The following is a 57,671-nucleotide window of genomic DNA, read 5'->3' as shown; positions in this document are numbered from 1 at the left end:
ACCCACTTGGGTAAAGGCTAAGTCAACCAACGAGGCAGCGTCTTGACGGTCGGTGTACAAAATATCACCAGTCAATACCATCTCGTTAGCAAACACATAGGTTGCGCCTAATGAGTATTTCCACTCGCTTGGGATCTTGAAGTTCGGATCTAACGAGTTCACTGGGCTGTTACCAGTTGCAGTTGTTACTTGGTCATACAATGATGAAGGAACATCGTACAATGGACGGCCAGCGCCACTTAATGGCACGTTGTTCAGGTCGATATTACGTTGGTTGACCTGGATTTGTGTTAAGCCATCGTTTTGGAAGTTGTTAGCAATCCACACGTTCGGGTTGCCACCTGAGTACAGACCGAAACCGCCACGAACTTCTAATTCAGCAGTTGGCTTCCAGTTGAAACCAACACGTGGTTGCAACAGGCCTTCACCGTCAAAGTTAGTACGGTTGCTGAAGCCATAGTCATTAGCAAAACGTTGGTTGTGACGTGGTAAGTCATCGCTGCTATACCAGTCGTAACGCAAGCCGTAGGTCAAGGTTAAGTCGTTCTCAAACATGTAGTATTCGTCTTGCAAATACACAGTATTGATGGTGTATGAGAAGTCACCAGCTGCTTCACGTGGGTTATGCGTACCAGCAGCGTTGCCGTACCATACGCGAGCCGCTAAGCCAGCTTCGAAATCGTCGATTGAACGGAACTCGTATTCACCGCCGCGAGCGTGCTGTACGAACATGTTGAACACCGATAATTCTTCGCGTTCAAAACCACCGGTAATAACGTGGTCACCTAAGAAGTAGGTACCAGCCACTTTGAAGAAGGTGGTGTCATAGTTCAATTCGTTGGCTTGACGAGAATCGTCAGCACCTAAGAATACACGTGCGCCGTTTGGCATAAAGATACGGATTTCACCGATATCTTTCGGGCCTAAGGTGACTTGGCTGTTAATCACTTCTGAGTAACCAGCACGAATCTCAGTTGAGAAGTTGTCGGTCCAGTCAGAGTAGATTTCAGCAACAGTAGAGGTTAACTCAGTACCACGGTTGTAGTAGTGGTTCGAGAATTCATAGGTGGTGTTGCCACCGTCTGATTCACGTAAGTTACCGCCATCGTTCCAGTTGTAGGTTAATGCAGCACGGTGATCAGCGCTGATCTGCCAGTCTAATTTAACCAATAATTTTTCATCTTCAACTGGCGCTGAGCCAATTGGTGAACCTGGCTCATAGCCATAGATGTCACGAGCGATGGTAGCAATACGGTCAAGATCGGCTTGGGTAACGCCAGCAATTGGGGTACCAGCATTTGGATCGTCAGAAGGACCACGGTCAAATTTAACCGCACCTTCATACTTCTCGTATGCGGTGAAGAAGAACAGTTTGTCTTCTAAAATGGCGCCACCTACGTTAAAGCCGTAGCGTTTTTCTTGATATTGACCGTTGTCTAGGTCGGTATCTTCAATTTTGTCGCCACGCATGTCTTGGTTGGTGAAGTCAAAGAACACACCACCAAACAAATCGTTTTCACCAGACTTGGTTACTGCGTTGATGTTACACGCGGTGAAACCACCGTATTTCACATCAAATGGCGCTAATTCAACGTTTACTTGCTCAATCGCGTCATAAGCAAACGGCATACGCTCAGTTGGGTAACCGTTAGCGTTCAAACCGAAGTTGTCGTTTAAGCGCACACCGTCAACAGTTAAGCTGTTGAAACGTGGGTTAGCGCCACCACACTGTACGCCGTCACCGAAGCTTTCATCGATGTAGATACGTGGGTCGATACGGATGATATCTTTGATATCACGGTTGATAGCTGGAGACTCTTCTAAGTCGCGCAAAGTAAAGTTACTTGCTGGACCAGTACCACCAGAGTTGTTGTTCAGGATAGATTGACCAGTTACTGCAATACGCTCAACGTTGGCTTCTACCACCAAGTTGACGTTGGCGGTTTCACCAAGAGTCAAGAACACTTCTTGCTGCTTGGTCGCGCCAGTTGTTGGGTCAGTAACAGTGATGATGTATGGACCACCAACAGACAAACCACGAGCCGAGAAAGTACCCGTTTCGTTAGTTGTTAATGTACGTGATGAACCGGTACGTGAGTCAGTGATTACCACTTGAGCGTTAGCAAGGGTGTTGCCAGCGTCAGAAGTAATTACACCACGCAGCGACGATGCAGTATCTTGAGCATACGCGGCGCCAGACAAACCGATTGCTAAGGCAACGGCAGCGGCTAAGCGGCTTGGTTTACTATTGAACATGATGTTGCTTTCCTAGGGTTGTTGTAAACAAACTCTTAAAAGTCCTGGGGTACTAGTCGTATTCCATTACTTAAAATTATTCATGAACAAAATTTATTTTTTGTTCTATGAAACTCCTAACAGCCGCAATTGTCCTATCGAATTATGACAAAGTCATGACACTTGAGCGGTGTTTATTTGCTTAATTCGATACATCATTAGAACAGTGCAGCTAACGTGTACAAAGGGCGCCTTGTATAGATTCGCCTATACGGGCGCCAATGTGTCGTTTTCATGACAGCATTTTATACAAAAAACCTAACAATTGCCCAGAAAAGTTTCACAAAATTTGGAGCTACGGTGTCTCGACTCTACGCTAAACTAGCTATCGTCTTATTTATCATCAGCTTTGTTGCTGCCTGCGAACCAAAACCTATGTCTACATCTGATCGTGAGCCCGTAGCTCTGCGTGTTGCCGCGTTTAACGTCAGCATGGATGCCTCCAATTACGTGCCCAATGAGCAACTTGCCAGCGCTGGCGCTAGTGCATTGGCGAACGCCTTGGCACAGCAGCATCCACAAATTCGTGCTATTGCCGAAATCATCCAGCACACGCGCCCAGATGTATTGGTGCTGAACGAATTCGACTATGACCCATCAGGGGCGGCAGTTAAGAGCTTTCAGCGTGACTATTTGGCGGTTAGCCAGCAGGGTGAGTCACCGATTGATTATCCCTACAGCTACACTGCGGCAGTCAACACTGGGGTGATGAGCCCTTATGACCTGAACCGTGATGGCAAGGCGAGCGCCGATGCCAATGATGCCTGGGGTTATGGCTGGTATCCGGGCCAGTATGGCATGGTGGTGTTATCGCGCTATCCCATCGATGAAGCTGCAGTACGAACTTTCCAACAGTTTAAGTGGGCGGATATGCCAGGGGCGTTGCGTCCGCTGTTACCCGGAACATCCAGCTATTGGTATGGCGATGATGTGTGGGCCGACATGCCGCTGAGTTCCAAGTCACACTGGGATGTCCCGGTGAACATCAATGGCCGCACGCTACATGTTTTAGTCAGTCACCCAACGCCACCGGTATTTGATGGTGAAGAAAACCGTAACGGCCGCCGCAACTATGACGAGGTACGGTTCTGGGCCGACTATCTGCGTGCCAGCCACAGCGACTACATCTACGACGACCAAGGCCGTAAAGGTGGCTTGGCTGAGCAACAGCGCTTTGTCATTGCCGGCGATTTAAATGCATCCAATGAAGGTAAGGATAATGTCCCCGGTACAATTGAGCAGTTGTTGGAGCATCCGTTGGTGAATGCCCAAGTTACTCCCGCAAGCCGCGGTGGTGCTGCCCACAGCCCAGATAATGAGCAAGGGCGCTATCATACCGCGGGTTGGCGCAAGCGCGCCGATTATGTGTTGCCGTCGCAGTTTGGTATCGAGGTGATTGATGCTGGAGTGTTCTGGCCGCTTCCGGCTGAGCCAAAAGCCGATTTAGTGGCGCAACGCAATAGGTCATCAGATCATCGCTTGGTGTGGATAGACATTTTACTGACGCAATGACATATATTTGTTACAGATTCATAAAAGTGTCATAAAGTATCTTGATAATTGACCGTGCAAAAACACAACAGGTGATGCATATGTCGAGAAAGATACTGATTGTTGAAGACGAAGCGCCAATTCGAGAAATGTTAAGTTTCGTCATGGAACAGCATGGCTATCAAGCCGTAGAGGCGGGTGATTTTCAGGCCGCCCTCGACAAGATCGTGGAACCATTACCAGATATGATCTTGTTGGATTGGATGTTACCCGGTGGTTCGGGCATTCAATTAGCGAAAAAACTCAAGGGTGAAGACTTCACCAAGAATATCCCTATTATCATGCTCACCGCGCGCAGCGAAGAAGAAGATAAAGTACGTGGGCTAGAAGTCGGTGCCGATGATTACATCACCAAACCCTTTTCACCAAAAGAATTGATGGCGCGTATGCGAGCGGTTTTTCGCCGCGTTGCACCAACGGCATTAGACGAACCGCTTGAAGTGCAAGGCTTAAAACTCGACCCCGTATCTCACCGTGTCACCGCCTTTGATGACCGCGTTGAAATGGGCCCAACCGAATTTAAGTTGCTGCACTTCTTTATGACACACCCAGAACGGGTGTATAGTCGTGAGCAATTATTGGATCACGTTTGGGGAACCAATGTTTACGTCGAAGATCGTACTGTCGATGTGCACATTCGCCGTCTACGCAAAGCTTTGGAACTGCATGAACATGACCGCTTGGTGCAAACCGTGCGTGGCGTGGGTTACCGGTTCTCTAGTCGTTAAAGGTCAGTAGCCGCGTTATGGATAAGCGCTATTCAGTGGTTTTCATTGTTCGCGGTTTCTTCTGGTATCTCCTACCATTAGCGCTGTTCGGGCTGCTTGTCGGTCAATTTTGGCCGGTGCTTACCTTGGGTTTACTGGCAGCGCTGGCCTGGCATTACTACTTTCAATACAAGCTAGTTGATTGGTTGTGGCACCGCCGCACCATGCTCCCGCCCACTGCGCCTGGCAGTTGGAGTTATATCTACGATGGTATCTATCGCACCCAGCGCCGCAGTCAGCAGCGCCGGCGCGCGTTAGCCCGGTTATTAAGGCGTTTTCGTGAAGCCTCCGAGGCAATTCCAGACGCCGCCATTGTGTTTCGCCGCGACGGTGGCTTGATTTGGTGCAACAAACTCGCACAATTTTATTTTGGCCTGAAATGGCCTGCTGATACCGGTATCCGCCTGCCCAACCTGATCCGTCACCCCGAGTTCGTGACCTACTTAAGTAAAGGTGATTTCAGTAACGACATCGTATTTCCGTCGCCGGTGCGTGATGACATTGAGCTGGAGCTGCGGGTGATGCCATTTAGCGACGACCAGTATTTGTTGATGGCGCGCGATGTCACCCAGCTCAAGCAACTTGAACAAATGCGTAAAGACTTCGTAGCCAACGTGTCGCACGAATTGAAAACGCCGCTCACGGTGATGCAGGGCTACCTTGAGATGCTGGCCGATTCAGCGAGCCTGCCGCCGGCCATGATGAATAAAGCCATGCGCGATATGAGCGGGCAAACTCAACGGATGCGTAGTTTGGTCGATCAGTTATTGGCACTATCACGCATGGATGTGATGCGCACAGATATGTTTGAGCGCGTCGTTGATGTGCCACAATTGCTGCAGAATTTGCAGCGCGACGCCCAGCAACTGAATCAAGAAAAGCAGCATCAGCTGACGTTTGAGATCAGCCCCGAAAAAATGCATGGTCATGAAGACGAATTGCGCAGCGTATTTGCCAATCTGATTAGCAACGCCATTCATTATACCCCTGCTGGCGGCGTTATTACGGTGCGCTGGCAACGTGTGGGGCAGCAGATGGAATTTGCCGTTATTGATAATGGCCCCGGCATTCCCGCTGAACATATTCCCCGTTTGACCGAACGCTTCTATCGCGTCGACAAAGATCGCAATAGCTCAAAGGGCGGCAGTGGTTTGGGCTTAGCCATTGTCAAACAAGCGGTAGAAAACCATCACTGTAAGTTGGTGATTGATTCTGTGGTGGGTCGCGGCTCCAAGTTTAGTGTCCGAGTACCGGAAGAATTAGTGGTGCGGCAATAATTGAAAAGCTATGACAGATTTATGACAGTTTTTTGCACATTGTCATAATACTGTCACATTGACGTTCTACACTTTCCCCGTTATTTGAACAAAAGCCGCAGTGCGGTAACGACCAACGGAGTCATTATGAAATTCAAATCAGCGTTTTTATCAGCCTCATTAGCCGCGTTGTTGAGCGTATCAGCCAACGCCCAAAAAGTAACTGACGACCTGCCGGTTTACGAGAAAGTAAGCGGTTTGTCAGGCAACTTATCATCAGTCGGTTCAGACACTCTGGCCAACATGATGACCTTCTGGGCCGAAGAATTTAAGCGCCTCTACCCAAATGTGAACATGCAGATTCAAGCTGCCGGTTCATCAACTGCGCCACCTGCTCTTACTGAAGGCACCTCAAACTTCGGGCCAATGAGCCGCGCCATGAAGTCGAAAGAAATCGAAGCCTTTGAAAAGCGCCACGGCTATAAGCCAACTGAAATTCGTGTGGCTATCGACGCGTTAGCAGTATTCGTACACAAAGATAACCCGATTGAAGGCATGACCATTGCTCAAGTCGACAGCATCTTCTCGTCAACTCGTCTGTGTGGTGCCAGTCAAGAAGTGAGCCGCTGGGGTGATTTAGGCCTGACCGGTAGCTGGGTAAACCGCGACTTACAATTGTACGGTCGTAACTCAGTATCAGGCACCTACGGTTATTTCAAAGAAATCGCCTTGTGTGATGGCGACTTCCGCAACAACGTCAATGAGCAGCCAGGTTCAGCGTCAGTAGTACAGTCGGTATCAACCTCACTGAATGCCATCGGCTACTCAGGTATCGGCTACATCACCTCAGGTGTTAAGACCGTGCCATTAGCGTTGGAAGAAGGCGGTGAATTTGTTGATGCCAATACTGAAAGCGCGTTAGCCGGCAAATACCCACTGTCACGCTTCTTATATATTTACGTAAACAAGCACCCGAACAAGCCATTAGACCCAGCTACTGCTGAGTTCGTGAAGTTCATGCTGTCAAAAACTGGCCAAGAAATCGTCGACAAAGACGGCTACATTCCAGTACCACGCATTGTCGTTGAGCAAGAACTGGAACGTTTAGGCTTAGCTGACTAACCGCAGACTAAATACCATAGAAAGGGCCGAATCGAATTCCGATTCGGCTTTTTTAATGTGGGTATACGGATTTAATGGTTGTGCTGGTGCATTAAGACTCACCTATTTATTGCTGATAACAACTTAGTTGGTTTGACTAACGGCTTCATTCAATTGTTTTAAAATACCACAGTGCTCTAGCGTGCGCTTCGAGTTGCAGCTAAAAGCGTAGCTTGTTGTTAAGTCGCAATAGCGCTACCATAGCGCTAACTTACTGAGGGATTTATGTTAGGTCGTACATCAGGCTTATTATTACTGTTGCTGATTATGCTGAATCATGCCGTGATGGCCTGTGATGCGTTAGTTATGCATTTGCCTGATCATGCCCATGCCTACACTGACCTGCAACATGAATACTGCCACTCAGATACCCTTTTCGACGTAAGCAGTGAGCAAGTCACTGCACATAACGTTGCACATAACTCTGAGTATGATGCCGACGAACACAGTAATCATGCTCATGTGACCTGCTATATCGTTTTTTTTCAGGGCATGGAACTGCTTAACTTCCGTGACAGTGTTATAGCCGCTACCCAACCAGGGTTAAACCTCATTAGCTATCGCCCACCGGTGCCGCCGCCAAATATCTGATCCTGCTTGTTTATCTTTTTTTATTAACGATTAACTTTCAGGAGCATACCCATGCGTATGACACTAATGCTGCCAGCAATACTGGCGGCGGTATTTTGCGCGCTTCCGCTACGTGCAGAGCCGCAAGCACTGACATTACAACAGGCAATAGATAAAACGCTGCAACACAACCCTCAGCTGCATCAGTTTAAATTTACGCAACAGCGTCTGTTTGCAGAGCGTGATTTGCAAAGCCTTAAACCCGGTTATCAACTCGGTGTAGAGCTTGAGAATGTTGCGGGCACCGGAGAGGCCAGAGGGCTGGCCGGTGCTGAGCTGACAATCGCCTTATCTTCCGTGATAGAGCTGGATAATAAAGCCCAATGGCGCGCTGCGGTAGTAGACGCCAGGCTCAATACTCTTGAATGGCAGCAACAGGCGCAAACCCTGGATGTGCTGGCAGAGCTTACCCGCAATTATATTAATCTATTGGCCAGCCAGCAGGAATTGACACTGACAGAAGAGGCCGTAGCGCTCTCAGAAGCCCTGCTGCAAAGCGCTGAAAAACGTGCCGCCAGCGGTGCCTTGTCAGATGCTGAAATCATGCGGGCAAAGGCGCAACTGGCGCAGGTTCAGATCGGGCGGGACGCCCTTTTGCAGCGCATTGAGCGGCAAAAAATAGCCATAGCACGTTTTTGGGGTGATACCAGCGCCAACTTTAACGTTGTGGCAGGTAACTTGTTTGCTTTTGGCCAAAGCCGCCCTTTTGCTGAGCTGTATCAGCGGCTGCAACAATCGCCGGCGTTAACCATTTTTGCCTCTGAACGTCGGTTAAAAGACGCTGAAGTGCGACTGGCACAAAGCCAGAATCGCGCCGATCTGAGTTGGCAGGTAGGGGTAAGACGCTATCATGCCAGTGATGATACAGGCCTTACCTTTGGTATCTCAGTGCCGTTATTTGCTGAACGTCGCAATAGTGCAGCCATCGAAGCTGCGCTGGCAGAGCGAAACAATGTCGAGTATCGACAGCAGGATAGCTTACTGATCCTGCATGAACGCTTGTTTGATGCGTACTCGCAACGACAGCAATTTATTACCAGTCACCAACAGTTGGCGCAGTACGTGATCCCCAACCTGGAACAAGCGCTGGATCTTACGCGTGATGCATACCAGCGCGGGCGCTCAAATTATCAGGATTGGCTTAATGCCCAGCAAGAATTGTTGCAGGCAAAAAGACACTTACTGGAAACCGCCACTGCGGTGCTATTGAGCCAGGCGACGATTGAACAGCTTACCGCCGAGCCGGTAACGCAGTAACTGACAAGATTATTGCCCCGCTGCCGCACTTCATTAACTGTGCGACGTGGCAAACAGAACATACAGGAAGATAGCATTATGAAACCACATGTAACACTGGCAATGTTTATTGCAGCCTGGCTGATGCCGATGCATGTAATGGCCGCCAATGAGCAAGAACAAGCTCACGTCCATGCCAAAGAACAAGCGGTAAAGCCGCAATCTGACACTAAGAAAAATGAAGAGCACGAAGAACATGAAGAACACAATGAGCATGAAGGGCACGACGAAAACGACGAGCATGAACACAACGAAACCCTAAGCAGCCGCATTAGTGATGATATGGCTACGGCGGTTAATATTGTCACAGACCGTGCTGACAGCCAGCGATTACGCCAACATCAGGTTGTTTATGGCAAGCTTAGCGCTGATCCAAACCGCATCAGCCATGTTAATGCCCGTTTTCCCGGTATTCTTACCTCGGTGAAATTCTCGCTGGGTGACAGCGTAAAAGCAGGCGATGTACTGGCCGTTGTCGAGTCAAATGAGAGCTTAAATACCTATACCATTAAAGCGCCAATTGACGGCGTTATTATTCAGCGCAGCGCCAATGTTGGTGAAGTCGCACAGCAGCAGACGCTGTTTAGCATTGCTGATTTTGGCGGCCTGTGGGCAGATTTTCGCCTGTACCCGTCACAACAAGATGCTGTCGCGACAGGACAAAAAGTGGTCATTATGGCCGCTGACACTGAGATTAACGGCGTAATTGCGCATATCATCCCATCATTAACCCAGCCCTATCAACTGGCCAGAGTTAAGCTGGATAACCGTGACGGTAAACTGTCGTCCGGGCAATTGATCGAAGGTGCTGTGATAAGCGGTGAATTCAACGTTGAGCTTGCCGTTAAAAAATCTGCCATTCAAATACTGGACAATAAAAGCGGTGTCTTCGTGAAAAATAATAGCGAATATGTCTTTTCCCCATTGCAGCTTGGCCGTAGCGACATGGATTATGTCGAAGTGATTGCCGGTTTAAAGCCCGGCCAGTTGTATGTCACTACAAACAGCTATCTGTTAAAAGCGGATATTGAAAAATCTGAAGCCGAGCATGATGATTAAGGGGGCACTATGATTGAATCCATGTTGCGCCTGGCTATTGCGAGGCGGTATCTATTTTTAATGCTGACACTGTTGATTATTGCCATTGGTAGCTGGAGCTACCAACAGTTACCGATTGATGCAGTGCCGGATATTACTAACGTTCAGGTACAAATAAACACGGCGGCACCGGGTTATTCGCCACTTGAAGCAGAGCAGCGTATTACCTATCCGGTAGAAACTGCCCTGTATGGCTTACCCAATTTAAGTTATACCCGCTCATTGTCACGCTATGGCTTGTCACAGGTAACGGTGGTGTTTGAAGAAGGCACGGACATCTACTTTGCCCGCAATTTAATCAACACCCGGTTAAGCGCTATCAAGGATATGTTGCCTGAGGGCATAGAGCCTGAAATGGGCCCTATTTCAACCGGTCTTGGTGAAATCTTTATGTATACGGTGCAGGCCAAGCCGGGCGCGCTGCAACAAAATGGTTCACCTTACGATGCCATGGCACTGCGGGAAATCCAGGACTGGATAATAAAACCTCAGCTGGCACAAGTTAAAGGTGTGGTGGAAGTAAACAGCATTGGTGGCTACAACAAGCAATATCATGTGTTACCCGACCCACTGAAACTGCTTAATTATGGCCTGAGTATTAAGGATGTTGAACTGGCCCTGCAAGCCAACAATGACAACCGGGGTGCCGGTTATATTGAACGTGAGGGCATGCAACTGCTGGTACGCTCGCCCGGTCAGTTAACCTCTCTGGATGACATTGCTAATGTCATTATTACGCAATACGACACAATACCGGTAAAGCTGAGTGACGTTGCCGACGTGGCTATTGGCAAAGAGCTGCGAACCGGTGCGGCAACTCAGGATGGCAAAGAAGCGGTGCTGGGTACAGCCATGATGTTAATTGGTGAAAACTCACGCACAGTGGCACGGGATGTGGCGCAAAAGCTGGAGCAGATCAAAAGCTCTCTGCCAGAGGGTGTTATTGCTGAAGCAGTATATGACCGCACCACCTTAGTGGATAAAGCCATTGCAACCGTAAGTAAAAACCTACTGGAAGGCGCATTACTGGTGATCGTAGTGTTGTTTATCCTGCTGGGCAACCTGCGGGCGGCGTTAATCACTGCGGCAGTGATCCCGCTATCAATGCTGATGACCATTACCGGCATGGTACAAGCCGGCGTTTCTGCCAACCTGATGAGCCTGGGTGCGCTGGATTTTGGTTTAATTGTTGATGGCACGGTGATTATTGTCGAAAATGCGGTTCGCCGCCTTGCACAGGCACAACACAACGGCAGTATCCAACCGCTGAGAGAGCGCTTAAATACAGTGTATCTGGCAACAGCAGAGGTTATCCGGCCCAGTTTGTTCGGTGTGGCCATTATTACTATCGTGTATATTCCTATTTTTTCGCTGACCGGTGTCGAAGGTAAAATGTTTCATCCTATGGCAGCGACTGTGGTGATGGCCCTGTTATCCGCTATGGTGTTGTCGCTGACCATTGTGCCTGCCGCTGTGGCGGTGTTCTTAAATGGTAAAATCAGTGAAAAAGAAAGTGCGGTCATAAGAGGCGCTAAAACCCTGTACGCACCGCTATTAGCGCTGGCACTGAAATTTCGCTGGCTGGTGATTGGTTTGGCCAGTGCTCTGGTTGGTGTGTGTCTGTGGTTGGCGACCACGTTGGGGGCAGAGTTTGTGCCTCAGCTTGATGAGGGCGATATCGCTTTACATGCCATGCGTATTCCGGGCACCGGGTTAGAACAAGCCGTTGCAATGCAAGAAATTCTGGAGCAGAAGATCAAAACCTTTGCTGAGGTTGATAAAGTGTTTGCCAGAATTGGTACGGCAGAAGTGGCGACCGATCCGATGCCACCCAATGTGGCTGACAACTTTGTGATATTAAAACCGCGCAGTGAATGGCCCAATCCGGATAAAACCAAAGCCCAATTGGTCACTGAAATGGAAGCTGCTTTGGCGACATTGCCGGGCAATAACTATGAATTTACCCAACCTATTCAGATGCGTTTTAATGAACTGATTTCCGGTGTACGGGCAGATCTGGGTATTAAGGTATTTGGTGATGATTTAGATCAGTTGGTTATAAGCGCTAATCAAATTCTGCAAGCGGTCAACAAGGTGCAAGGTGCTGCGGATACTAAAGTCGAACAAGTCACTGGCTTGCCAACCTTGTCAGTGATCCCCAACCGAACCGCGCTTGCCCGTTACGGCTTAAATGTGGTTGAACTACAGGACTGGGTATCAGCGGCAATTGGTGGTACGTCGGCCGGTATTCTGTATGAAGGCGACAGACGCTTTGAGCTGATAGTGCGCTTGCCGGAAACCCTGCGTCGCGATCTGGACAAACTGGCAGTGTTGCCGGTGCCATTGCCAAATGGGGACTTTGTGCCGTTACAAGAAGTGGCTACCTTAGATTTATCGCCTGCGCCGGCGCAAATTAGTCGTGAAAATGGCAAACGCCGGGTAGTGGTAACCGCGAATGTGCGCGGGCGAGACCTTGGTAGTTTTGTAGAAGAGGTAAAGGCCCAAATCAACCGTGACGTTACATTACCAGCCGGTTACTGGCTGGACTATGGTGGTACTTTTGAGCAGCTGGAGTCCGCCAGTCAGCGCCTTAGCATTGTGGTGCCTGTTACGTTGCTGCTGATTTTAGGTATTCTGGTGATGGCTTTTGCGTCATTTAAAGATGCGTTGATTATCTTCAGCGGTGTGCCGTTGGCGCTCACCGGTGGTGTGTTGGCCTTGTATTTGAGGGGTATGCCTTTATCAATCTCTGCTGGCATTGGCTTTATCGCCTTATCAGGCGTAGCGGTGTTGAACGGTCTGGTGATGCTGAGCTTTATTCGCGATCTCTGGCGTGAGAAAGGTGACTTGCTGTTAGCGATAACGGAAGGCGCGCTTACCCGGTTGCGCCCTGTGCTAATGACCGCTTTGGTCGCGAGCCTCGGTTTTGTGCCGATGGCGATTAATATTGGCACCGGTGCTGAAGTGCAGCGCCCGCTGGCGACAGTGGTGATTGGCGGTATTATTTCGTCAACCTTGCTGACATTGTTGGTATTGCCCGTGTTATATCATTGGGTGCACAAAAACGATAACCGCAAACAGCAAACGGAATAATCATTAACGTTCTTCGCTGCAGCATTGGGCTGCAGCGAAGAACGTTTTGGCAATAGTATGGGTGTTTATGCTAATACGATTAAAACGATAACCGCGTAAATAGTCAGGCGTATTAAGACGTCCCGCCAAATGGGGCTGTCAGCTAGCAAGGGTTGCAAGTCAGCTGGCAAGGGCACTGGCTTTAAAGCAGAGATATTCGCGCCTCCAGGATTTCCCCTTGGAACCCAACCAAATATAAAACCCGGAACCGTTGCTATCAAACGGACGATCTGACCAATAACCTCGCGATTATCATTGCGTTTAAGCCCAATTCGTAACATCTGCCAGTGCGTCGCTATGTGCGGTATAAAATATCTCTGCCCTAAAATATGCGCTCTTTCAAGAGACTTAAACGCATTGTCTAAATCATTGACTTGTTCAGCCTCCATGGCTGAGCGCATACTGATTTGGTACTCATGTTTAATTTTTTTGGGTATACGGATTTAATGGTTGATGGGGCACCTTCACCCCATCAATCTGATACCACCCTCAGATGGTTGATAGATCGACTCCGTAGTTGAGTTCCTCTGCGAAGTCCGGCAGTCCGTAACCGATGGTTTTCTTGTAGAAAGGAGAGACCTTCGCAGTCGGTGCCTTCTTCTTGTGCTTCGTGGTGTAGAGCATTCGTGCCCGCATCACCTCGAAGGAGTAACCGCGCCCTTCACGGTTCTTGTCCTTGGCCAGTCGGTTGATGGACCCCGTGTAAGCGTTGGTGACGGGCATGTCCGTCTCGAAGTAGGTCATGGTCTCTTCGCGCCAGTTTCCCACTGCCCTGACCAGATCGCTCCAGACTTCCTTTTGGCCCTTCGGGATGGTGGCTATCCACTCGTCCAGGGCGGCTTCTGCCTGGAGCCGTGTGGTGGCGTCCCAGATGCCGTAGAAGCGCTCCTTGTGCTCGTAGGCGGCCAGCAGTTGCGGGAACGCGCCTGTCCAGGTCTCCATGATGAGGCGCTCCCGGTCTGAGACTTCGTGAGCGCGTTTCAGCAGGATTTTCCAGTCCGGCTCTGGGACGGTTTCAGCTCCTTTCTGAGGCCCTTGCGCACTCTCTCTAGGGCATCGTTGGCCATGCGCACCACATGGAACTTATCGACCACGATACGGGCCTGGGGCAGCACAGCCTTGACCGCTGCCCGGTAGGGGTTCCACATGTCCATGCTGACGATCTCGACCTTCTGCCGGTCTTTCAGCTTCATCAGGTAGTTGGTCACCACGTCCTGGCGGCGGGTGGCCAGCAGGTCGAGCAGGGTTCGCTCCTCAATGTTGGTCAGAATGCAGCGGTAGCGCTTGTTCAGGTATAGCTCGTCAATGCCCAGGATGCGGGGCGTCTCGAAGCGGTGCCAGCGCCCCAGGAACTCGGCGCGGGCGTTGAAGATGTCGCGCACCGTCTTATCGTCCAGGCCGGTCTGTGCCGCCACAAAGGTGTAGGGGTGGTTGAAGGATTCCTTCTCCACGTACTCATGCAGCCGCAGTGTCAGTCAGATCCATCCGACTCGGCATTGGTGTTTGCTTTTTTACCCAACAAGCTGCTGGAAACGAACAGTAAGGCACCGAGGACAATTGCAATATCAGCCAGGTTGAAGGCCGGCCAATGCCAGTCTCGCCAATAGAAATCAAAGGAATCCACAACATAGCCGCGAAAGACCCGGTCAATCAGGTTGCCCATGGCGCCACCGAGGATAAGACTGTAAGCGATGGCTTCTCCTTTATGACGATTTTCAAGGATCAGCTTGATCAGAAAAATCGAGACCACTACCGCGATTCCGATAAAAAAGTAGCGCTGCCAGCCTCCACCATTCGCAAAAAGACTGAATGCGGCACCGGTGTTCCATAGGTGCACCCAGTTAAAGAACGGGGTCACCGAAACATACTCGCCATAGGCCATTGATTGCTGCACCAGCCACTTTACAGCCTGATCAGACGCTGCCAGCAGGCCCGATATGGACAATAGGGCATACGGCGAGAGCTTTTTGCCAATAATGAGCATTATTTAACCCTTCAACGCCAAAATGCGTCTGGCACCGTTAAGTACAATGCCCCCCGCGATGGTGCCGATAATCAGATCCGGATAATTGGAACCGGTCCACGCGACCAGGGCGCCGGCGGTGATGACCCCCAGGTTGATCACCACGTCGTTGGCCGAGAATATCCAGCTTGCCTTCATGTGCGCCCCGCCTTCCCGATGTTTGGATATGAGCAGCAGACAACTGGTATTGGCAATCAATGCGACGAATGCGATAGCCATCATCACCAGCGATTCAGGCTCACTACCGAATACAAAGCGTCTCACCACCTCTACGAGCACGCCCACAGCCAAGATCAGTTGCAGTACACCAGCAAGATGCGCGGCACGTACCTGCATTTTCACGCTATGTCCAACCGCATAAAGAGCGAGTCCGTACACTGCCGCATCAGCAAAATTGTCCAGGGACTCTGCAATGAGGCCAGTTGACTGAGCCATCAGACCGGCAGTCATTTCCACCACGAACAGAAGTGCATTGATACCGAGCAACCAGCGCAGGGTCCAGGATTCTTGCTTAGCAGAAGCTGCCGAAAACTCGGCGGCCTTGATGGTCTCCGGATTTGCAGCGACGGTTTCCTGAAGCGAGGCGCCTAGCCCCAAGGTCTTCAGTTTCGAGGTGACGGGCTCGACCTCGCCGTCATGCACGACCTTCAGCCGGCGGTTCGACAAGTCGAAGGACAGCGCCCGAATCTCCTCAAAGCCGTTCAGGGCTAGGCGAATCATTCGTTCTTCTGATGGACAGTCCATCTTCGGCACGGCATAAACACTGACCCATCTCCCTGGCGCCTCGGAGGAGGCTTGTATATCGGTATCCGCTGCGGACGTTGCATCACCGCCACAGGCGCCACCACAGGATTTGCTCATGATACGACTCCACTTGAACAATGTTGTGGTACCATTTTAAACTATAAAGCTACTATAAGGTCAATAGAGTAAAGAATCCGTTGGGGAGGAGGCTGATGCGCATTGGTCAGTTGGCGCAGTTGGTAGGGGTCGAAACACAGACGATCCGCTTCTATGAACAGCAGGGCTTGTTGCCGCCGCCTGATCGGCAGGACAACGGTTACCGTGTCTATACCGAGAAGCATGGTGAGGGGCTGGCCTTCATCCGTCGCTGCAGAATCCTGGGCCTGTCACTGGCTGAGATTCACGAACTACAGAGCTATCAGGACGACCCTCATCAGCCTTGTACCGCCGTCAACGCCTTGCTCGATGATCACATCTCTCATGTGCGGTCGCAGATAACCGCTCTGCAAGCGCTTGAGAAACAACTCGTTTCACTGAGAGCGAGTTGCAACGATGACCGGGAAGTTGAGGCGTGTGGGGTTCTTGCTGGAATTAGCGAAGGAAACATGCACCAGCAGTAGGTGAAGCATCAACCAGATAATCCGATGAGATGCCGGTCTGTCTCACTCTCATGCAAAGGTAAGATCAACCATTTAATCCGCTTACCCTTTAATGTCTGTTCATCAAGGTGCGACATCGCGCAGGATGGGTTGTTGCAGTGAGATCAAGGTTTCAGTGGCTTGGATTTCGTCAATAGGCTGGATGCGTTCAATCAGCAGACGTTGCAGGTCATCAATGGAGCGCACCATCACTTTGATAAAGATGCTGTATTGGCCGGTGGTGTAGTGCGCTTCGAGCACTTCCGGTAGGGCTTTGAGCTGCGCCAGAGCACGCGGGTAATCGCCAGCGCGGGCGAGGGTAATGCCAATAAAGCAACAAACATCGTAGCCCAGCTTGCGCGGATCAACGGTCAACTTGGCACCGATGATGATGCCGGCTTGGCGCATTTTCTCCACCCGCACGTGAATAGTAGCTGGGCTCACCTGATGTTGTTTGGCAATTTCGGCATAAGATTGCCGGGCATTTTGCTGCAAATGCTGAAGAATCTGTCGGTCTAAATTATCGATCATTGAAGCAATCTCCGAAAAACCTATTAATATTTAGATAAAATTTAATCAAATCGGCGTTTATTGTAAATATAAAATCACTAAAAGCTAAAATTGATTGACGCTATTGATATTGGCGTTGCATTCATTGAATGATGGCTACCTAAACCATTTCAAACTAATCAAGCTCTTGGAGTACGCCATGCAATCATTCTTTATCACCCAACAACAGGTTGCTCATGCCAAGCAACTATTCACTCACGCCTTGTGTCAGCGGTTGCAATTGATTGAAGTGCAAGCACCGCTTAGCCTAGCTATAGGTAGCGGCATGCAAGATACCTTATCGGGCAGCGAACAAGCGGTGCAGTTTGCCATTCGTAGCAATGGCGAGCGTCACGAAGTAGTGCACTCGTTGGCGAAATGGAAACGCGCCCTGTTGGCCGACTACCAAGCCCAAGTTGGCCAAGGCATAGTGGCGCAAATGCGCGCCTTGCGGCCCGATGAAGAGCGCTTAAGCGAACGCCACTCGGTGTTGGTTGAGCAATGGGATTGGGAGCAGGTCATTGACGCTGAACAGCGCACCATCGCCACCCTACAACAGCGGGTACAGCAAATTTATCGGGCGCTATTAGATACCCTGAGCGCACTTGGTGATCCAGCAGATTTGCTGCCAAGCCTACCGGCTCAGGTGTACTTCATTGACAGTGAAAGCTTACGTCAGCGCTACCCTCAGCTAACCGCCAAGCAACGCGAACAGGCCATCACTGAACAGCATAAAGTAGTGTTTGTGATTGGTATTGGTGGCTTGCTCAGTGATGGCTCGCGCCATGATGGCCGTGCCCCTGATTATGATGACTGGAGCACCAGCACTGAACTAGCGGGCGCTGGCTTAAACGGTGACCTACTGGTATGGCACCCAGGCCTCGCTGATGCGCTGGAGCTATCGTCGATGGGGATTCGCGTTGATGCGCAGGCGTTGCGGCGCCAATGCGCACTGCAGCAATGCCAGAGTATATTAACCCAGCCATGGCACCAACGCTTGCTCAGTGGCCAATTGCCAGCCACAATAGGTGGAGGTATTGGGCAATCGCGGTTGGTCATGTGGATGCTGCAACAGCAGCATATCAGCGCGGTTCAAGCGCCGGAAATTTCATGGCAAACACAGCAACAAATCGCCGTGGCGTGACAAATATGACAGAACTGTAACATTACTGTCATAATTCCCGACTATACTTGTCGCATCGACATTAACCGTCTGTCTGACATTGACTCGAGGCATTGATGAGCGCACCAACTCGTTCTAGTTTGGGAGCCAGCAATATGCGTCTGTTTAAAGACCGCGCCGCACGCGTAGGGGTAACCCTGGGTGGCGGCATGGTGCTTATCGCGCTACTGCTGATTTTCTTCTATTTACTCTATGTGGTAGAGCCGATATTCCGCGGCGTATCCGTTGAGGGTAAGCACCAGTTTCAAGTGCCTGCAAGCACTGAAGTGGTGGCCATGGGCATGGAAGAACAGTCGGAAATTGGCTTTCAGCTCACAGCGGGCGGTGAAATTACCTTCTTTGCCTTGCAGCCAGCCACGGGTACCAATTGGCAGCCGGGCGATGTGCTGTTGCAAGAGCAACTGACCGCCACAGCGCCAACGGCTTTTGCTGCCACGCAACCACAGAACAAACGCTATGCCTACGCCTTAGAGGGCGGTTTAGTGCAGGTCGTAGCACCGAAATTTCGCAGTCAATTTATCAATGGCCAGCGCTTCACTAACCCACGTTCAGTACTTGAAGATCTGGAACAACCATTAGTACTCGACCCACAAGGTCGCACAGTCAATCAATTAGCCTATGAATACTCGGGTGATTCAGCGTTGTTGGTCGGTGTTACCGCCGATAATCTGCTGCTGGTGAACCTACTTCAGGCATCGCGCAACTTCTTAAGTGGTGCGGTAGAAATGAAATCGCGCTTCACCGAACTGCCAATGACCTCGCCTATTGATAACGTGTTGGTGACGCCAAATTTACGCCAAGTATTTGTCCGCCACGGCAACCGCGTTACCGTGTTAGATGTCAGCACGAGTGGCAAGGTCACTGAACGCCAAGTGCTCAGCACCGACAAACGCAAGTTTGGCGATATCACCGTGATGAAACTGCTAGCCGGCGCTAACTCGCTGATGCTTGGGCATAGCAGCGGTAGCATCACCCAATGGTTTGAAGTAGCCGGTGATGATGGTCGCCGTTATCAGTTCATCCGTGATTTCAAAGCCGGTTCAGCAGCAGTTGACGAAATCATTGCCGAATACTTCCGCCGCACCTTTTATACGGTATCGGCTGATGGCACGGTGGGCGTTTTCCACACTACCTCACAAGCCGATTTATACCTCGATAAACCCGAGCAGGTCAGTGCTGAGCAGCTCGTCATTGACCCCCGCGCCAACACTATGTTGGTACGCAACGACAGCGGCTACCACAGCTTTAAGCTAGAGAACGAACACCCAGAAGTAAGCTGGAGCGGCTTGTGGCAAGAAGTGTGGTACGAAGGCTACCCTGATCCGCAATACACTTGGCAGTCTACCTCAGGTTCAGACGACTTTGAGCCAAAATTCAGCTTAGTACCGATTTCATTCGGCACCATCAAGGCCGCGGCTTACGCTATGTTATTTGCGGTTCCTATTGGTTTGGCTGCGGCGGTGTACACCGCCTACTTTATGTCACCTGGGGTGCGTAAAGTGGTCAAGCCGACGGTTGAAATTATGGAAGCGCTGCCGACGGTTATCTTGGGTTTCCTTGCCGGCCTGTGGTTAGCACCAATCGTCGAGAGTTATCTGCCCGGAATTGTTGCGGTGATTATTCTGGTGCCGCTCGCCATTGTGCTGTTCGCCCTATTAGCGAGCCGCTTGCCAACCAACCTGCGCAACCAATTTACCGATGGCCGCGCAGCGCTTATTTTGATTCCGCTGGTGATTCTGGTCGGCTGGTTCGCGTTTGAGCTATCGCCATGGGTAGAAAACGCATGGTTTGGTGGCAACGTGCGCGAATACATCACCAACGAGTTGGGCATCACCTTTGATCAACGTAACTCGCTGATTGTCGGTATCGCCATGGGCTTTGCGGTGATCCCAACCATTTTCTCGATTGCCGAAGATGCGGTATTCAGTGTACCGAAGCATCTGTCGAATGGCTCGTTAGCCCTAGGTGCGACCACCTGGCAGACGCTGACTAAAGTGGTGCTATTGACCGCCAGCCCGGGTATTTTCTCGGCGGTGATGATGGGCCTAGGCCGCGCTGTCGGTGAAACCATGATCGTATTGATGGCGACCGGTAACACGCCCATCATGGACTGGAACATCTTTGAAGGTATGCGTACCTTGTCGGCCAACATTGCCGTTGAAATGCCTGAGTCTGAAGTAGGCAGCTCGCACTATCGCATCTTGTTCCTAGCAGCTTTTGTGTTATTCGTTTTCACCTTCATGTTTAACACGCTGGCGGAGCTTGTCCGTCAACGGTTACGTGAAAAATATAGCTCGATGTAAGCGAGAGGATGTCCATGAGAAATTGGTTTAAATCAGGTGCACCTTGGATTTGGCTGACAGCGGGCTCGGTGAGCATCAGCTTGATCGCGGTACTTGGCGTGATGGCCATGATTGCCTGGCGCGGGCTGTCATTCTTCTGGCCAGCGGCGATTCACGAATTCGAAGTGCGTGCTAACGACGGCAGCAGCCAAGTCATTATTGGTGAAATCTACGACAGCGAAGAAATACCTATGCAGCGGCTGCGTGAGTCGGGCGTAGTGCTGGATGGCTACGACGAAGAAACGCTAACGCGAGTGTTGCTGAAAGTCGGTAACCGTGAGTTCGTGCCGCTGGATTTCATGTGGGTGATGGAGCCGCAAATCGTTCGCGACGAAACGCCGGATACTTTAGCCGTGGTTGAGCGCAGCAAAGATGGCAACTTCTACGGCTATCCGTTGCACCTATTAGAAAATGGTGAGCGGGTAGCAAGCACCGATTTGCGTGCCGATATTCAGCAGCGCATTGAGCGCGCGGTAGAACTCAACGAAAAAGCCGCTGATCTGCAACAAAGCGACATCGGTGCCATTAACTTCCAACTCAACCGCTATCGGCTTGAGCGCCGTGCCTTAGAGCTCAAAGGCGAACTGACCGACAGCGAAATAGCGCGTATTGAAGCCGGCGAGCAGCAATTGCGTGATGACTACCAGGTGCTCGAGCAACAGCTCTTTGCCTATCGTGAAGAAGCTAGCCGCGACTCGCTGGTAGTGCGCGACATGCGCGGTGTTGAAGTGACGCTACCGATGTATCGGGTGTTGGATATTACCTTCCCCAATGACATGGGCGTATTCAGCAAAGTCGGGCACTTCTTCAAGCAAATCGGTAAGTTTGTGACCGAGAATCCGCGTGAAGCCAATACCGAAGGCGGGGTGTTCCCAGCCATTTTTGGTACCGTGTTCATGGTCTTACTGATGTCGGTTATTGTCACCCCATTTGGTGTGATCGCCGCTATTTACCTGCATGAATACGCCGGTAAAAACGCCATTACCCGTATCATCCGTATTGCTGTAATCAACTTAGCGGGTGTGCCGTCTATTGTGTACGGGGTATTCGGCTTAGGCTTCTTTGTGTATATGGTGGGTGGCACGCTTGACCAAATCTTCTATCCAGAAGGTTTGCCAAGCCCAACCTTTGGTACCCCGGGGGTGATGTGGTCAGCTATTACCTTGGCGATTTTGACCCTGCCAGTGGTGATTGTTTCCACCGAAGAAGGCTTGTCGCGTATTCCAAGTACCTTACGTGAAGGTAGCTTGGCCTTGGGCGCCACCAAAGCCGAAACGCTATGGCGCATCATTCTGCCCATGGCATCACCGGCTATTATGACCGGATTGATTTTGGCGGTAGCCCGTGCAGCCGGTGAAGTAGCACCGCTGATGCTGGTGGGCGTGGTGAAGTCGGCGCCGATGTTGCCGGTGGATGGTAACTTCCCGTACTTCCATTTAGATCGCAAATTTATGCACTTAGGCTTCCACATTTATGATGTCGGCTTCCAGAGCCCGAACGTAGAAGCCGCGCGGCCGTTAGTGTACGCCACCTCATTCTTATTGGTGACGGTGATTGTTGGGTTGAACCTAACCGCCATTGGCGTGCGCAACCACTTGCGCGAAAAATACCGCTCGCTTGAGCACTAATTACTTCGTTGACATGAAAAGGTCATGACTATGATTTCGGTAACTCCGAGCAATTTACAAGCAGAAGCATTGGATCTAGCCAACTTAAGCGCTGAGCAAACCGCGTTAGAGATCCGCGATTTGAACCTGCATTACGGCAGCGCTCAGGCCCTTTACGATATCTCAATGAAGATCCCGAAGAATCGCGTGACCGCCTTTATCGGCCCATCAGGCTGCGGTAAATCAACGCTGTTGCGTTGTATCAACCGCATGAATGACTTGGTTGAGATTTGTAAAGTCAGCGGCCAGATCTTGCTGCATGACAAAAATATTTACGACAAAGATGTGGACGCCGCGTCACTGCGCCGTCAAGTGGGCATGGTATTCCAGCGCCCGAACCCGTTCCCTAAGTCTATTTATGAGAACGTGGTGTATGGCATGCGCTTGCAGGGCGTCAACGACCGGCGTACGCTAGATGAAGTGGTAGAGCGTTCACTCAAAGGTGCGGCGCTGTGGGACGAAGTCAAAGACCGCTTAAACGCCAGTGCCTTTGGCCTCTCAGGTGGTCAGCAACAGCGTTTGGTGATTGCCCGTGCTATCGCCATTGAGCCAGAAGTGTTGTTATTGGATGAGCCAACCTCAGCCCTTGACCCAATCTCAACCTTGACCATTGAAGAGCTGATTACTGAGCTGAAAAGCAAGTACACCGTGGTGATTGTTACCCACAACATGCAGCAAGCAGCGCGGGTTTCTGACCAAACTGCCTTCATGTACATGGGTAAGTTGATTGAGTATGCGGATACCAATAGCTTGTTCACTACCCCAGACAAGAAGCAAACTGAAGATTACATTACCGGCCGTTACGGTTAATAGGAGCCAAACGTGGATAAGCCAACCATGAGCCGGCATATTTCCGGCAAGTTCAATGACGAATTAGAAGCGGTCCGTAACCAGGTACTTACTATGGGTGGGTTGGTCGAGCAGCAATTGCGCGATTCACTCTACGCCATTGAAAAATCGGACCATGAATTGGCCGAACAGATCTTGCGTCGTGATACCAAAATCAACGCGCTCGAAGTGCAAATTGATGAAGCCTGTGTGCAGATCATCGCTAAGCGCCAGCCAGCCGCCAGCGACTTGCGCCTGATCATCGCCATTTTCAAAACCATCTCCGATTTGGAGCGTATTGGTGATGAAGCTGAGCGTATCGCCAAAGTGGCACTCGAGAGCTTCAATAAAGACCAACAAGAGTTTTTGTTGAACTTGGAGAATCTTGGTCAGCTGGTACTGACCATGCTGCATGGCGTACTCGATGCCTTCGCCCGTATGGATCTCGATTCAGCCTTTGAAGTGCACCAGATGGATGCCCAAGCCGACCGTCAATACGAAGCATTAACCCGTCAGTTGATGACCTACATGATGGAAGATCCACGCGGTATTCCAAAAGTCATGAACGTACTGTGGTCAGCGCGCTCACTGGAGCGTATTGGCGACCGTTGCCAGAACATCGCCGAATACATCATCTTCTTTGTCAAAGGCAAAGATGTCCGCCACGTATCGGCGGAATCGATGGAACAAACCGTGAAAGGTGGGCGCTAACAGCGCCCATTTTTTTGCCATTTAGTAAAGAATACGCGCCCGAATAGTGCCGGGGATATCTCGCAACGCCAGCAGCAATTGGTCGGCGTGATGGGTACGCTCCGGCGCCTCAATATCAATCACCACATAGCCCACCTTGGTATCGGTCTGCAGATACTGACCCGACACGTTGATATCAGCATCGGCCAGCACTTGGTTAATGCGCGTGAGCATGCCTGGGCGATTCTCATGAATGTGCAATAAGCGTCGTGAACCTTGATGGGCCGGTAGGGATACTTCCGGAAAATTCACCGCCGATAGAGTGGAGCCGTTATCGGAGTAATGCACCAGCTTGCTGGCTACTTCAATGCCGATATTTTCCTGCGCTTCTTGGGTAGAGCCGCCAATGTGCGGGGTCAAAATACAGTTATCGATACCGCGCAGGGCGGACTCAAACAGCTCGTCGTTACCGGCCGGTTCATGCGGGAATACGTCAATGGCCGCGCCGCCTAAATGGCCGTTACGCAGCGCCTCAGCTAGCGCCTCAATCACCACCACACTGCCGCGCGAGGCGTTAATGAGAATACTGCCGGCTTTCATCTGCTGCAGTTGCGCTGCGCCAATCATCCACTGAGTTTGCGGCGTTTCCGGCACATGCAAGGTCACCACATCGGCCTGCTTCAACAGTTCATTGAGGCTACGTACTTGGCTGGCATTACCCAGGCTTAACTTAGTTTCAATATCGTAGTAGCGCACGCGCATACCCAGTTGCTCGGCCAAGACGCTGAGCTGGCTACCAATGTGGCCGTAACCAACAATGCCGAGCACTTTGCCTCGCGCTTCAAAACAACCAGTAGCGGCTTTGTCCCAGCCACCACGGTGCGCGGCGGCGTTCTTTTGCGGCACTTTACGCAGTAGCATGATGATTTCTGCTAGCACCAGCTCCGCCACACTGCGGGTATTGGAAAACGGCGCGTTAAACACCACCACGCCATGTTCACGCGCGGCGGCTAAATCAACCTGGTTGGTGCCAATGCAAAAACAGCCAACCGCATTAAGCTTATTCGCCGCAGCAAACACCTTAGCAGTCAGTTGGGTGCGTGAGCGAATACCGAGAAAATGCACATCTTTGATGCGTTCACAGAGTTCGTCTTCGCTAAGCGAGGTTTTGACGTACTCAATGTTGTCATAGCCTTGCTGTTGAAACACTTCAACGGCGCTTTCGTGCACGCCTTCAAGCAACAGAATTTGGATACGATCTTTGGCTAATGACACCTTATTCATGTTTACTCACCTAAATTATTTACCTAACTGAATGATGCCATCTGGGCTGGCAATGAGGGCGATATTGGCGCCACGCTGGGCGAACAAACCATTGGTCACAACACCGACAATATTATTCAGTTGTTGCTCTAATTGCACCGGGTCGAGGATATCGAAATTGTGAATATCCAGAATAAGGTTGCCATTGTCGGTGACAAAGCCCTGGCGCCACACCGGGTCGCCGCCAAGCTGAACAATTTGCCGTGCCACATAAGAGCGCGCCATGGGGATCACTTCAACCGGCACCGGAAAGCCACCCAAGCGGCCCACTTGCTTGGAACTATCGGCAATACAGACAAACTTTTGCGCCACCGCGGCAATGATTTTCTCGCGGGTAAGCGCGCCGCCGCCGCCTTTGACCATGCGCAGGTGCGCATCAATTTCATCGGCACCATCAATGTACACCGGCAAATCACTGACGTTGTTCAGCTCGTGTACTTCAATACCGTGGGCTTTTAGCCGCGCAGTGGAGGCTTCTGAGCTGGAGACCGCACCAGCAATGTCATGCTTCATGCTCGCCAGCGCTTCAATAAAAAAGTTCACCGTGGAGCCCGTGCCAACGCCAACAATTTGGCCTTCTTGAACGAATTTGAGGGCGGCTTGAGCAGCCTGAGCTTTGAGTTGATCTGCGTGCGATTGTGGGGTGGCCATGCCGGTTTCCTAGTGGGTGGGCTATGGCTGGTCAGTGTACCAGTTTAGCGGCTAAAATCCCACACCTTGCTGGGCGTTACCACCAGTTGCAAGGGCACATCCCAGGGCTGTTGCACCAGCCCCTCGCAGTACTGAAAATCGTAGCCTAAACCAATGGTCAGCAGCCGCGGCAACTCACCGCGTTGCCATGCCGACAGGTTGCCGGAGAGCGTGCGGTCGTAATAGCCGCCACCCATGCCCAAGCGCTGACCATTCGGGCCAAAGCCCACTAACGGCACCAGCATGATCTGCAGTTGCGTCAGTGGCACCACGCGGTCACAGCGCAATTCCGGCTCATTAATGCCGTAGCGGTTTTGCTGCCAAACCGTAGCATCGGTGATTTCTAGAAATAGCAGATGCTTAGCCACCACCGGGTGCAACACCGGTAACGCCAGCCGTTGCGCTGCGCCCAGTTGCTGATGAATAGCACAGGTCGGCAGCTCGCCGCCAAAGCTGGCGTAGCTGGCAATCAGCTGTGCCTGCTGAAATTCCGCCAAGGCCTGTAGCCGCTTGGCTACCTGCAGCCCAGCGTGGTTACGCTCATCGCTGCTGAGTGCTTGGCGTTGCTGCTTGAGCTGCTGCCGCCATTGCTGTGCTTGCATCACGCTGTTATCCTTGCTGAAACGTATCTCACTATCGCTATATAAGGCTGGTTATATCATGACTGCTCGTTCACTGACTAGGTTGATGACACTGCTGTTCTCAGTCACTTTGGCCACGGCCGTAAGTGCGGCACCACCACCTAAAGCCCCGCCCCGTGGCGATCAGGGCGATGGCCCGTTCAAGCGCTTGATTCTGCGCGGCGGTACCTTGGTGAATGGCGAAGGCGCCCCAGCACAAGGCCCAGTGGATATTGTCATTGAGCAAGACCGTATTGTCGCGGTGGTGAGCGTGGGCCACCCTGGCGTACCGATTAAAGAGCAAGGCCGCCCGGTGGCGCAAAAGGGCGACCGCGAAATTGACGTAACCGGCCATTTCATTTTGCCAGGCTTTATTGACATGCACGGCCACATTGGTGGCTCCGCCGACAATATCCCCGCCGAATATGTGCTGAAACTATGGCTGGCGCACGGCATCACCACAGTGCGCGAACCGGGCAGCTTTAACGGCTTAGACTGGGTGCAGTGGCACCAGCAACGCGCTGAGAACAACACTATTGTGTCACCGCGCATTATTCCGTACGTGGGTTTTGGCCAAGGCGCCGATGAGCCAATTTTTGGTGCCGACCAAGCCCGCGCTTGGGTGCGTGATATTAAGAAGCAGGGCGCCTCAGGTATTAAATTCTTCGGCGCCAGCAAACGGGTGATGGAAGCGGCGCTCGATGAAGCCAAAAAGCAAGGCCTCGGCACCATGATGCACCACGCTCAGCTCAACGTCATGAACATGAACGCGCTAGATTCTGCCGAGCGCGGCTTAGTGACTATGGAGCATTGGTACGGCCTGCCAGAAGCCATGTTTACCGGGCAAACCCTGCAAAATTACTCACCGGAGTACAATTACAACAACGAGCAAGACCGTTTTGGCGAAGCCGGCCAACTGTGGGCGCAAGCCGCCGAGCAAGACAGCGAAAAATGGGCTGAAGTACGTGACCGCCTGATCGCGTTGGATTTCACCATCAACCCCACGCTGACCATTTACGAAGCCAGCCGTGACCTAATGCGTGAACAACGCGCCATTTGGCACGACGAATACACCTTGCCGACATTATGGGAGTTCTTCACCCCCAGCCGCTATGCGCACGGCAGCTACTGGTTCGATTGGACCACCGATCACGAAGTAGCGTGGCGGCACAATTTCAGCAAATGGATGGCGTTCTTAAACGACTATAAAAACCATGGCGGGCGCGTCACAACTGGGTCAGACTCAGGCTACATCTATAAGATTTACGGCTTTGGCTATATTCGCGAGCTAGAACTTTTGCGTGAAGCCGGCTTTAACGCCTATGAAGTGATTCAGGCTGCTACCTTAAACGGCGCCGAAGCGCTGGGCTTGGATCATGAGATTGGCAGTGTTATTCCGGGCAAAAAAGCCGACTTGGTGATTGTGCGCGAAAACCCACTGCGCAACTTCAAAGTGCTGTACGGCACCGGCCATTACCAATTGGACGAAAACAACAAGCCAATGCGCACCAAAGGCATTCGCTACACCATCAAAGACGGCATTGTCTACCCGGTGGATGAACTGCTGCTGGATGTGCGCATGCTGGTCGAGCAAGCCAAACAGGCTGAAGCTCAAAATAAAGGGTGATCACCCGGGATGCCGCTGCGTGCCTTAGCCCTTGAACCCTTTGGTTCAAGGCGGGGCGCAAGTGTTCGACCGCAGGCTTCTCGATACAAGTCGAGCATGCTCAATAGCCGCCCAATGAGCCCCTGGGTATGACGTTATCGGCTCAGGGACATCAGCGTTGCTGGCGAACATCCCAGGCAATCATAACTACAAACTTCTATTAACGCCCTGGCCGTTGCTCAGTCATCACCTGTTCTAGGGTGGCCTGTAGCAATTTTATTTTTTCTTCTAATTCAGCGATGCGTTGCTGTTGTTCAGCATGTTGTTGGGCCGCCTCGTGACACAAATTCAAGGCTGCCATGACCGCAATTTGCTCGGGGTGCGACAAGCGCGTACCGCCGGTAATTTGCTTCACTTTGTCATTTAATCGTGACGCCGCCGCCAGTAAGGCTGCTTCTTGGTCCGCCGGGCAATTGACCTTGTATTGGCGATCCATCAGGCGGATATCGATGCTGCGCTGTGTCATGCGGTGACCCTTTTGCGTTCTAGTCGTTGGCGTCTGCTGGCTATTATGACACGTCTGTGATGGCTTTGTCAGCTAGCCTGAGCAGGCTTGCAATGATAGTATGGCGAGCATCACTTTTGACCAGCATCACTTTTAACGAGAGCGAGCCAATGGCCGACCCAACCCATCCTGAAGCGACAGTCGATAACTTTGATCGGCTCAACCAATTTCTGCTGCAACACGGCTTACTGCCCAATGCCGCTGAAGTGCATGGTACATTGTGCGGCATGCTGGCCGGTGGCGCGAGCCCTAGCAGCGAGCATTGGCTGGCGCTACTCAGCGATTTACTGCACGAAGGGCAATCTTTTCCGCCTGCTGTGCGTAATAAACTGGAGCAGTTAACGCAAAACATTGATGGCGCTTTGCGTGATCCGGATATGAATTTTCAGCTGATGCTGCCGGAAGATCAGCAACCCATTGAAGAGCGCTTACAGGCCATGATTGATTGGGTGCAGTCGTTTTTAGTGGGCTTTGGCGTCAATCAGAGCAATTTAGCCGGTTTTTCGGACGATGTGCGCGAAGCCATTGATGACATGGTTGAGCTGGCCAAGCTGGATTTCAGTGTAGAAGACGACAATGACGCCGACCGCGCCTACTTTGAAATTGTCGAATATCTGCGGGTGTCGGCCATCATGTGCTTTTGCGAAGTGGGCGAGCAGGCCAGTGGCGACTGCAAAACTGGCAAAACCTTGCATTAATTTTTCAATACCCCTGTTGTGATGGAGTAGCACCCCGTGGAGTCGATAAGCCCAGCAGAATTTGCCGCCCGCCGCGCTAATTTGTTAGCCTTTTTGGCGGCGCAGCCCCAGCCCGCTGCTGCAGTTCTGGCCGCTAACCCGGAACGGCAACGCAGCCGCGACACCGACTACCCCTATCGCCAGCACAGCGACTTTTACTACCTGACCGGCTTTAACGAGCCCAACGCCTTGTTGGTGTTGCGCCCCGATAGCGCGGCGCCGCAGCAAATTTTTGTGCAACCCAGCGACCCCCATGCTGAGGTCTGGCATGGCCGCCGCTTGGGCGTTGATGCTGCCGCCGAAGCGCTGGGCATGGACCAAGCCTACAGCTACGACGATGATCTGGAGCAACTCACCGAGCTGCTAGATGGCGTAGAAACGGTGTTTTATCTGTTTGACGACACCGACCTCGCCGATCTGCTACAGCAATTTGGCGCCAGCATGCGGCGGCCGAAATCCGGTTACCAAGGCGCCGCCCGCTACAGCGATTTAAGCGGCTTTATGGCGCAGCAGAGACTGTACAAAAGCGCCGCTGAAATTGCTCTGATGCGTCAGGCTTGCAGCATTTCTGCCGAGGCCCACAAACGTGCCATGAAGGCCTGCAAACCGGGCCTTTTCGAATATCAGTTAGCCGCTGAACTGCATTACCATTTTGCTTTTCACGGTGCATCGGGCCCAGCCTACGGCACTATCGTGGGTGGCGGCGACAACGCCTGCATTTTGCATTACACCGAAAATAGCGCCGCATTAGTGGATGGCGAGCTGGTGCTGATTGACGCCGGCGCTGAATTTCACGGTTATGCCGGCGATATCACCCGCACCTTCCCGGTCAATGGCCGCTTTAGCGCCGATCAAGCCGCCTTGTACGAGGTGGTACTCAACGCGCAGCTAGCCGCTTTGGCTGAATTACGCCCAGGTAATACCTTGCTGCACGCCCAACAAGCCGCCGCCCGCGCTATCACCGAGGGTTTGCTGGCGCTGGGGATTTTAACCGGCAGCCTTGAAGACAACCTTGAGCAAGCCAGCCACAAACGCTTCTTTATTCACGGCTTGGGCCACTGGCTGGGGCTAGACGTGCACGATGTCGGCACCTATGAAGTCAACGGTAGCAAGCGGGTGCTGGAGCCGGGCATGGTGCTGACCATCGAGCCGGGTATTTATATCCCGCGCGGGCTGAGCGATGTGGATGCGCGCTGGCAGGGTATTGGCATTCGTATTGAAGATGACATTCTGATCACCGCTAACGGCTGCGACAACCTCACCGCCGCAGTGCCGAAAACCATCGCTGAGATAGAGCAATGGATGCGCAGCTAACCGCCACGCAGCAACCTGCGCCGCATTTGACTGTGCCGATAGTTATTAGTGGCGGCGGCTTAGTGGGTGCGCTAGCGGCGTTGCTGTTGGCGCGCGCGCGGCCACAGTGGCAGATTCATGTGCTGGAGCCCAACGAGCAAGGCCCAGCGCAAGACCAGCGGGTGATTGCCTTAGCGGCGGCGACGGTGGCGTTATTGCAGCAACATGGGCTGTGGGCCGAACTGGCCGAACACGGCTGCGGCATTGAGCACATTCATGTTAGTGATCGCCAGCAACTGGGCATGACCCGCCTGCATGCTCAGCAACATGGCGTACCGGCCTTAGGGCAAGTGATTGCCGCGGCGTTATTAAACCAAACCCTGTATCAGGCGTGTGAACAGCAGGCCAATATTGTCTGGCACAGCGGCGCGCGTTTTATCAGCACCAGCGCTGAGCGCGATTACCGCGAGGTGGTGTATGAGCAACACGGCGACACCAAGCAGCTGCACACGCAACTGCTAGTGGGTGCCGACGGCCAGCGCTCCGAAGTGCGCAGCCAACTCGGTATTCACACCACCAGCACTGATTATCAGCAAGTGGGTATTGTCGGCATTTTGCATCTGCAGAATAGCCTCAACGGTTGGGCTTACGAGCGCTTCACAGACACCGGGCCCATTGCCCTGCTACCGATGACCAATAACCGCGCCAGTTTGGTGTGGAGCGTCAGCCCCGCTGAGGCCGAGCAGCTGCAACAAGCTGATGAAGCCAGCTTTGTGCGCCAGTGCCAGCAAGCCTTTGGCTATCGCGCTGGGCTGTTTACCGGCATTGAGCAGCGCGCCCAGTACCCGCTGCAACTGCATTTAGCAGAGCACAGCACCGCTCACCGCGCGCTGCTGATTGGCAACGCCTCGCACACCTTGCACCCCATTGCTGGGCAGGGCTTTAACCTTGGCGTGCGCGATGCCATTGCGCTGCGCGATAGCTTAACTGCGGGCGTAAGCGCTGGCGCTACTTCCACTGTTGGTGCTGGTTCTGCTGCGGGCGTTGACGCTGGTCCCGATGCAGGCGCTGCCACCGGTCCCGGTGCGGGTGCTGATGCCGGAAGTTATGCCAACGTAGCCGCGTACTGGCAGCGCCGCGAAGCCGATTACCGCGCCATTATTGGCCTGACCGACGGCTTGGTGCGCGGCTTCTCTAACCAATTATGGCCGCTAACCGCAGTGCGTAGTTTGGCGTTGTTGGGGCTGGATCATGTTGCCCCAGTGCGCAACCAATTTGCCCGACAGACCATGGGTTTTAAATAAATGGGGTTTAAGTAAATGAGGTTCACAGCATGAGCAAGCGGGCTGGCAAGCTAAGCTTTATCGTCTGCGGCGGCGGCATGATCGGCCTCAGCGTGGCGCTGGGCCTGCGTCAACAAGGCCACCAAGTGCAGCTGATAGAGCGCGGCCAGCAACCTGAACTGAGCAGCGAATTCGGCGCGCGCGTGAGCGCTATTGCTCACAGCAGCCGGGCGCTGTTGCAGCAACTTGGCGTATGGCAGAAGCTGCCCGCTGAGCGGCTTGGCCCCTACACCGGCATGCAGGTATGGGAGCACGACAGCTTTGCCCGCATTGACTTTAACGCGCACGAAGTAACCCGCACCGATTTAGGCGCCATTGTTGAGAACCAACTACTGGAACATTACCTGTGGCAAGCCGCCGCAGAAGCCGGCGTCACCATACACAGCGGCGTGACCAGCGTAGCTGAGCAAATCAGCGATGATCAGGTCAGCATAACCTTAAGCACTAAGTTAGGTAACAAGCAGCAGCTCAGCGCCGATTACATTATTGCCGCCGATGGCGCCAATTCGCAGGTGCGCCAACGCGCGCAATTACCGCTGACCTTTTGGCACTATCAGCAGCACGCCATAGTGGCCACCGTACATACTGAGCTCCCGCATCAGGGCATTGCCCGCCAAGCCTTTACCCCAACTGGGCCAATAGCTTGGTTGCCGCTGGCCGACTCGCAGCAGATATCCTTGGTATGGTCTATTGATGACCCGCACAGTGAGCACTTACTAACCCTAAGCGCCGAGCGATTCACTCAGCGCCTGCAAAGCTTCAGCAACAATAGCCTAGGGCAATTAACACTAGCCTCTGAGCGCCACCGCTTTGCGCTAAAAATGCAGTATTGCCAGCGCTGGCTGCAACAACGCCTGCTGGTGATTGGCGATGCCGCCCATAGCATTCATCCGCTGGCCGGGCAGGGCGCAAATTTGGGTTTTGCTGATGTCAGTCAGTTGCTAGACGTATTTGCTGAGCCGCGTGAGGATTATCACCGCACCTTGCGGCAGTGGGAACGCGAGCGCAAAACCGCCGCCATGACCATGATTGCCGCAATGGAAGGATTCAAGCGCGGCTTTGCGGGCGACAACCCGCTGCTGAAATTACTACGCGGCAGCGGCCTGCATATTGCCAGCCGCGTTGCACCGCTAAAGCAGCAGCTGATGCAAATCGCCCTCGGCGGCTAAAACGCCAACCCAAGTAAAAACCTAAATACGCTCGCGTATAAACTGCGCCAACTGCTGCGCCGCATGGTTATCGCCGGCGCTGAGCTTCATCACCACACTCACATCGCCAAGCTCCGGCAACTCCTGCGCTAACGGGCCACGCTGCAAACGCGCCAGATGATCCGGCACCGTGCTTTGCGCCAACACCGTAATGCCCAAACCACTGCCAATAGCCGCCGTCAGCCCAGAAAAGTCAGCGTTGGTATAACTAATACGCACATTTCGCCCCAGCTGCTTGAACGCTGCCAACGCCCGGCGCCGATAAATACAACCCTCGGGCGCCATCACCAGTTGTAAGGTATTACCCACTGGCACGTAATCCGCTTGCGGGCCAACCCACACCAGCGGCTCATGCTTGAGCTCAACCAAACCAGTGCGATTGACACGCAGCTCCGGCTCAATCAGCGCAATAATAATGTCGAAGCTGGCGTTATCTTCGCGCAGCAACTCTTTTGATAGCGCCGAGGTCACCGCCAACGTCACATTGGGGTAGGCTGCAGCAAATTGACCCAATACCTGCGGCAATAACGTACTAGCAAATTCACTGGGAATGCCCAAGCGCACCCGGCCGCTTAAAGACGGCTCGGTGAAGCGCGCCAAAATCTGGTCGTTCAAGTTAATTAAGCTGCGCGCCGAGTCAATAAACTCCGCTCCAGCTTGGGTTAGCGAAATGCGCCCGCCGCTGCGTTGCAATAAGGTGCTGCCGAGCAGTTCCTCGAGCCGATTTAATTGCAAACTAATAGCGGGCTGCGAGCGACCCAATTGCTGCCCTGCAGCCGTATAACTTTGCAGCTCATAAATACTTAAAAACGCGCGCACAGCATCGAGCGGTAAATGTTGCATCAGCGGCCTCTTTTTATTGGAAATTTCAATAAAGATTATAGCAGTATTTATAAAGTAAATTTTAGTATAAGTAATATTCATTTTGAGAACGGGTGCTAGAGTCTTATAATTCACCCAACTTTTAGGCAGCTCAACAGGACTCCTTCAGCAATGGCCAATCGTACTCCACTTTATGACGCGCACCTCAGTGCAGGTGCCAAGATGGTTGACTTCCACGGCTGGGACATGCCGTTGAATTACGGCTCGCAAATTGAAGAGCACCACGCGGTGCGTACCGATTGCGGCATGTTCGACGTATCGCACATGACTGTAGTTGACGTAGCCGGCCCACAAGCTACGGAATTCCTGCGTCATTTGCTGGCCAACGACATCGCCAAAGTGAGCACCCCAGGCAAAGCCCAGTACAGCGCCATGCTGAACGAGCAGGGCGGCGTCATCGACGATTTAATCGTGTATTACTTCAGCCGCACCGACTACCGCTTAGTGGTGAACTCAGCCACCCGTGACCGCGATATGGAATGGCTCGGCCAAGTCGCCAGCAAATTCCAAGTCAGCATCACCGAGCGTCCAGAGCTGGGCATGATTGCGTTGCAAGGCCCCAACGCAGAAGAGCGTTTAGCCAGCGTATTAGGCGCCCACAACTTTGCTGCCATTGCCGGCATGAAGCCGTTTATGTCCGTGCAAGTCGGCGAGCTATTCATTGCCACTACCGGCTATACCGGCGAGCGCGGCTACGAAATCACCGTTCCAGCCAGCGGCTTAACCACCTTATGGCAGCAACTGCTCGACGCTGGCGTAGCACCATGTGGCCTCGGCGCCCGTGACACCCTGCGCTTAGAAGCCGGCATGAACCTGTACGGCCAAGATATGGACGAAAGCATTTCGCCACTGCAAGCCAACATGGGCTGGAGCGTGGCGTTTGAACCGGCCGACCGTAACTTTATTGGTCGCCAAGCGCTCGAAGCGCAAAAAGCCAACGGCCACAGCGTATTAGTGGGCCTAGTGATGGAAAGCAAAGGTGTATTGCGCCACGGCCAACGGGTATTGGTCAACGGCGGCGAAGGCGAGATCACCTCTGGTACTTTCTCGCCAACCTTAGGCTATTCTATTGCTATGGCGCGCGTACCAGCAGGCAGCGACACGCACGCCGAGGTGGATATTCGCGGCAAAATGGTTAAAGTGAACGTGGTGAAACCAAGTTTTGTCCGCAACGGTAAATCGGTTCTGTAAATCGCAGCAATTTTTGCTATTAGCATAGTAATTAAAGGAAGCACGACCCATGAGCAACATTCCAAAAGAATTAAAGTACGCATCAACCCACGAGTGGGTGCGCAACGAAGGCGACGGCATCTACACCGTAGGTATCACTGAGCACGCGCAAGACTTGCTGGGCGATATGGTGTTCGTTGAGCTGCCAGAAGTAGGCGCCAACGTAGCCGCTGGTGACGACGTAGCCGTAGCTGAATCAGTGAAAGCGGCGTCTGACATTTACGCGCCAATTGCCGGTGAAATCGTAGCTATCAACGACGAACTGGAAGACGCACCAGAAACCGTTAACAGCGACCCATACGGTGACGGCTGGTTGTTCAAAATCAAAGCCGACGACGTCAGCGAAGTTGACGCGTTACTTGACGCTGCCGGCTATCAAGCCGTCATCGACGAAGATTAATAGCGTATTGCTAGCGCACAACCCCGGTCATTGATGCCGGGGTTTTGTGTTTAGATTTGCTCTAAGCACCGGAACTTTTTACCGAACTTTTTTCACCCGAACCTTTTTTACCCGAACTTAAGGGGCACGAAGTAAATGACCACTACAACCTTGCATCAACTTGAAAATCACGGTGAATTCATAGCCCGCCACATTGGCCCAAGTGCCGATGAGACCGCAGCCATGTTGGCAACGCTCGGCGCTGAATCGCTGGAAGCATTGACCCGTGATACCGTGCCAGGAAGCATTTTGCGTGACCCATTCATTACCGTGGGCGAACCGCTTAGCGAGCGTGAAGCGCTGGCAAAATTGCGTGGCATTGCCAAGAAGAACAAGGTGTTAACGTCATTTATCGGCATGGGTTACTACGACACCTTAGTGCCAAACGTTATTCTGCGTAACGTGTTAGAAAACCCAGGTTGGTACACCGCCTACACCCCGTATCAGCCAGAAATTGCCCAAGGCCGCTTAGAAGCCATTCTGAACTTCCAAACCATGACCATGGATTTGACCGGTTTAGAGATGGCCAGCGCCTCATTGCTAGACGAAGCCACCGCCGCCGCAGAAGCTATGGCCATGGCCAAGCGCGTCAGCAAGAGCAAATCCAACAGCTTCTTCGTGGCCGATAACGTGTACCCACAAACCATCGACGTGGTAAAAACCCGCGCCGAAATGTTTGGTTTTGAGGTGATTGTTGAGCCAGCCGCCCACGCCGTAAAACACGACGTATTCGGCGCCTTGCTGCAATACCCAGACCGCACCGGTGAGTTGCACAACTTAGAAAAACTGATTGCTGGCATTCAAGCCAACAACGGTATCGTGGCAGTAGCTGCTGACATCATGAGCTTGGTGCTGTTGAAGTCGCCAGGCGAAATGGGCGCCGACATGGTATTGGGCTCAGCCCAACGCTTTGGCGTACCTATGGGCTACGGTGGCCCACACGCCGCGTTCTTCGCCACCCGCGAAAAATACAAACGCTCATTGCCAGGCCGTATCATTGGCGTATCGAAAGACAGCCGTGGCAACATGGCATTGCGTATGGCCATGCAAACCCGCGAGCAGCACATCCGCCGCGAGAAAGCCAACTCCAACATCTGTACCGCGCAAGTATTGTTGGCCAACATGGCCTCGTTCTACGCCGTCTACCACGGCCCACAAGGCTTGAAACTGATTGCCTCGCGCATCAACCGGTTGACCGACATTGTGGCGCTTGGCTTACAAGAAAAAGGCGTGAAACTGGTCAACAACCACTGGTTCGACACCCTGACCTTTGACTGGCACGGCGATAGCGATGCGTTGGTGCAAAGTGCCGTAGCCCAGGGCCTGAACCTGCGCGTAGACGGCAACGGCCGCTTTGGCGTGAGCTTAGACGAAGCCAAAACCCGCGCTGACGTTGAAGCGCTGTTCGTAGCCTTATTTGGTGCCGACCACGGCCTCGAAATTGACGTGCTGGATGCCCGCGCTGCCGCTGGCGACGTGACCTCTATTCCGGCTGAACTGCGCCGCGAGTCAGCCATTCTGACCCACCCAGTGTTCAACAGCTACCACTCAGAAACTGAGATGCTGCGCTACATCAAGCAGCTAGAAAACAAAGATTTATCATTGAACCACAGCATGATCTCGCTGGGCTCGTGCACCATGAAGCTGAACGCCACCGCTGAGATGATCCCAGTGACCTGGCCAGAGTTCGGCCAATTGCACCCGTTCTGCCCAGAAGACCAAGCGGCGGGCTACGCTGAATTGCTGAGCACCCTGTCAGACTGGCTGATCAACATCACCGGTTACGACGCCATGTCAATGCAGCCAAACTCAGGCGCACAAGGCGAATACGCCGGCTTGTTAGCGATTCAAAAGTATCACCACAGCCGTGGCGACTTGCACCGCAACATCTGTTTGATCCCAAGCTCGGCGCACGGTACCAACCCAGCGTCGGCGCAAATGATGAGCATGCAAGTAGTGGTGGTTGATTGCGACAAGAATGGTAACGTAGACCTAGACGACCTGCGCGCCAAAGCCGCCGAAGCTGGCGACAACCTGTCATGCATCATGGTCACTTACCCGTCTACGCACGGCGTGTACGAAGAAGGCATCAAGACCATTTGTGACATCGTGCATTCACACGGCGGCCAAGTGTACCTAGACGGCGCCAACATGAACGCGCAAGTGGGCGTAACCTCGCCAGGCTACGTGGGTGCCGACGTATCGCACTTGAACCTGCACAAAACCTTCTGTATCCCGCACGGCGGCGGCGGCCCAGGCATGGGCCCAATTGGCGTGAAGAAGCACTTAGCGCCATTCTTGCCAAACCACAGCGTGATCCACATTCAAGGCACTGGCCTCAACAACGGCGCGGTATCTGCCGCACCATTCGGTAGCGCCAGCATTCTGCCCATTTCATGGATGTACATTGCCATGATGGGCAGCCGCGGCCTGCGTGAAGCTACCGAAGTAGCGATCATGAACGCCAACTACGTGGCCAAGCAATTGAGCGCGCATTACCCAATTCTGTACAAAGGCCGCAACGACCGCGTTGCGCACGAGTGCATCATTGACCTGCGCCCACTGAAAGAAAGCTGTGGCGTGACCGAAATGGACGTCGCCAAGCGCTTGCAAGACTACGGCTTCCACTCACCGACCATGAGCTTCCCGGTAGCGGGCACCTTAATGGTTGAGCCAACTGAGTCTGAGTCTAAGGCCGAGCTAGACCGCTTCATTGAAGCCATGGTCAGCATTCGCCAAGAAGCCGACAAAGTAGCCGCCGGCGAATGGCCAGAAGACAACAACCCACTGCACAACGCGCCACACACCCTGGCCGACATTGTCGACAGCAACTGGGAACGCCCATACGACCGCCAAGTAGCCGCCTACCCAGTAGCCGCGGTGAAAGTGAACAAGTTCTGGCCAAGCGTTAATCGTATTGATGACGTGTACGGCGACCGGAATTTGATCTGTAGCTGCCCGGCAGTGGATAGTTACCGGTAATCTGGCTTTGTTATGAAAGACCCGCCTTTTGGCGGGTTTTTTTACATACGGAATCGTAGTATTAAAAATATATTGGGAAATTTATAAATGCTTAGAACTAGACTTAGGTTTTATCTGTGATTTCAAAATCATATCGAGATGGTCTTTATATTTATCCTCCAACCACGTTCTCCCATCATACTGAATTGAGAGTAATTGCGGATAGAACACAACCGAAGTGCCACTATGATCAAGTCTTTTTGAGTATCTTGAGCGAGATTTTCTTAATTCTTCACCAAATCTATTATAGATCATATTTTCTAAGTCATCTCGAACCTGCTCAGCTAACGATAAAGCGTCTTTGTTTAATGGAGCCAAGGTAGCTGAGATAAGCAGGGGAGGTAATTCGCAATATTCCTTATCAGAGAAGACGAAACACGACGCTGAATCACTATGCTCGAGATACTGATAGGAGGTTGTTTCCCGAAGTCCTGCAAATAATAGCTCAAGCTCGTATGGTATTCCCTCGAGAAAAATAGGCGCCACTGAAATTTTGTTCGCATGCGTGCTAATAAGCTGAACGTTGTTTATTAAAAGTCCTTTATTATAGTCGAGAGAATTATCAAAAGAACTTTCTAATCTTTCGTCCATACTTTGTCGATTTTTGCCATGCAATGAATCAAAGTATGGAAAAAACATATCATCGGACATGCAATATGATTCTCGATTTGAGATATCAATAAATGCGTCTGACGAACAAATTTTTTGTTTTGCCTCAACCCGAGTGTCTCCCCAATTAAGCCCGCCAAAAGGTTGTATAATTTCCACTGAATCTTCGGCGTTAGCATTGAATATTTGAAAAGATATTAATAGAAATATAAGAGCGTCTTTCATGATTATAATCCACAATTTTATTTGTCAGGGTATAGCGATATTTCTAGTTAAAAGATCATATCAATTAATATGAAAAATACTGAAATGTAAATAGCCCACCTAAAAATCTTATATCGAAATTCAGTCTTGCTAAGAAATGCCAAGATGATTATAGGAATGGGCTTTAACTTCCATTCAAATTTGATGATTAAATAATTTAAAATAAATATCGAGCATAACACATAAGAAATTCTAATAAGTAAGTCGATGAATGATGTTGAGTATACTTTAATGTCAGGGCTAGCTTTAAAAAGTATATGGGAAACTGCAACAAATGCTGCAATAGATAAATTTATTAGAATATATATAAACACCATTCTAATATTAATCTTTAAGTATGTTTTATTAATGAACTCTCTATAAGATCGAGCGATTTTTTCTTGTTCCTTTTCTTTGGAACGTCTTTCTTCTCTTTCTTCTTGTCTGATTTTTCGTTCCTTTTCATCATCAGCATCTTTTTTGGCAATTTTGAAATCGTAAATATCCTGTAATTGTTTCGCTCTTATTTTTACATAGAGCGCTGAGGTTTCCGATTTTACACCTTTACTATGAGAGAAAGCTCTAGCCCATGTTTCCTGGTCTATAGACCCAGTCCTCAGCTCTTCTAAAGCTTCAGCATGAAAGTCTCCATTGTAAAAATGTGTTGGATATGTACGCATTCTTCTTTGTCCCTATTTGACGCGTCAGACGTAATCAACGGCTTCGCTTAGCCGCACAAATCAATCGGTTATAACGTAGTAATTAAAGAGTTAAAGCTATCTTTATGAATTTGAGTCGAAGTTAATTAGGCCAGATAGCATCGATCTGTGCAACGATTATGTCTATTTTCGTTTGGTGTTTTGATGTACAACTATGGCTGAAATATATCAACCTGCGGCACCACGCGCCACATACGCGGGCCGATATTGTGAACAGCAGCTGGGACCGCCCATACTACCGGCAAATAGCCGCGGTGAGAGTTAACAAGGCCTGGCTAAGCGTAAACCGCATTGATTAAGTTTACGGCGACTGCAACTTGATCTTCAGCTGTCTGGCCATGGATCGTTACCGGTAATCCGGCTTTGCTATGACTAAACTACCTTTTGGCGCGTTCTGTTTTTTCTGGAGGGGTGGGCTGGGTAACAGTGGTTCTGCCTCAGTAGTGCTGCGGGTTTTATTGTTGTTTATTTTATCGGAATAATTTAAGGTCAATTGAGTAACAAAAAATCCAAGTTAATAGTTTGCATTTACTAGTGTTGAATCGGGGATTCTTGGGTTGCTTCGGTTTGGGCCTAGGAGTTCAGAGAGTAGATTTGTTTTTGATTTGTGGATCAAGTTCTTTACTGAACAAGTTAGTGCGCAACGAGGCTGTGCGGGATGCACAAATGTTAGGGTATGAAAATAAAAATGCCGTCAGTTGTTCACCCGAAGCAGTTCGTTATCAGTGGAATGTACTTTGAAGTGGTTTCATACTCTCCACTCAATGACGAACAGGCAGCGAAGGTTGCCAAGATCTTCTTTCGGACCAACAAGTTAAATAAGAGTGATAAGGGGAAGTATTTCCCAGTAGTCACTCAATTCGATGCTCAGTCAGTAAGTTTGCTGTAAGCATAGAAGAATGATTCACTAACCGGTTGCTTCATCGGAGGCCCAAAAGATTAGCACCTTTTTGGCCAGCGAAGTTTCTCGGTAGAGCGCTCTATGAAGGAAAGGATGATTCTGTGCCTAGGATCGACAATGACGAACAACTCGCAGAGGTCACTAGACAAGTAAGCGAAGGCATTCAGGCTATTCAGGATTACTTGGTTGATCGCAACTGTAACGAAGGAAAGATCAAGTTTCCATGGGGGTACATCAGGCGAGTAAACGTACACCTCGAAAGATACTCCTTTATCCGTAACGATACCCTAAAGAGAAATTTTGCCTATGCACTCATTGGGGCCGATGTGTTCAGGTGGATTATTAACAGAACCACCATCCGTGGTGTAGCCAGAGACATGATTATAAAAGAAAATATTTGTCTCATGGCCCAAATAACTGAGAGCCTCACGCTCGACGTATTGATAAATTATTTTCCGAAAAAGCAGCTCGATAATTATAAGAAAAGAACAAATAAGTTGGTTGAAATTGGTGTGATCGATGAAGAATTAAAGGGCGAGCTTCACTGGGTCTGGGACACTCGGCAAAACCAACATCTCTTTTTAATGGAAGTGCGTGAGCATGAGCATTATGAGATTCGCGACTCGAATCGCGCCGTGAGGGCAGTAAGTAAGTTAAGAGATTCAATCGAAGCAAGGTTTCGCGAGAAAGGGTCTTTGCTCTAACCAATGATATTGAGTTCATTGCGGCCGTTGGGCCTCCGATTATGAATATGTTAGGAAACAATATGACCGAGCTATTGCATGACTTGCCGATGATTGACATTCTCACTGGTGCTCTCTCTCGTAATAATTACTGGGTTCTATGCTTGGGCAACATACCAAATATTAAAAGCGAACAAGCGTGTAGTTGAGGTAATGCAAGAACAGAGCGAAGCCATAAGTCGGCCATATATTCTGGTGTCGCCGAAACTCGAAGCTGATAATCCTACTTTCTATCTTAAGATCTACAACTCAGGACGGACTGCTGCAAGTAATTTGAGGTTAACGATAGACAGATCTTTCTATCAGTTTGGTGAGAATAATCCTAACCGAAACTTAGCTATATACTCAGCTTTTACTCAGCCCATTACTGCCTTTGCGCCTAGTTCGGAGATTACGTTTTCCTTAGCTCAAGGTTTTGTTATTTTTGGTAAAAATGCTGATGAGTCAATACTTCCTAAAACGTTTACTGTTGTTGCTGAATATGAGTATGGACTAAATCGTTCAGTAAAGGAGTCTCATATTATCGATCTTCGGCCATACGTCGATGCAAACTTACCTCAGGAAGCCTTAATACGGAAAATGAAGGACTTGATAAAGGCAGTAGAAAAAGTTGCTACCAATGCAAGGAAGTCCTAACGTAGCTTATTTCGGCGGCATTACAGGTTCAAGAGGTAAATGTGAAAGTTTCATTGGTCATTTTGATTATTGCTTGGATAGTGGCACTCGGTACGTTGGCTACTGATATATTTGGCTATACTAAAACTTTAGCAATGTTTCGGTAGGGCAGGCGCAATCTTAACCCTTTGCGCTGCAATACTTGAGTACAAACTATCTACAAAAGGGCAAAACGAAAGCAACTATAAAGAGGGTGGCCCTATATCGCTCATAGCTGTTGGAAGGGCGGTTCTTTTGACAGATAGTGAAAAGCGTATGAGGTATTTTGCCCATATATCTGTAATTTTAGGTACTTTAATATGGGGCTTTGGTGATTTGGTAGGCCAATTCACTAACGAATAAAAAGGCTGCTCGTTGCGACGGCATTTTTAGCGGTGGCAACTACACTATTCTAGAGCGCATCATTGATGGATCTTTAAAAAGAAATGCTAGTTGGTGGGATATACATGGGGTGCAACCATCCATACTGGCTGAAGTCGCAAACAAGCATTGGGGCTGGGTATTATTTACAATCATCGCAACAGTAGTGGGTGTTGCGAGTGCTTTAGCAGGATTAGTTTAATAATTGCAGGCACGGCGATGGCTTCTCTATGGTGGATGAGCCTTCATAAGGATGCCATTCTCGCTGTGGTCGCTTCAAGTTTTGGAGGTTCTTTGATTTTTCAACCACCACGCGATAATTACAAGCCTTTAACAGAAAAGGAAGAAGAGTACTTTCATCTTGTTAATTGTCTGAGTTGCTTTGATAGAGCTATTAAGATTCTTGATGATCTGGATGACTATGTTGATAAAATAAGTGTGACTTTACAGGACGCCGCAACAAGATTAGCTATTATAGAATATGCAAAAGCATGACGTCTCCCCCAAAAATAGAACCATGACATCGATGAGATTTCCATTAAAATTAGGTTATTGGAGATCTCACTATGAAAAGACGTCACAGCGAAGAACAGATTATCAAGGCTATCAAGGAGCATGAAGCTGGTGCCAGGGTAGATGATATATGCCGACGGATGGGTGTTTCGAACGGCGCATTCTATAACTGGCGCAGCAAGTATGCAGGTATGGAAGTTAACGAGGCCAAGCGCCTAAGAGAGCTTGAGGCTGAGAACAGCAAGCTCAAGAAGCTGCTTGCAGAGAAGATGCTGGAGACAGAAGCGTTAAGGGACGTTGTCTCAAAAAAGTGGTAAAGCCCGCCAGCAAAAAGCGTGTGGTTGACTATATGGTAACCACCTTCAAGCTTAGTGAGCGCCTTGCGTGCAAGTTGGTTGGGCTGAGTCGTACCGCGTATCGATATCAGCCAAAAGAGCGTCAGGATGAGCCAGTTACGGCTCGTTTAAAAGAGCTGGCGGTTGAGTATCCACGATACGGCTACTTGATGCTTCACGGCCTTCTCAAGCGCGAGGGATTGGTTAAAAACAAGAAACGGACCTATCGTTTGTATACCGAGCAGGGCCTGGAAGTTCGAACCAAGAAGCGTAAGAAACTGATTCGTCCGCGCATTGTGATGGATACGCCAACGACTGTGAACCAGCGTTGGTCGATGGACTTTGTTTCTGATCAACTAGCCAATGGGCGTCGTTTTCGCGTCTTAAATATTGTTGATGATTTTAGTCGCGAAGTAGTTGGGCAGCTTGTCGCTGTATCGATATCAGGCCAACAGGTGGCACGCTTTTTATCACAAGTTATCGAAGGTCGTGAGAGGCCTGACTCGATTGTTTGCGACAACGGTACAGAATTTACCAGTAAGGCTATGTTCTTCTGGAGTAAAACTGAAGGTGTGCGTCTGAGCTTTATTCAGCCAGGGAAACCGACACAAAATGCTTTCGTAGAGAGTCTGAATGGAAAGTTCAGGAATGAATGCTTAAATCAGCATTGGTTCAGAACTCTTGATGAGGCACGTTACGACATTGAGCAGTGGCAGCGTCATTACAACGAAGAAAGACCACACAGTTCACTGAATTATTTACCGCCAGCTGAATATGCAAAACAGGTGGCATAAAAACTGAAATCTCATTGAAAATATGGTGCTATTTCAGGGGAAAGGTCATCACGAACACATGCAGTCACTATTTGAAGATGGAGTGATCTACATGAATACGTTGGAGTTTTATCGGACCTTAGAAGCCGATTACGAGCGTCGAGACGTCAAGGTGAATGGTGAGACCTTTAGCTTTGCACGTGATCTCACCCACCAAGCTGGTATTGCACCGATATTTTTACCGTGCTAACTCAAAGTAAAGCCACAAAAAATGAGAATGGCCCATCAGTGGGCCATTTTTTTAGTTATGAATAAAGCCAATCGGACGGCTACGTTGATTTTCAGCCTTCAACGTCACTTCGTGCGTTAATCGTGCAATGAGGTCGGCGAAATCAACTACCGGATTGAAACGAACCTGGCGCTGGATGATACCGCCATCGCTGGGCGTTAGTCCTTGTAAACGTTGCGCAGCACTTTGATAAAGCTCTGTGCTTGGCTCGTTATCGGGAAGTAATTCCGCAGCAAGGCGACTAATTAATTGCACGCGCTGGTCAAGCGTGAGCGCTTTAAATTCCATTTTCAAATCAAAGCGGCGTACGGCTGCAGGATCAAGGCGTTCGAGCAGATTGGTGGTACCAAATAAAATTCCCTCAAAGTTTTCCATCTGCACCAGCATTTCATTCACTAGGGTAGATTCCCAGTTGGCGCGCAGTTGCGTGCGTGAGGTAATAAAGCTATCGATCTCATCAATGACCAAAATAGCATCTCGCGCCTTCGCTTCGGTAAACGCTTTAGCAATATTTTTTTCACTTTCACCGACATATTTACCAAGCAGATCAGAGGCTTTTTTGATGACGATGGGTTTGTTCAGTTGCTCAGCCACGAAGCGAGCAAACATACTTTTCCCGGTGCCAGGCATACCATAGCAACAAATTCGGGCATGCCGATTTTGGCGAAGCTTTTCAATGATCGTTGTCACGTTGAAATCGACGTTGATTAATTGCGGATCAAACAGTGTATCGCTGGTTTTTGTGTCTTGACTCGTTTTAATACAACGCTTGTGTTGCGCCTTAAGCGCCGCATTAACCCAGTACAGCAACACATTTTGGTAACCGCCAATACTGAGTGGGTGCAACGTATTCGCAACTTGATGTGCTTTCGTAACTAAGCCGATATCTAGGTAGTTAGTGTTCGCGAGCGCATTAAGTATATCGTGATCGATTTTTTTACGAAGCATGTTGGTAAAAATAGTGAGTCGCTGTGCTGTGCTCATAGGCTTGAATTCAATAATCACACTAAACTGGCGTAAGACAGCAGTATCGATGCCACTGATGTCGTTCGCTACCCATAAAGTCGGACAGGTGTTGTTTTGCAAGGCGGCCTCAATGGTTGCCATACGCGTATCGGGAACGAAAAAAGCGACTGGATTAGCCATAAACATATCGTTGGCATCGTCTATCAGCAGCAAGCTGCGTGATCCTTGCAAGAGTTGATCTGCTGCTTGGTGTATTTTAAGCCGCTGCTCAATATCAAGAGTTTCGTTGCTGCCTATATCGGTATTTAGCACATTAAATAATGACGCATCACACGCATTTGCTAAAACCTTGGCAAATTCGGTTTTACCGGAGCCTGATGGACCGTGAATCAATATGTTACTCCCCATCATATTCTTTTTAAGTGAGCGATTTAAGTACAGTGACGCAACCGATAGCTCATACTCCAGATGCCCGAAATCAGTCTTATTTAAAGCGCCGTCGACCATTTCAGTGGCATGATAGCTAAGCAGTTTTTGTTGGGTGAGTGGGGTGTTAAACAGATCAAAGGCAAAGTTGTTATTGATACCATAACCATTCTCAACGTCATCCAAAAAATCAGACCAAGCGAAAAAATGAAGATCAGCGTAGCGAAACTTGCGATTTATCGCATTTGCTATTTCCTGGCGTTCAACATCCAGCAGCGTGGCGAAGAAATCAGTCTTGCTCAGACGTACTTCATTGGCTAGAGCTAACAGCTTTTTTGATAAAGCGTTGGTATGGCAAATGGCTAGAAAAATGAAAAAGTTCGTTTCGGCGATTGATGCACCGGATTGTTTAAACAGGAAATCAATGTTGTGCACCAAGACGTTGTGCTCGGGTTGAAATGCGGCGATTTGTTGTTGCTGAAGCTGTTCCAGCGAATGACGCTGCTCGAGTAAGTAATTCTTACCGGCATCCATCAAGTTTAAGTGGGGAAATTCCTCAACATAAATGGCATACACGTCTGATGATTTCAGTAATTGCTCAGCGCTTTCTGGAGATTTGAGAGCGCGTAATAGCCATAAACGGCGATAGGCTTGAATCACTTCACTATTGACAAGGCTATGGGTGTTGGCCTCATTTAACGGTTCAACCGATACAAACGACTCAACTTGACTATCGCTAGTGGTAATAATGTTTTGCATACTGTTCCCCCGGCTTTTATAAACTAGGGGGAATGCTACCAAGCACAGGCGTCAAGTTGAGTCGTATTTAAAGTATCAAGTTAACAGCTATAGACCACGTTACCAGATCGGTCGATAACGCGAGCAGCGAATGCGCCAGAGTTCTTCTTGCGCAGGGCCTCGTTAATGGCTTGACCTTCGGCGGAATAAGTTCCGATAGCGGTCCATACGGTATTGAAGGTGCTTTTATATTGAGCGGTATACATAGTTAATTCCCTCTACTGTTGTTTGTTAATTTTGCCACTAAGTAGTTGGCGAGATAAAAGTAGCAGGGGTAAACGACATATTATGTCTTTACGCCTGCTATCGTTACGGTGATGATTTCGCTACCGACTGAAGGAAGAATAACCATGCATGACATTATTTGCCCTCACTGCAACACCGCGTTCAAAGTTGATGAAGCTGGCTATGCTGCAATTTTAAAGCAAGTACGTGACCATCAATTTAATCACGAAATTGATCAGCGAATTAAACTGATGGAGCAACAACAGCAATCAGCTGTAGAGCTGGCTGTTGCCAAAGTTCGCGAAGAATTGCAGAAGGCAACTGCAGATAAAGAGGCAACGATTGCTCAATTGAAAGCTCAACTTGATGCTACTGGCACTGCGCAACAACTTGCGGTTGCAACAGCAATTGCTGATTTGGAAAAAGAACGCAGCAAGTTAGAAGCGGATTTCAAAGCAGCTAAGCTTGAAAAAGAACTGGGTGAGAAGGCACTTCGCGAGCAATACCAAACTCAAATCAAAGATCGCGACGATGCGATTGAACGTTTGAAAGACATGAAAGCCAAGCTATCCACTAAAATGCTGGGTGAAACACTTGAAGAGCACTGTGCCAATGCTTTTGGACAAATCCGCGCCGCCGCATTTCCGCGTGCTCAGTTTGCCAAAGATAATGATGCACGCACTGGCAGTAAGGGCGACTTTATTTTCCGTGAAGCCGATGAAGCTGGCACTGAATTCGTCTCGATCATGTTCGAAATGAAAAACGAAGCGGATCAAACAACAACCAAGAAAAAGAACGAAGACTTCTTACGCGAGCTCGACAAGGATCGCACCGAAAAAGGCTGCGAGTATGCCGTGCTTGTGTCTACTCTTGAGGCAGACAGTGAGCTTTACAATACCGGAATTGTTGATGTGTCCCATCTCTATCCGAAAATGTATGTAGTACGCCCACAGTTTTTTATTCCGATCATTACTCTCATGCGCAATGCAGCACTCAATAGCTTGAAATACAAAACTGAACTGGCGCAAATGCGTGAGCAAAATATCGATATTGCCAACTTTGAAGACGAGCTGGAAAAATTCAAGGACGGCTTCTCACGCAACTATGATTTAGCCTCGCGCAAGTTCAAAACAGCGATTGATGAGATCGACAAGACCATGAACCATCTGCAGAAGACTAAAGACGCCTTGCTAAGCTCAGAGAATAATTTGCGCTTGGCGAATGAGAAAGCCGGTGATATCACCATCAAGCGGCTTACGCGCAATAATCCGACCATGGCGGAAAAGTTTGCTGCCTTGAAGGATGGCCATGATGATGACATTGAATCATAAGGAGCTATCACTATGCCAGTTATGAAAATGAGCCCAATAATCTATTGGAAAGATTGTTTTGATATCCCTATCGATAAGTCTGTTTGGTCAACTATTGATACGCAGCCTTATCGCAGAACCGATGATGGAATGACAGCCAATCGTGATCAGGCAACCTTTGGTTCATTAACAAAGGGCTTGGTGCTTCGAGATGAGTGCGCTTTGCATCGCAAGCAAAAAGGACTTTACTGTATTGCGACCGGAGGATTCTCAGGAGGCGAGCTACCCCCTGCATTTTATGTTGGTATTGCACATGGAGAAACGGTTTTAAGTCGCCTGCAGAAACACCGAGTAAAGTTATCGGGATCGAATGTTGGCTCCTCGCATTCTAGTGCAGGAGGTGTTAAGCATCCCAATACTTGGCAAAAGTATGCGCGAGAACGATATCTTACCATTGGTGGCCCGAGCGATACTCTTGCTGATGTGCGGTTCATGTATGGTGAAATTACTGATCCAAACCAAAGTAATAAGCAAGTACTTGCAGCATTTGAGCAAGCCATCGCTCAGAATTACAAAGGTATCTTAGAGCAACTATTAGCTATTTTTTGGCCCAATTGTGAAATTACGGATTTAACGATACTCACTAGTGGTCATGGCAAAAACAATGACTGTTCTGTCTGTAGCTTTGAAATTTAAACGCTAAAATCTGAGCTCTTACGATAGTGTTGCCAAGCCTGCATAATCATCACCATCGCTAGTGTATCCAGCTCGCAGTAGCGCAGCATCGCAGCTTCAAGCTGCGCTTGCTGTTCTGCGGTATAGCCGCCTGATTGAATCCGCACGAAGGCCATTAAGGCTGCACCACCATTGGCGACGTCAATAGTTTCTGAGTTCGCTTCAGCATCTTCCAGTACATCATTATCCGCATCGTTCGACGTCGGAGCTAAGTTCTTCAGAATGTCATAGGGGTCCAGCGCTTTTCCTGGATGCTGAGGGTCTTGCTGCCACCAAGTGATGCCATCACCAGTGTTGTAATTCTTGCTCGTGATCGAGCCAGAAGCACCGCCGTAAATAGGCTGACTGTAGGTGTCTCGTAAAAATTCTGAGTCACCAAGAATGGCAGGCAGCACCGCTTTGATGCTCGAACTCCCGCGGGTATCTGCATGGAAATAGCATTCGGCAGCGAGTTTGGCTTGATCGACCATATTACGGGCACCGGAAGTACGTGTGTTGTGCTCGGTAATACTTTCAATAAATGCCAGCAGTTCATCCCGGTCAGCGGCAGGATGTTTGGCACTCTTCAATTCTTTGTGCAGTGCATTGAGCACAGTATTCTCGTAATTGTGCCAGCGGAAAATGGTACCGCGATCACCTAAATCCTGCTTTAACTGACGCAATAGCGCACTATGTGGGTCAGCTTGGTTGCTGGTATCAAGATATTGCTCATGGTGTTGGACGGTGCCGTCTTCATGCATCACATGAATAGAGTACTGAAACACCACTTGTTGATTGGGGCGATAGCCAGGGCGGATCGGAAGCGCACTGGTGGCTCCCTCGAAATCCAAAAAGTAATAAGGATACTGCCAGGTCGCCTGCGCTTCAGCGAAACGCGCATGGTCAAAAAATGAATCACCGTCAGTTGGCGCACCAAAGACTTGCATATATTGGCGCTGCGACTTTTCTATTTTAAGACCATCAGCCTTGAGCTTGGGTGTATCGCAGACGTCATCTTCGTCTAAATCAGCCAAATAGAATTTGCCTTGTTCCATCGCCTTTTTCTTAATACTGGCACCATCATACACGCCTAAAACAGTGTCTTTACGACTTACGTGATCACTGAAACCTGGCACCCCGGCGCGCTTCCAACATTCATGAAAACCGCTACGTCGGTTGGCATTCGGTTGCTCAGTATAAAACTCACATTTGCTACATTTGGTTGGGTGAAGTGGGGCGGTGACTTGTTGGCGGTTGGCATAAGCTGTTGCCCAACCGCCTGCTTGTTGAATTGATGCATGGCTCAGGCCCTGCACTGATGTTGGCAATGTGCCGCTCATGAGTTCATTCACTTCGCTATCAACGTTGACTGGGCATAAGAATGCATGATCAATCGTGGTATTGAAGTCAGGCATCGCTACATGCACTTGATCACGATTGCCTATTTTGGTCAGCGTCACTTTAAAGTGCTTATGCAGATCTGCGGTTCTGCTGGTGACCGCCTTATTCGGCAACATCAGGTAGGACTCAATCTGCCAGTCAGGATGAGCTCGTCCCACCACCATAGTTTGAAAGGCAACATCTTGTAGATAGGGCAAAAAATCAGCGTTGACTTTGCCTTTTTCAGTACGCGGAAATTCCTGTTTCTGCGAATCAAATGATTTTGATTTCACTTCAATCAGCTGTACGTAGTTGCCGTGTTTAACCAGCACATCAACGCGCACCAAAAAATGCTCAACAATAAAGGTAGGTTCAAATAGCACCAAGGATTCGTGTTGTTGCAGATAGGCTTGGGTCTGCGCAACTTGCTGTTCACTACCGATCGCCTCGATTTCAAACCAAGGCACGCCGGTTGCTTCCGCTTGTTTAGCATAGATCCATTGCGCAAGCTTACCGATTTGATGGCCGCCCTCAGCCAGACCTTTCAGCATTTCGTTAGTGTCATTGGTATTGACGTAGGCTTTGTCGCCAGTGTAGTTCAGCTTAGCTGGGCACTCCAATGCGAGTTTGAAGCGTGATTTACTGAGATAGCGGTTGTTTGACTTAGCAGTTGACATGAATCCCCCTTTTATAGCTCAGGCAGCCCAGCGATAGCAGCTACGATATCGCTTAGTTCGCGCGCCATATCATGACCATCGATAATGATGGGATTTTGTCCGAGACGAGCATGTGTGGTGTTGCAAATCGGCGCAATGCACTCAATCAAACGCTTTTCTTCCTCAAGTATGCGTTGTTTAAGTTGCTGGTTAGTCATTCCTTCAGGTAATTCGCTAAAACGGGTATAGGCGAATCCTATGCGTTGCAGCAAATCGTCAGGCGAACTGGTCGAAAAACTGTCCCAATGCTTTGCTGCAAACTGCGCGCGCCGAAGCGGCGCTAGATTGCCGTTATCTTTATGAAGCACATCGCGTTGTGGACTCCTCAAAAGTCCGGCAACCATGTCATGTGCTTCACCAAATTCGTGTTGAAGCTCATTTAAGCTTTTTCGCGCAATATGTACACGGTGTCCGCGCATAGTAATAGCGCCAAAATGAGTCCAAATTCGATCTTTGACCACGTTACCGTTGAAGTAGGCTCCATTTTTGCCGCGGCCAAGATAGCTTCCGACATATATGGTCGTATCGTCGAGCCACAATGCGTATAAACCAGGCCCTTTTAAAAACTTATTGGTTTGTTCCGAGGTTATGAATTTCTTTGTAGCGAATCGCCAATTAAGGAAAGGCACACCGGCGCGCCCTCGTTCTTGCTCTTGAATGTTAAACACGTTTCGGGCTTCTGGCATTACGTATGTACTGATCATTTTCTCGCTCCGTGGGTCGGGTGATAGCTAAACGATACCTATGCCGCATGCCAAAACGTGTCGAACCGGGGAAATTAAATTTTATGTTTGTAAAAATATTTTTAGCAGATTATTAAAATTAGTCTATACAGATTGATCAATTCGTTGAAGCGTTCATTAATAGGGAGAGCTCATGATTAATATACCGATAAGTCAAAAAGCCTATGAAGCGTTGGTGAAGAAGTTTTTAGGATTTAAAGTGGTTCGCTACGTCCTGCTTGCCACGCGGGAGCATGCTGTTGCTAAAGGGCTGAAATTTGAGCTTACCTTCGCCGAAACACATACCTTTCAAAAGAATGGGCATCCTCGACATCACTATTTGCCGGTGACGGATATGCATTGTTTGAATGTTGAAGTTGACGGGGTACGGATAATCCGCTTGGGAGCATCGAAAGATTTCAAATACATCTTCCTCAACATAGATACCGACACCGATGGAAACCGCATGCCAAATCGCGGTGAGCTATTCGCCTGGAAGCTGCTATACCCATTTTGCTTATCCAATGTACGAGTAGTTTATACCCATTTACCAATCAACGACCCGGGTCAGTTCCAGATTAACGGCAATCATGTGACCATCAAACTCGATGCCGAAGGACATGCCTCACCTAGCTTCATAACATCGGGCGAAGGTGAAGCCATCTATGACCGTGATGACTATTATCGGATCACCGAAGAACAACCGAGTTATATGGATGATGTTTTCAAGCGAATCGATAAACTCGCGAAGAAAAAATATGAAGCTTCGGAAAAAGGCTGAGGCACTTCACATTCGGGTAGTCAGCCAAGGAAGGCTATAACAGTCAAATAAATGGTAGAAAATAGCTTTTAGCAATAAAAATATTGACAATTAATTCAATCTAGCATAAATTGCTATCCATCAAGAGGAGAGTCCCGATGCTTAATGCTAAAGTTTCAGACGTCATTGCAGTAACCAGTGAAGGTAACTATCCATTCGATTTGCGTTTTACTAGTAAAAATCGCCTGTCGTACTCCTATTCTTATTCAGAAAATGACCGGTCTGATATTGCATCTGGTGCGCATTATGTCGGCCCTGGTATTTATCTTGTCTTCTTCAATGGAGTGGCGATCACTGTCGGCATAATGCGTGGACGTGCCGGGATTACCTCGAGTTCCCACAGCAACATTCTTGAGTCACGTTGGCTTCGCTTGCTGAATCGCGTCACGATGCGTGGTATGCAAACCGGTTTTGGTAAACAGCGTGATACAGAACAATTGAAAGAGCTTCTCCCATCAGAGCTTTATGCTTACATCGAACATATGCAGTTGTTTGAGCCATCATCGCGGCAGTTTAGTGATACTGGTTCGGTCGCTACCCGCTTAGATATGAAGTTTGCCAGCGAACACTGGCAGAGTACGTTTCAAAACGCGACTTCAGACACGGTGATTGAGCCTTTTGAATTCGTTTACTTTCAGCTGTCAGATTGTAACTACGGCTATGCGGAGGAACTGATCTTGGAACTTGAGAAGGCGTTAATTACCGCATACGAGTTCCCACTGATTATTCAGTCTGGGCAATCAGATAAAAAACTTTTTAGCAATCAAATCAATGAGGTTACAGAGCAGATGGAAAGCGTTCTTGCTAACAGATGTCAGTTACGACTGGCACTCCATCTTACATAAACCAAATTGAACTGAATCCTAAAAAGGAGAATATCATGAGTAAAGCCGTTGAACGCTTGTTGGCCGAATTGAAATTGGTCACCCAAAAGCAAATTGTTCGTGAAAAGCATAAGCCCGGTGCCATTTCTCCAGTGCTTGAAAATGCGAAAAAACTTAAGGATTGCCTGGCTGAGGAGACTGACTTTAAATCTGGTCTGAGTATCCGCTTACTTCAGCGAGATTTGTGCGTGTTGCGTGAGATTGTAATGCCTAAACAGCCTCACTTGGCGGATGATGAAACGTATTTTGAGGCTTAAGCTAAAGATTTTATGCGTTGTTAGTTAGTGCTGTGCTGTGATTTGGCTGCGAGTGACCTCGCAGCCTTTTTTCCAGCTCGGCGAATCGTACAATGACTTATATCATGAGGAGCGTAGGTATATGCCCCGTCCAATTCATCCGGTTAAAAAACCAGAAAATCGTGAAATTGTATTACGCTGTGTGAAAGTTGCTTCGATATTGCGCAAATATGATCCAGATTTAGAAGGGCTGACAAAAAGTCAAATCTACCGTCATCTTCGCAACATGGGCGAACGCATCGATCGCCGTACGATTGATCGGTACATCAGTGACATGCTGTGTTCTTATTGGATAGACGAAACAACTGATGACGATTATGTAAAAGGTGGGCATCGTTTTGCACTAAGCAACGGTATGATTGAGGTCGTAGATTATCTGAAAAACCGCCTCAACCTTCTGCATTAGAACAGGTCTTATAATTAGCCGCCGCCCGCGCTATACGGTGGCTAATTCTTTTACCCATAAATGTTGGCTCAAGAACTACAATTCGCTCTGCCCAGGACATGATCCACCACTCAAAGTTTTCAGACGGAATGACAGTTGCTGTTAATTCGTACCATCGATCACCAGTATTTGTACCTTGGTAATTAGTTTCGGTGTTCAGTGGCGTAAAGGCCTGATCATCGCTCAGCTTGAGCGTTTCAAGATGTGCTTTCAAATGTGAATGAACATGAGCAACGAATCGAACACAGTGATCGACATCAGTTGGGTCGCCAGCTTCGTGTTCTGCCGACTCCCCGGTTCGGGTTGGCAGTTGCATACCATTGCTGAGTGGTTTGCGCATGAGCATGCCGCCGGCACTAGCCTTTAAAAACTCCTGAAATTTGAGTTCAGGATTGTTATTGCGGTCATACCAGATTTCGTCAGCATTATCAGATGCTATTGGCTGATAACGCTCAAACTCACCTTTATTCTTGCGTAAATGCGCTAAAACAATCCGGTCGATCGAAATACGAACGGTTTCAGCAACTGTCTTATCATCCTTTTTCGCCCGAGCTAAAAGAACAAGTGTTTGTAGGTTGCTCTTTTGAACTATACCGAGCGCTAAACCGACATCGACTTTTAGGGTCTCGCTATCCCGAGGCCGATATAATATCGACACCACACAGTCTTCCAGTAGTGCTTTTTGTAAGGTTATCAAAATGGCTTGATGCTGCGGATTAAAGTTAGGTGTTAGCAGAAAATCGGCATATTCGAATCGATTAGAGAGAAGATTAACCCGTTCGAAATGGCTAATCGTTTTGAAACGATTGGTGAGATTCTCTACATGAGCATGAATAGCATCACTTGAATGTTTAAATAACTTGTCAGAGATTTTTGCCAGTACCGACAAGGTTGATAAGGTATCTAGGTCAGGGGCGCTGAGATCAAGGTCAACAGCGGCATTGCGATACCAACGACGCTTGCTATCTTCAGACTCAATCAGCAGCTGATACTCGGTCAGGTTCTTAAGTTGGTAGCTGACGCGAGTTTTTAATTTACTATCATCTTTTATATTAAAATTTTCGACTAACCGTGTCATAACTTCTTGAAGGTCAATGGCCCATTGGGGTTCAGTCGGCATTACTTGCAAGACGCGCAGCGTGAAGATGGCTTTCTCAGCATCATCTGTCAATACGGTGCGTTCACTTCTCATCAATGACTCCATGGAATGCGGTAACTATAATGCGCCACAAGAATAACACTCACGGGTAGGGTGTTCTAGTTGTGGCGCATTATAGTTACCGCAACGACATAATATGTCAGATCAGTACTTCATTTGATGAATTGAATTTTTGGATTTCGTTGCATGAATTCAAGGACAGTCTCGACCATCTCATCGGTGATCTCTTGGTCTGATGCATCGGACAGCCCAGTTTTGATCGCATCGTGCATGACAAAACCGCCCATGAAAATCAGCAAGCCGGCTAAATAAGCTCCTTCATTGTAAGCGTCGATATTTGATTTAACCGCTTCGGCACCGAAGTTCAGTGGGTCACTATCGTAAAACGCTTCAGCTATAACTTCGCCGATTGCGGCACTAACATCTTCTAATTTTTCTTGACGTTCTTGGTCCATGATTTCTGCTCCGTGGTAGTTGGTTGGATCAATATAAAGTTTGTATTAGCCGAAATGTGTCGACGTCAGCGATTGATTATTAGATATTTGCGTAGCGGTTTAGTGAATTGCTCGTACACTGCAATCAGCCAATTAAAATCTGTGAAGCATCTATACTCGCATGTAAGCATTACCGCTCGGCCGTTTTTCGAGCGCTATGGGTTTTATGTGGTGCGCGAGCAGCAGGTCGACATTCGCGGCGAAATACTCACTAATTTCGTGATGGAACGGTTGGTAGCTGATAGAGGGTAAAGCGATGTCTGAAAAAATTAACTACGTGGAATGGCCAGTAAGTAATCTTGAGGGCACCAAGGCGTTCTTCAGCGCGGCATTCGGCTGGACATTTATCGATTACGGCCCGGACTATGCGTCCATTCAGGGCGCTGGCCTTGATGGCGGCTTCTATCGCTCCGAGTTGCGCGCGCAAACCAGCACAGGCAGCGCCTTGATTGTACTCTATAGCGCACATCTTGAGGATGCGTTGCAACGCGTCGAACAGGCCGGCGGCAACATTGTGAAGCCAATCTTCAGCTTCCCCGGCGGCCGCAGATTCCATTTCAGCGACCCTAGCGGCAATGAATATGCAGTGTGGTCTGAGTGATGCATCATCTTCCGACAGCTTTTCCGCAGCGGTACTGCCGTTTTTTGTTGTTGTGTATTTTTTATAAATAATTTACTGTCAATTCCATAACAAAAAGCAAGCGCATAATAGCGTGCGTTTGATAGAGTGATGTTGTGCGCGCCCACTATGCAAAGTTATACTCTAGGAGATTAGATGAGAAAACATCTATTGAGCTTGCTTTGTGTTGTTGTCATACCTGCTGCGGCAAATGACCTTTGCCAAATTGTCGATGGTTCAGTGATTATCGCTCAAGATAATAAGAATACATATCTCGGAAAAATCACAAATAGCTTCGATAGTGACTCCATCTTTAATGATTTTGGGGCCTACGGTAACGAATTTAGCAGTGACTCAATCTGGAATGAATTTTCAACATTTGGCAATCAGTTCAATGCGTACTCTCCATTTAATGAATTTTCATCTTTACCGCCGATGATTATTAAAAATAAACAAGTTATTGGCTATCTATCTGCTAATTCCTCTATTGAGGCATCTATAAGCCCCAACATTTTAAAAATAATGTGTGGCGACTAGTTCAATATAATAATGTAATTAATTCGCGCTTTCGCTATATGGTGCAGCAAAGCTGCACCTATTCGATTTAAGAATATTAGCCTTGATGAACTATCAGCTTTTTAGCGTAAGCTAGGAACTCCAATGTTAATCCTTTCCTTGCCCACAAATAACTTCATATTTGGGGCCAAGAGATTCACATATAAAGTTTGCG

Annotated in this window: 55 protein-coding genes, 1 other RNA gene and 1 pseudogene (2 of these 57 cut by a window edge); 36 read left to right on the top strand and 21 right to left on the bottom strand. The window is 49.6% G+C overall.

Features of this window, described 5'->3' with window-relative positions:
- On the bottom strand, positions 1-2,256 hold the 5' portion of the coding sequence (locus EFO84_RS08065; protein ID WP_205701964.1) for a TonB-dependent receptor. 861 nt of this gene lie to the left of the window's left edge; only the first 2,256 of its 3,117 coding nucleotides appear in the window; it begins with the start codon at positions 2,254-2,256; the stop codon falls past the left edge of the window.
- Between the two features lie 414 nt (positions 2,257-2,670).
- On the opposite strand from EFO84_RS08065, the gene EFO84_RS08060 reads away from it, so the two are divergent.
- From EFO84_RS08060 to EFO84_RS08020, 8 genes are all read left to right on the top strand, one after another.
- A complete protein-coding gene (locus EFO84_RS08060) occupies positions 2,671-3,807 on the top strand; it encodes an endonuclease/exonuclease/phosphatase family protein (RefSeq protein WP_240642672.1) in 1,137 nt (378 codons plus the stop codon).
- Between the two features lie 80 nt (positions 3,808-3,887).
- On the top strand, positions 3,888-4,574 hold the full coding sequence (gene phoB, locus EFO84_RS08055; RefSeq protein WP_127347543.1) for a phosphate regulon transcriptional regulator PhoB: 687 nt from the start codon (positions 3,888-3,890) through the stop codon (positions 4,572-4,574).
- A gap of 17 nt (positions 4,575-4,591) precedes the next feature.
- On the top strand, positions 4,592-5,890 hold the full coding sequence (gene phoR, locus EFO84_RS08050) for a phosphate regulon sensor histidine kinase PhoR (RefSeq protein WP_127347542.1): 1,299 nt from the start codon (positions 4,592-4,594) through the stop codon (positions 5,888-5,890).
- A 126-nt stretch (positions 5,891-6,016) separates the two neighbouring features.
- Positions 6,017-6,991: a PstS family phosphate ABC transporter substrate-binding protein gene (locus tag EFO84_RS08045; protein ID WP_127347541.1), complete on the top strand. Its 975-nt coding sequence runs from the start codon at positions 6,017-6,019 to the stop codon at positions 6,989-6,991.
- A 264-nt stretch (positions 6,992-7,255) separates the two neighbouring features.
- Complete coding sequence (locus EFO84_RS08035) at positions 7,256-7,621, top strand: cobalt transporter (protein WP_127347540.1); 366 nt, start codon at positions 7,256-7,258, stop codon at positions 7,619-7,621.
- Between the two features lie 51 nt (positions 7,622-7,672).
- Positions 7,673-8,917: a TolC family protein gene (locus tag EFO84_RS08030; RefSeq protein ID WP_127347539.1), complete on the top strand. Its 1,245-nt coding sequence runs from the start codon at positions 7,673-7,675 to the stop codon at positions 8,915-8,917.
- Positions 8,918-8,956: 39 nt separating this feature from the next.
- Positions 8,957-10,015, top strand: a complete 1,059-nt coding sequence (locus EFO84_RS08025) for an efflux RND transporter periplasmic adaptor subunit (RefSeq protein WP_240642671.1) — start codon at positions 8,957-8,959, stop codon at positions 10,013-10,015.
- A gap of 9 nt (positions 10,016-10,024) precedes the next feature.
- Positions 10,025-13,147 (top strand): efflux RND transporter permease subunit, encoded by a 3,123-nt coding sequence (locus EFO84_RS08020; RefSeq protein WP_127347538.1) that lies wholly within the window; start codon positions 10,025-10,027, stop codon positions 13,145-13,147.
- Positions 13,148-13,212: 65 nt separating this feature from the next.
- On the opposite strand, the gene EFO84_RS08015 is transcribed toward EFO84_RS08020, so the two are convergent.
- From EFO84_RS08015 to EFO84_RS07995, 4 genes and pseudogenes are all read right to left on the bottom strand, one after another.
- A complete protein-coding gene (locus EFO84_RS08015) occupies positions 13,213-13,611 on the bottom strand; it encodes a DUF3703 domain-containing protein (RefSeq protein ID WP_276317316.1) in 399 nt (132 codons plus the stop codon).
- A 64-nt stretch (positions 13,612-13,675) separates the two neighbouring features.
- Positions 13,676-14,661, bottom strand: a pseudogene (locus EFO84_RS08005) (ISL3 family transposase); the annotation flags it as partial.
- The gene (lspA, locus tag EFO84_RS08000; protein ID WP_003821921.1) at positions 14,658-15,170 is read right to left on the bottom strand and encodes a signal peptidase II; all 513 of its coding nucleotides are present in this window, start codon (positions 15,168-15,170) and stop codon (positions 14,658-14,660) included. The pseudogene EFO84_RS08005 and the gene lspA, both read right to left, overlap by 4 nt.
- A 3-nt stretch (positions 15,171-15,173) precedes the next feature.
- A complete protein-coding gene (locus EFO84_RS07995; protein ID WP_127347536.1) occupies positions 15,174-16,070 on the bottom strand; it encodes a cation efflux transmembrane domain-containing protein in 897 nt (298 codons plus the stop codon).
- Between the two features lie 95 nt (positions 16,071-16,165).
- On the opposite strand from EFO84_RS07995, the gene cadR reads away from it, so the two are divergent.
- Complete coding sequence (gene cadR, locus EFO84_RS07990; protein WP_004364961.1) at positions 16,166-16,573, top strand: Cd(II)/Pb(II)-responsive transcriptional regulator; 408 nt, start codon at positions 16,166-16,168, stop codon at positions 16,571-16,573.
- Positions 16,574-16,675: 102 nt separating this feature from the next.
- Here cadR and asnC read toward each other — a convergent pair whose 3' ends face one another.
- A complete protein-coding gene (asnC, locus tag EFO84_RS07985) occupies positions 16,676-17,122 on the bottom strand; it encodes a transcriptional regulator AsnC (protein WP_127347535.1) in 447 nt (148 codons plus the stop codon).
- A 178-nt stretch (positions 17,123-17,300) separates the two neighbouring features.
- Between asnC and asnA the strand changes: the two genes are divergently transcribed.
- From asnA to phoU, 5 genes are all read left to right on the top strand, one after another.
- Entirely contained in the window at positions 17,301-18,284 is a 984-nt protein-coding gene (gene asnA, locus EFO84_RS07980) for an aspartate--ammonia ligase (RefSeq protein ID WP_127347534.1), read from the top strand.
- Positions 18,285-18,376: 92 nt separating this feature from the next.
- A complete protein-coding gene (locus EFO84_RS07975; protein ID WP_431355325.1) occupies positions 18,377-20,626 on the top strand; it encodes an ABC transporter permease subunit in 2,250 nt (749 codons plus the stop codon).
- A 14-nt stretch (positions 20,627-20,640) separates the two neighbouring features.
- Positions 20,641-22,293 (top strand): phosphate ABC transporter permease PstA, encoded by a 1,653-nt coding sequence (pstA, locus tag EFO84_RS07970; protein WP_127347532.1) that lies wholly within the window; start codon positions 20,641-20,643, stop codon positions 22,291-22,293.
- A 30-nt stretch (positions 22,294-22,323) separates the two neighbouring features.
- A complete protein-coding gene (pstB, locus tag EFO84_RS07965; protein ID WP_127347531.1) occupies positions 22,324-23,142 on the top strand; it encodes a phosphate ABC transporter ATP-binding protein PstB in 819 nt (272 codons plus the stop codon).
- A gap of 27 nt (positions 23,143-23,169) precedes the next feature.
- Positions 23,170-23,871, top strand: coding sequence for a phosphate signaling complex protein PhoU (gene phoU / locus EFO84_RS07960; RefSeq protein ID WP_127347557.1), 702 nt, complete (start codon positions 23,170-23,172; stop codon positions 23,869-23,871).
- Between the two features lie 21 nt (positions 23,872-23,892).
- Here the strand turns inward: phoU and serA are convergent, their stop codons facing one another.
- From serA to EFO84_RS07945, 3 genes are read right to left on the bottom strand one after another with little or no spacing between them, the layout of a single operon-like run.
- Positions 23,893-25,134, bottom strand: a complete 1,242-nt coding sequence (gene serA / locus EFO84_RS07955; protein WP_127347530.1) for a phosphoglycerate dehydrogenase — start codon at positions 25,132-25,134, stop codon at positions 23,893-23,895.
- A 15-nt stretch (positions 25,135-25,149) separates the two neighbouring features.
- Positions 25,150-25,824 (bottom strand): ribose-5-phosphate isomerase RpiA, encoded by a 675-nt coding sequence (gene rpiA, locus EFO84_RS07950; RefSeq protein WP_127347529.1) that lies wholly within the window; start codon positions 25,822-25,824, stop codon positions 25,150-25,152.
- A gap of 44 nt (positions 25,825-25,868) precedes the next feature.
- The gene (locus tag EFO84_RS07945) at positions 25,869-26,465 is read right to left on the bottom strand and encodes a 5-formyltetrahydrofolate cyclo-ligase (protein ID WP_127347556.1); all 597 of its coding nucleotides are present in this window, start codon (positions 26,463-26,465) and stop codon (positions 25,869-25,871) included.
- 58 nt (positions 26,466-26,523) lie between these two features.
- Between EFO84_RS07945 and EFO84_RS07940 the strand changes: the two genes are divergently transcribed.
- On the top strand, positions 26,524-28,110 hold the full coding sequence (locus tag EFO84_RS07940; RefSeq protein ID WP_127347528.1) for an amidohydrolase family protein: 1,587 nt from the start codon (positions 26,524-26,526) through the stop codon (positions 28,108-28,110).
- Here the strand turns inward: EFO84_RS07940 and ssrS are convergent.
- Positions 28,108-28,292: non-coding RNA, 6S RNA (gene ssrS, locus EFO84_RS07935), on the bottom strand. The two genes, EFO84_RS07940 and ssrS, sit on opposite strands and share 3 nt — an antisense overlap.
- 17 nt (positions 28,293-28,309) lie before the next feature.
- A complete protein-coding gene (locus EFO84_RS07930) occupies positions 28,310-28,615 on the bottom strand; it encodes a cell division protein ZapA (RefSeq protein WP_127347527.1) in 306 nt (101 codons plus the stop codon).
- 149 nt (positions 28,616-28,764) lie between these two features.
- Here EFO84_RS07930 and EFO84_RS07925 point away from each other — a divergent pair, with 149 nt between their 5' ends.
- The 4 genes from EFO84_RS07925 to EFO84_RS07910 are packed head-to-tail and all read left to right on the top strand — an operon-like array spanning position 28,765 to position 33,196.
- Complete coding sequence (locus EFO84_RS07925; RefSeq protein WP_127347555.1) at positions 28,765-29,352, top strand: UPF0149 family protein; 588 nt, start codon at positions 28,765-28,767, stop codon at positions 29,350-29,352.
- Positions 29,353-29,388: 36 nt separating this feature from the next.
- The gene (pepP, locus tag EFO84_RS07920; protein ID WP_127347526.1) at positions 29,389-30,705 is read left to right on the top strand and encodes a Xaa-Pro aminopeptidase; all 1,317 of its coding nucleotides are present in this window, start codon (positions 29,389-29,391) and stop codon (positions 30,703-30,705) included.
- Positions 30,690-31,988, top strand: coding sequence for an FAD-dependent monooxygenase (locus EFO84_RS07915; RefSeq protein ID WP_127347525.1), 1,299 nt, complete (start codon positions 30,690-30,692; stop codon positions 31,986-31,988). The genes pepP and EFO84_RS07915 overlap by 16 nt, the downstream gene beginning before the upstream one ends.
- 29 nt (positions 31,989-32,017) lie before the next feature.
- Complete coding sequence (locus tag EFO84_RS07910; protein ID WP_127347524.1) at positions 32,018-33,196, top strand: FAD-dependent oxidoreductase; 1,179 nt, start codon at positions 32,018-32,020, stop codon at positions 33,194-33,196.
- 21 nt (positions 33,197-33,217) lie between these two features.
- Here EFO84_RS07910 and EFO84_RS07905 read toward each other — a convergent pair whose 3' ends face one another.
- Entirely contained in the window at positions 33,218-34,078 is an 861-nt protein-coding gene (locus EFO84_RS07905; RefSeq protein ID WP_127347523.1) for a LysR family transcriptional regulator, read from the bottom strand.
- Between the two features lie 150 nt (positions 34,079-34,228).
- Between EFO84_RS07905 and gcvT the strand changes: the two genes are divergently transcribed.
- From gcvT to gcvP, 3 genes are all read left to right on the top strand, one after another.
- On the top strand, positions 34,229-35,308 hold the full coding sequence (gcvT, locus tag EFO84_RS07900) for a glycine cleavage system aminomethyltransferase GcvT (protein ID WP_127347522.1): 1,080 nt from the start codon (positions 34,229-34,231) through the stop codon (positions 35,306-35,308).
- Positions 35,309-35,357: 49 nt separating this feature from the next.
- Positions 35,358-35,747, top strand: a complete 390-nt coding sequence (gene gcvH / locus EFO84_RS07895) for a glycine cleavage system protein GcvH (protein ID WP_127347521.1) — start codon at positions 35,358-35,360, stop codon at positions 35,745-35,747.
- Between the two features lie 135 nt (positions 35,748-35,882).
- Positions 35,883-38,768 carry an aminomethyl-transferring glycine dehydrogenase gene (gcvP, locus tag EFO84_RS07890; protein ID WP_127347520.1) on the top strand — a complete coding sequence of 962 codons (2,886 nt, stop codon included), beginning with the start codon at positions 35,883-35,885 and terminating at the stop codon, positions 38,766-38,768.
- A gap of 81 nt (positions 38,769-38,849) precedes the next feature.
- Here the strand turns inward: gcvP and EFO84_RS07885 are convergent, their stop codons facing one another.
- Together EFO84_RS07885 and EFO84_RS07880 are read right to left on the bottom strand one after the other, a co-directional pair.
- Positions 38,850-39,641, bottom strand: coding sequence for a hypothetical protein (locus tag EFO84_RS07885; protein WP_127347519.1), 792 nt, complete (start codon positions 39,639-39,641; stop codon positions 38,850-38,852).
- A gap of 47 nt (positions 39,642-39,688) precedes the next feature.
- On the bottom strand, positions 39,689-40,339 hold the full coding sequence (locus EFO84_RS07880; RefSeq protein ID WP_127347518.1) for a hypothetical protein: 651 nt from the start codon (positions 40,337-40,339) through the stop codon (positions 39,689-39,691).
- 158 nt (positions 40,340-40,497) lie between these two features.
- Between EFO84_RS07880 and EFO84_RS07875 the strand changes: the two genes are divergently transcribed.
- The 6 genes from EFO84_RS07875 (at position 40,498) to EFO84_RS11710 (ending at position 44,928) form a co-directional block, all read left to right on the top strand.
- Entirely contained in the window at positions 40,498-40,677 is a 180-nt protein-coding gene (locus EFO84_RS07875) for a hypothetical protein (RefSeq protein WP_127347517.1), read from the top strand.
- Positions 40,678-41,380: 703 nt separating this feature from the next.
- A complete protein-coding gene (locus EFO84_RS07870) occupies positions 41,381-41,983 on the top strand; it encodes a hypothetical protein (protein ID WP_127347516.1) in 603 nt (200 codons plus the stop codon).
- Between the two features lie 108 nt (positions 41,984-42,091).
- Positions 42,092-42,658: a hypothetical protein gene (locus EFO84_RS07865; RefSeq protein ID WP_489114190.1), complete on the top strand. Its 567-nt coding sequence runs from the start codon at positions 42,092-42,094 to the stop codon at positions 42,656-42,658.
- Positions 42,659-43,276: 618 nt separating this feature from the next.
- On the top strand, positions 43,277-43,552 hold the full coding sequence (locus EFO84_RS07860; RefSeq protein WP_127347514.1) for a hypothetical protein: 276 nt from the start codon (positions 43,277-43,279) through the stop codon (positions 43,550-43,552).
- Positions 43,553-43,623: 71 nt separating this feature from the next.
- A protein-coding gene (locus tag EFO84_RS07855) for an IS3 family transposase (RefSeq protein WP_127347513.1) occupies positions 43,624-44,699 on the top strand; the annotation gives its coding sequence in 2 pieces (ribosomal slippage) (positions 43,624-43,873 and positions 43,873-44,699; 1,077 coding nt in all).
- Positions 44,700-44,757: 58 nt separating this feature from the next.
- Positions 44,758-44,928: a hypothetical protein gene (locus tag EFO84_RS11710; RefSeq protein ID WP_164742409.1), complete on the top strand. Its 171-nt coding sequence runs from the start codon at positions 44,758-44,760 to the stop codon at positions 44,926-44,928.
- A 51-nt stretch (positions 44,929-44,979) separates the two neighbouring features.
- Here EFO84_RS11710 and EFO84_RS07850 read toward each other — a convergent pair whose 3' ends face one another.
- Both EFO84_RS07850 and EFO84_RS11705 read right to left on the bottom strand, forming a co-directional pair.
- On the bottom strand, positions 44,980-46,794 hold the full coding sequence (locus EFO84_RS07850) for an AAA family ATPase (RefSeq protein ID WP_164742408.1): 1,815 nt from the start codon (positions 46,792-46,794) through the stop codon (positions 44,980-44,982).
- A 404-nt stretch (positions 46,795-47,198) separates the two neighbouring features.
- Complete coding sequence (locus EFO84_RS11705; protein WP_164742407.1) at positions 47,199-47,363, bottom strand: hypothetical protein; 165 nt, start codon at positions 47,361-47,363, stop codon at positions 47,199-47,201.
- Between the two features lie 270 nt (positions 47,364-47,633).
- Between EFO84_RS11705 and EFO84_RS07845 the strand changes: the two genes are divergently transcribed.
- Both EFO84_RS07845 and EFO84_RS07840 read left to right on the top strand, forming a co-directional pair.
- Positions 47,634-48,713, top strand: a complete 1,080-nt coding sequence (locus EFO84_RS07845) for a DUF2130 domain-containing protein (protein ID WP_240642669.1) — start codon at positions 47,634-47,636, stop codon at positions 48,711-48,713.
- Between the two features lie 12 nt (positions 48,714-48,725).
- Positions 48,726-49,388, top strand: a complete 663-nt coding sequence (locus tag EFO84_RS07840) for a hypothetical protein (protein WP_127347510.1) — start codon at positions 48,726-48,728, stop codon at positions 49,386-49,388.
- On the opposite strand, the gene EFO84_RS07835 is transcribed toward EFO84_RS07840, so the two are convergent.
- Positions 49,385-51,463, bottom strand: coding sequence for a DUF2779 domain-containing protein (locus tag EFO84_RS07835; RefSeq protein WP_127347509.1), 2,079 nt, complete (start codon positions 51,461-51,463; stop codon positions 49,385-49,387). The two genes, EFO84_RS07840 and EFO84_RS07835, sit on opposite strands and share 4 nt — an antisense overlap.
- 11 nt (positions 51,464-51,474) lie before the next feature.
- Entirely contained in the window at positions 51,475-52,206 is a 732-nt protein-coding gene (locus tag EFO84_RS07830; protein WP_127347508.1) for a hypothetical protein, read from the bottom strand.
- A 172-nt stretch (positions 52,207-52,378) separates the two neighbouring features.
- Between EFO84_RS07830 and EFO84_RS07825 the strand changes: the two genes are divergently transcribed.
- From EFO84_RS07825 to EFO84_RS07810, 4 genes are all read left to right on the top strand, one after another.
- Positions 52,379-53,005, top strand: coding sequence for a hypothetical protein (locus tag EFO84_RS07825; protein WP_127347507.1), 627 nt, complete (start codon positions 52,379-52,381; stop codon positions 53,003-53,005).
- Positions 53,006-53,142: 137 nt separating this feature from the next.
- On the top strand, positions 53,143-53,889 hold the full coding sequence (locus EFO84_RS07820) for a hypothetical protein (protein ID WP_127347506.1): 747 nt from the start codon (positions 53,143-53,145) through the stop codon (positions 53,887-53,889).
- A 35-nt stretch (positions 53,890-53,924) separates the two neighbouring features.
- Positions 53,925-54,185: a hypothetical protein gene (locus EFO84_RS07815; RefSeq protein WP_127347505.1), complete on the top strand. Its 261-nt coding sequence runs from the start codon at positions 53,925-53,927 to the stop codon at positions 54,183-54,185.
- Positions 54,186-54,306: 121 nt separating this feature from the next.
- The gene (locus EFO84_RS07810) at positions 54,307-54,630 is read left to right on the top strand and encodes a hypothetical protein (RefSeq protein ID WP_127347504.1); all 324 of its coding nucleotides are present in this window, start codon (positions 54,307-54,309) and stop codon (positions 54,628-54,630) included.
- Here the strand turns inward: EFO84_RS07810 and EFO84_RS07805 are convergent.
- The gene (locus tag EFO84_RS07805) at positions 54,614-55,861 is read right to left on the bottom strand and encodes a WCX domain-containing protein (RefSeq protein ID WP_164742406.1); all 1,248 of its coding nucleotides are present in this window, start codon (positions 55,859-55,861) and stop codon (positions 54,614-54,616) included. The genes EFO84_RS07810 and EFO84_RS07805 overlap by 17 nt on opposite strands.
- 119 nt (positions 55,862-55,980) lie before the next feature.
- Positions 55,981-56,283, bottom strand: coding sequence for a hypothetical protein (locus tag EFO84_RS07800; protein ID WP_127347502.1), 303 nt, complete (start codon positions 56,281-56,283; stop codon positions 55,981-55,983).
- Positions 56,284-56,578: 295 nt separating this feature from the next.
- Here EFO84_RS07800 and EFO84_RS07790 point away from each other — a divergent pair, with 295 nt between their 5' ends.
- The gene (locus EFO84_RS07790; RefSeq protein WP_127347501.1) at positions 56,579-56,923 is read left to right on the top strand and encodes a VOC family protein; all 345 of its coding nucleotides are present in this window, start codon (positions 56,579-56,581) and stop codon (positions 56,921-56,923) included.
- A 174-nt stretch (positions 56,924-57,097) separates the two neighbouring features.
- Positions 57,098-57,478: a hypothetical protein gene (locus tag EFO84_RS07785; RefSeq protein WP_127347500.1), complete on the top strand. Its 381-nt coding sequence runs from the start codon at positions 57,098-57,100 to the stop codon at positions 57,476-57,478.
- Positions 57,479-57,604: 126 nt separating this feature from the next.
- Here the strand turns inward: EFO84_RS07785 and EFO84_RS07780 are convergent, their stop codons facing one another.
- Positions 57,605-57,671 carry the 3' portion of a CC0125/CC1285 family lipoprotein gene (locus EFO84_RS07780; protein WP_205701963.1) on the bottom strand. 434 nt of this gene lie beyond the right edge of the window, so 67 of the gene's 501 nt are visible here — the last part of the coding sequence; the start codon falls outside the window, past its right edge — the gene reads right to left on this strand; its stop codon occupies positions 57,605-57,607.

It is taken from the genome of Pseudidiomarina mangrovi, assembly GCF_003999375.1.
GTDB lineage: Bacteria > Pseudomonadota > Gammaproteobacteria > Enterobacterales > Alteromonadaceae > Pseudidiomarina > Pseudidiomarina mangrovi.
This window is presented reverse-complemented; position numbering and strand designations above follow the sequence as displayed.

Excerpts from the sequence above, each read along its gene's own strand:
- EFO84_RS08060 (WP_240642672.1), top strand. The coding sequence starts at position 2,671 with ATGTCTACATCTGATCGTGAGCCCGTAGCTCTGCGTGTTGCCGCGTTT.
- phoB (WP_127347543.1), top strand. The coding sequence starts at position 3,888 with ATGTCGAGAAAGATACTGATTGTTGAAGACGAAGCGCCAATTCGAGAA.
- phoR (WP_127347542.1), top strand. The coding sequence starts at position 4,592 with ATGGATAAGCGCTATTCAGTGGTTTTCATTGTTCGCGGTTTCTTCTGG.
- EFO84_RS08045 (WP_127347541.1), top strand. The coding sequence starts at position 6,017 with ATGAAATTCAAATCAGCGTTTTTATCAGCCTCATTAGCCGCGTTGTTG.
- EFO84_RS08035 (WP_127347540.1), top strand. The coding sequence starts at position 7,256 with ATGTTAGGTCGTACATCAGGCTTATTATTACTGTTGCTGATTATGCTG.
- EFO84_RS08030 (WP_127347539.1), top strand. The coding sequence starts at position 7,673 with ATGCGTATGACACTAATGCTGCCAGCAATACTGGCGGCGGTATTTTGC.
- EFO84_RS08020 (WP_127347538.1), top strand. The coding sequence starts at position 10,025 with ATGATTGAATCCATGTTGCGCCTGGCTATTGCGAGGCGGTATCTATTT.
- lspA (WP_003821921.1), bottom strand. The coding sequence starts at position 15,170 with ATGCTCATTATTGGCAAAAAGCTCTCGCCGTATGCCCTATTGTCCATA.
- EFO84_RS07995 (WP_127347536.1), bottom strand. The coding sequence starts at position 16,070 with ATGAGCAAATCCTGTGGTGGCGCCTGTGGCGGTGATGCAACGTCCGCA.
- cadR (WP_004364961.1), top strand. The coding sequence starts at position 16,166 with ATGCGCATTGGTCAGTTGGCGCAGTTGGTAGGGGTCGAAACACAGACG.
- asnC (WP_127347535.1), bottom strand. The coding sequence starts at position 17,122 with ATGATCGATAATTTAGACCGACAGATTCTTCAGCATTTGCAGCAAAAT.
- asnA (WP_127347534.1), top strand. The coding sequence starts at position 17,301 with ATGCAATCATTCTTTATCACCCAACAACAGGTTGCTCATGCCAAGCAA.
- pstA (WP_127347532.1), top strand. The coding sequence starts at position 20,641 with ATGAGAAATTGGTTTAAATCAGGTGCACCTTGGATTTGGCTGACAGCG.
- pstB (WP_127347531.1), top strand. The coding sequence starts at position 22,324 with ATGATTTCGGTAACTCCGAGCAATTTACAAGCAGAAGCATTGGATCTA.
- phoU (WP_127347557.1), top strand. The coding sequence starts at position 23,170 with ATGAGCCGGCATATTTCCGGCAAGTTCAATGACGAATTAGAAGCGGTC.
- serA (WP_127347530.1), bottom strand. The coding sequence starts at position 25,134 with ATGAATAAGGTGTCATTAGCCAAAGATCGTATCCAAATTCTGTTGCTT.
- rpiA (WP_127347529.1), bottom strand. The coding sequence starts at position 25,824 with ATGGCCACCCCACAATCGCACGCAGATCAACTCAAAGCTCAGGCTGCT.
- EFO84_RS07945 (WP_127347556.1), bottom strand. The coding sequence starts at position 26,465 with ATGCAAGCACAGCAATGGCGGCAGCAGCTCAAGCAGCAACGCCAAGCA.
- EFO84_RS07940 (WP_127347528.1), top strand. The coding sequence starts at position 26,524 with ATGACTGCTCGTTCACTGACTAGGTTGATGACACTGCTGTTCTCAGTC.
- EFO84_RS07930 (WP_127347527.1), bottom strand. The coding sequence starts at position 28,615 with ATGACACAGCGCAGCATCGATATCCGCCTGATGGATCGCCAATACAAG.
- EFO84_RS07925 (WP_127347555.1), top strand. The coding sequence starts at position 28,765 with ATGGCCGACCCAACCCATCCTGAAGCGACAGTCGATAACTTTGATCGG.
- EFO84_RS07915 (WP_127347525.1), top strand. The coding sequence starts at position 30,690 with ATGGATGCGCAGCTAACCGCCACGCAGCAACCTGCGCCGCATTTGACT.
- EFO84_RS07910 (WP_127347524.1), top strand. The coding sequence starts at position 32,018 with ATGAGCAAGCGGGCTGGCAAGCTAAGCTTTATCGTCTGCGGCGGCGGC.
- EFO84_RS07905 (WP_127347523.1), bottom strand. The coding sequence starts at position 34,078 with ATGCAACATTTACCGCTCGATGCTGTGCGCGCGTTTTTAAGTATTTAT.
- gcvT (WP_127347522.1), top strand. The coding sequence starts at position 34,229 with ATGGCCAATCGTACTCCACTTTATGACGCGCACCTCAGTGCAGGTGCC.
- gcvH (WP_127347521.1), top strand. The coding sequence starts at position 35,358 with ATGAGCAACATTCCAAAAGAATTAAAGTACGCATCAACCCACGAGTGG.
- gcvP (WP_127347520.1), top strand. The coding sequence starts at position 35,883 with ATGACCACTACAACCTTGCATCAACTTGAAAATCACGGTGAATTCATA.
- EFO84_RS07885 (WP_127347519.1), bottom strand. The coding sequence starts at position 39,641 with ATGAAAGACGCTCTTATATTTCTATTAATATCTTTTCAAATATTCAAT.
- EFO84_RS07880 (WP_127347518.1), bottom strand. The coding sequence starts at position 40,339 with ATGCGTACATATCCAACACATTTTTACAATGGAGACTTTCATGCTGAA.
- EFO84_RS07875 (WP_127347517.1), top strand. The coding sequence starts at position 40,498 with ATGTCTATTTTCGTTTGGTGTTTTGATGTACAACTATGGCTGAAATAT.
- EFO84_RS07860 (WP_127347514.1), top strand. The coding sequence starts at position 43,277 with ATGGCTTCTCTATGGTGGATGAGCCTTCATAAGGATGCCATTCTCGCT.
- EFO84_RS11710 (WP_164742409.1), top strand. The coding sequence starts at position 44,758 with ATGCAGTCACTATTTGAAGATGGAGTGATCTACATGAATACGTTGGAG.
- EFO84_RS11705 (WP_164742407.1), bottom strand. The coding sequence starts at position 47,363 with ATGTATACCGCTCAATATAAAAGCACCTTCAATACCGTATGGACCGCT.
- EFO84_RS07845 (WP_240642669.1), top strand. The coding sequence starts at position 47,634 with ATGGAGCAACAACAGCAATCAGCTGTAGAGCTGGCTGTTGCCAAAGTT.
- EFO84_RS07840 (WP_127347510.1), top strand. The coding sequence starts at position 48,726 with ATGCCAGTTATGAAAATGAGCCCAATAATCTATTGGAAAGATTGTTTT.
- EFO84_RS07835 (WP_127347509.1), bottom strand. The coding sequence starts at position 51,463 with ATGTCAACTGCTAAGTCAAACAACCGCTATCTCAGTAAATCACGCTTC.
- EFO84_RS07830 (WP_127347508.1), bottom strand. The coding sequence starts at position 52,206 with ATGATCAGTACATACGTAATGCCAGAAGCCCGAAACGTGTTTAACATT.
- EFO84_RS07825 (WP_127347507.1), top strand. The coding sequence starts at position 52,379 with ATGATTAATATACCGATAAGTCAAAAAGCCTATGAAGCGTTGGTGAAG.
- EFO84_RS07820 (WP_127347506.1), top strand. The coding sequence starts at position 53,143 with ATGCTTAATGCTAAAGTTTCAGACGTCATTGCAGTAACCAGTGAAGGT.
- EFO84_RS07815 (WP_127347505.1), top strand. The coding sequence starts at position 53,925 with ATGAGTAAAGCCGTTGAACGCTTGTTGGCCGAATTGAAATTGGTCACC.
- EFO84_RS07810 (WP_127347504.1), top strand. The coding sequence starts at position 54,307 with ATGCCCCGTCCAATTCATCCGGTTAAAAAACCAGAAAATCGTGAAATT.
- EFO84_RS07805 (WP_164742406.1), bottom strand. The coding sequence starts at position 55,861 with ATGAGAAGTGAACGCACCGTATTGACAGATGATGCTGAGAAAGCCATC.
- EFO84_RS07800 (WP_127347502.1), bottom strand. The coding sequence starts at position 56,283 with ATGGACCAAGAACGTCAAGAAAAATTAGAAGATGTTAGTGCCGCAATC.
- EFO84_RS07790 (WP_127347501.1), top strand. The coding sequence starts at position 56,579 with ATGTCTGAAAAAATTAACTACGTGGAATGGCCAGTAAGTAATCTTGAG.
- EFO84_RS07785 (WP_127347500.1), top strand. The coding sequence starts at position 57,098 with ATGAGAAAACATCTATTGAGCTTGCTTTGTGTTGTTGTCATACCTGCT.